Genomic DNA, 55361 nt, shown 5'->3' with positions numbered 1-55361 from the left:
CGCTCCTTCGCTCAACTGCCTCTCCAAAGAATCCTTTCTCAGCCTAAACTCAACCCCAAAATCGCCATATGCGATTCCCCTGCCCCTCAAGGGGGGAGATCGTCAGCGTCGCGCGCTTACCGTCAGCTCCGGCTTCTGGCTGATGGTCTGGAACACGACGCAGTAGCGCTCGGTCAGCTTGAGCAGCGCATCGATGCGCTCCTGCGGCTCGTCGGTGTCGAGGCCAAATGTCAGCCGGATGGCGCGGAAGCCAACCGGCGCATCCTTTGCCACGCCAAGCGTGCCGCGAAAGTCTAGGTCGCCTTCGGCCTCCACCGTGGCGGCCCCAAGCTTGAATTCCAGCGCCGTGGCCACCGCCTTCAGCGTGACGCCGGCGCAAGCCACCAGTGCCTCCAGCAGCATGTCGCCGGAGCAGAGTTCGAGCCCGGTGCCGCCGGTCGCCGGATGCAGCCCGGCAATGGCGATCGCCCTGCCTGTCTCGACCTTGCAGGCGATCGATTGGTCGTCGATCGAGCCTTTGGCGCGGAGAGTAATCAGCGCGCGCGAGGCGTCGTCGCGATAGGCCACCTTCAGCGGCGCCTGCATGGCCTTCAATGCGATCGCGTCCATTTCGTTTCTCTCCCATAGTTGCCTGGCTTCGCCGCCTAACGGCGATGCCGTCTGCCCAAACGCAAGTCTCCACTGGCGTAGCGCTTGGCAGGGTTTCGCCCGTATAGCCTGACGATACGGGGAGCATCCAACGCCTTCACACCGTCTCTCGCAACACATTCGTAAGGCCGCCGGACATATGGCCGACATCGCCATCGTGGAAACCCGCGAACGGGTTCTTGCCGGAATCCTGTTCACCGGGGCTGCCTACCTGCTGTTTTCGATGCAGGACGCCTCAAGCTGACACTATGGTGTGTCAGGAAGGGGCAGCGTAGGCTGGTGAGATGACGGGATCGCTGGACATGCCATGCACAGTGGGAAGCGCCCGCGAGCGTACCCTCGGCATCATCCTGGTCTCGGCATCGGCGGCCGTCTTCGGCCTCACCGGCGTGCTGACCAAATCGATCCATGCCGACCCGCTGACCATTACCTGCTGGCGCGGCTTCGTCGGCTCGATCCTGATCAGCCTCTATGTCCTATGGCGCCGCCAGCGCTCCGGCGGTCGCGACAGCTTGCGGCTCGGCTGGCGAGGCTGGCTGCTGGCGATCGAGGGCGCGCTCGCGAGCATCGCCTTTATCTCGGCGTTCAAGTTCACCTTTGTCGCCAATGTCGCGATCATCTATGCCACGGCCCCGTTCGTCACCGCGCTGCTGGCCCTCCTGTTGGTCCGCGAGCCGTTCCGGCTGCAGACGCTTGCCGCCGCTGCTGTGTCACTATGCGGTGTGGCAATCATGGTCTGGTCCGGCTTCGGCACCGGCCATTTGTTCGGCGACGGGCTGGCGCTGCTGATGACGATCGGCAGCGCGCTCTACATGATCATGGTGCGCGCCTTCCGCGACACGCCGGTGGTGTGGGCGGGTGCGGTGTCGGCATTCCTTCTGTTCGTGCTCGGCTGGTTCGTCGCCGATCCGCTGGCTGTCTCGGCCAGGGACGCTGTGCTTCTAGCCACCTTCGGCGCCTCGTTCGCGCTGGCTTCGATCCTGTGGACGGAGGGCACCCGGCTTATTCCGGCGGCCGAGTCCGGATTGCTGGGTTCAGCTGAAGTGCCATTCGCGATCCTGTTTGCCTTCCTGTTCCTGGCGGAGATCCCGCCGGCAGCCAGCATGGTCGGTGGCGCCATCGTGCTTTGCGCGGTGTTCGCTCACGCCGGCCGCGACTGGCTGATGGCCAGGCAGCGCGCAGCGGATGCATGACCAATCCTCGCCGCGTCCGAGCGCGAGTTGGTGGTCCGATCACGAGAAATCCGGTCCTGAAAATTAATTTGAAAAGTCATGGAACCATCATAGGGCTCAGGCATTATGGCTGCGACGGGCCACCCCAAGTCCCCCCAAACCCCTCGGCCCGTCCTACTCAGAAGCCGACCGCAAGGTCGGCTTTTTCTTTGCTGGCTCAATTGACCAAGGCCAGGTTGCCGCTGAACAACGCGGCCAGATCCTGCGCCGGCCGGTCGGCATCCTCACGCAAGCGGACGGCGAATTCGGCGACCGGCACCGGTGGCAGATCAAGATCGCGCGGCGCCTCGACGATGCCGGAATGAGCGAAGCGCGCCGTCCTCAACGTCAAGGCGATGCCGGCGTGCACCGCCGTGCGCAGGCCGGCAAGGCTGGCACTGCCGGCAGCAATGCGGTAGCGACGGCCGGCCGCATCGAGTGCACTGGTCGCCGCTTCGCGAAACCCGCAATGGGGATCGAGCAGCGCCAAGGGCAGTTCGTCGTGGCGGGTGGCCAGCCCGTTCTGTGAGCAAAGCCAGATCATTGGTTCCTTGAGCACACCGACCTCGTCCCGTGTCGGCACCTGCCGCATGGCAATGGCCAGATCAAGGGTGCCGGCCTGCAAAGCCTGCGCCAGTTCGGCGGAACGGCCGACGCGCAGTTCGATCCTGACGCGCGGATGGCTGACAGCAAAAGCCCTGAGAAGCTGCGGCAAGCCGCTGTCGGCGAAATCCTGCGTGGTGCCGATGGCGACGCGCCCGTCGGCGTGCGCGCCTTTGAGGGCCAGCCACGCCTCGCGGTGCGCGGCAAGGATGCGACGCGCGTGAACGATCAGATCCTCGCCTGCCGGCGTCAGGCCGCGCCCTCGCCCCTGCGGCACCAGCAGCGGTTCGCCGACAACATCCTCCAGCCGCTGCATCTGCGCGGTCACTGCGGACGGCGAGCGACCGACGATCGACGCGGCCCGCGCCAGGGAACCGCCATCGACGAAAGCGAGGAAAGTCTTGAGGAGGTCGGGATCGAACATCTGCACAATTCGATACTATCAAAGTGTTTATCAAAAACAATTCGATTTTTTTGATCAAAGGACGATGGCATGATTTTCTCGACGGCGAAGAGGCGCCGCTTGAAACCGAGGAGAAGAAATATGCCGATCATCAATGTCAGCGTTACCGGCAAGCCCGATGCCGCTTTGTCCGCCGCCATTGCCAAGGAAGTGACCGAACTGACGGCCACGCATCTGCGCAAGGACGCGACGATCACAGCTGTTGCCATTTCCTATCACGACCCCGAGCACTGGTTCGCCGGCGGCAAGTCGCTGGCCGTGCATGGCACGAACACGGCCTGGCTCGACATCAAGGTTGTCGACGGCACCAACACCAAGCTCGAACTGGAGGCGTATCTGCAGGCAATTTTCGCGGCATTCGGCCGGCTGCTGGGTAAGGTGCATGAGGAAAGCTACGCCCTCGTGCATGAAGTGCCTGCAGCCGCCTATGGCTTTGGCGGCAAGACGCAGGAATTCCGCTTCATCAGCGGAAGGATGAAAGCGGCGTAGCTGCGATAGGCAGCCGAGCCGAATCAAACATAGGAGAGAAGGAAAAATGGAGCCGCATTGACGTTGATCCAACTTCGGCTAGGTTCTCACCCGAAGCGGCCACTGAAGAGCCGCGACGTGAGATCGTTGGGAGATGCGGCGATGATCCTGACACTGGCGCTGCTTGCGGGTCTTGTCGCGGCCTGGCTGCTGATCGGCGTGGTGGAGAAGTTCCGCCTCGGCCTGCGTTTGAGCCAGGCGCTGCTCTACGTGCCGTTCAAGCTCGCCTACCGGATCAGCGACGAGCGCATCAAGATTGCGCGCAGGTCGGTGGCCCCGGTCATCTATGTCATCTGGCATCAGTCACGCATCGAGCCGGCGCTGATGCTGTCGCTGCTGCCGGAGGACACGCTGCACATCCTCGACCAGGCTTCGGCCAGATCGCCGTGGCTGGAGCCGTGGCGCGAGCTCGGCCGCACCATCGCCTTCAACGCCGAGCATGTCTTCGTCAGCCGCAGATTGGTGCGGGTGCTGAAGGGCAAGGGCCGGCTCGCCGTTTACCTGCCGGATGCGGTCGAGCCAGACGTCAAGTCGTTTCGGTTGTTTCGCGCCATCACCCGTATCGCCATGCAGGCCGACGCCCGTATCGTGCCGGTCTTCGTTGCCGGCGCACGCAGCCTGCCGGCCTCGCTGACGCCGGCGGACAAGGCGCCGCGCCATTGGTTTCCGCAGCTGTCGATCAGCGCGCTGGAGCCGATGACCATCGCCGAGCTGGTGGCGCGGAACCCAGATCAGGCCTCCAACACCAATGCGCTGTTTGATCGCTTCGCCGAGGCCAGGCTTTTCGGCAGTGATCTCGACCGAGGGCTGTTCCTCGCCATGCGCGATGCGGCCGACCGTGTTGGCGCTTCGCACCCAATAATCGAGGACGTCATTAGCGGTGCCCTGAGCTACCGGAAAGTGTTCATCGGCGCCAGGGTTTTGGGCCGACGGTTCGAGGCAATAACAGCGCCGGGCGAAGCGGTTGGGCTGCTCCTGCCCAACGCCAATGGCGTCGTGCTGTCGTTCGTCGGACTTTTGTCGGCTGCGCGGGTGGCAGCAATGATCAACTATACCGCCGGCCCGGCCAGCGTCACCGCCGCCGTCCGCACGGCGATGATCCGAACCGTGGTCTCCTCACGCGCCTTTGTCGAAAAGGCCAACCTCGCCGACATCGTCGAGGCGGTGGAAAAGGGCGGGGCGAAACTGCTGTGGCTGGAGGATGTCCGCGCAAGCGTGACCGTGCTGGACAAGGCCGCAGCCGGCTTGCTGTGGCGCTGGCCGTTGCAGCGCCAGGACGCAGCCAAGCCGGCGGTGATCCTGTTCACCTCCGGCTCGGAAGGCACGCCCAAGGCCGTGGTGCTGTCGCACCGGAACCTTCTTGCCAATGCGATGCAGGCGGAAGCTCGCATCACCATCTCGCCGGCCGATATCCTGCTCAACGTGCTGCCGGTGTTCCACTCGTTCGGGCTGACCGGCGGCACCATCCTGCCGCTGGTCACCGGAGCAAAGCTGTTCCTCTACCCGTCACCGCTCCACTACAAACTTATTCCGGAGGTGGCGCGCAAGGTCCGGCCGACGGTGATGTTCGGCACCGACACGTTCCTCGCCAACTATGCCCGCACCGCCAAGGACGGCGATTTTTCCAGCCTGCGCTTCGTCGTGGCCGGTGCCGAGGCGGTGAAGCCGGAGACGCGCCGGGTTTACCGCGAGCGCTTCCAGGCTGAGATCATCGAAGGTTTTGGCTTGACCGAGGCCGCACCAGTGGTTGCCGTCAACACCGCCATCCACGGCCGCGACGGAACGGTCGGGCGGCTGCTGCCGGCCATGCGCATGAAACTCGAACCGGTCGAAGGCATCAGCGACGCCGGCCGGCTGTGGCTCGACGGGCCGAACCTGATGATGGGCTACATGACCGGCGACCGGCCTGGCGAGTTGCAGCCGCTCGAAGGCTGGCACGACACCGGCGATATCGTTTCGGTCGATCGCGAAGGCTTCATCACCATTCGCGGCCGCGCCAAGCGCTTCGCCAAGATAGCCGGCGAGATGGTATCGCTTGGTGCGGTCGAGATGCTGGTGCAGTCGCTGTGGCCGGAAGAGCATCACGCCGTGGTGGCAGTGCCGGACAAGCGGCGCGGCGAGCGCCTCGTTCTGGTCACCACCGCCGACAATGCCGACCCCGACGAATTGCGCGAATTCGGCAAAAAAGCCGGCGCGGCCGAACTGATGGTGCCGAACGACATCGTCAAGGTCGAGGAGATCCCTGTACTGGGCTCCGGCAAGACCGACTATGTCTCGACTAAAAAGCTGGCGCTCGAGAGGCTGGGACTGAGCGCAGCCGCCTGAGGTTTGCTGTCGAGAACTCTAAAGCGCGTCGCGTTCGACCGGCCTTGTGCGACGCGCTTTAGATTCTTGCTTTTATGCATGCCGTTATCGCAAAACCGCTGCACACTTTTGCGCGAATGCATTAGAAGACCACCACCGACAACAGCAGAATGGCGCCGACGCCCATCATCAGCAGGCCCGGCCAGTTCTGCGACAGGCCGAGAAAACGGAGCCCGCGCCGCCGCGGCTCCAGGGTCGGACCTGGTGTTGCGAGATTAGGCGTCGGACTATCCGGCGCGGTGGAGACAGCGGCCGGCTCACTAAGCCGCCCGCGCATGATGGCCGCAACCGCCATATAGACGAGGCCGGTGACAGTCAGTAACGCGCCGATGAGGATGACAGCCATTTCTCCTCGTTTTCCGATGGTTCTGCGTCCGATGCGGCAGCTTGCGCTACGTTGACGACGTATCACAAGCAGCCGCTCAAGCGGACCTACCAACACAAACGGTCTAGCCGCCCAGCAAGTTCCGAAAACGGGGTTTTTGAGGTGCGTTCCACAGCGCCGCGCGCTGTGTGAGCCGGTCCTGATTCTAAACGGACGACGCTTTTCGGAATCGTGCACTGCCAGGCGCAACGCGAACTGGCACCAAATCCGTCAGCCAATATCCGAGGACGGCACCTTCTCGCCTTCGCGCTTGGCGCGTCTCGAATAGGCCCGCACGCTGAACGGCAAGAAGACCAGATAGCCGGCAACCGAGGCCGTCAGTGTATACCAGGGATAGGTCATCAAAAGCAGGACGTAGAGGACGACTGCGAGGATGATCGGCAGCACCCTGTCGCCCGGTATCCTGACGCTCTTGCCGGAATAGACGGGCAGTCTGCTGACCAGCAGGAACGCCACCAATATTGTAAAGCCGGTGGCAATGAAGGCTGCCAGGCGGCTGGGTTCAAGCCCAAGCCTGAGGAAGAACAGATAGAGCGGCAGCATCACAAGCACCGCACCCGCCGGCGCCGGCACGCCGACGAAATATTCGGTCTGCCACTGCGGACGGTCGAGCTCTTCGTCGAGCACGTTGAAACGGGCAAGCCTCATCCCACAGGCGATTGTGAACAGCAGCGCGGCGATCCAGCCCGGCGAACCTGCCCTGTCGAGCAGAAAGGCATAGAGCACGAGCGCCGGTGCCACGCCGAAATTGACGATATCGGCCAGCGAATCCATCTGGGCGCCGAATTTGGAAGTCGCCTTCAGCATTCGCGCCAGACGGCCGTCGATACCATCGAGGAAGGCCGCGAGCAGCACCATCACCACCGCTGGCTCGAAGCGGCCCTCGAAGCCGAAGCGAATACCGGACAGTCCGGCGCAGATGGCGAGCACCGTGACCAGATTGGGCAGCACCATGCGCATCGGGATTTCGCGAATGCGCGGGCCACCGCCGCCATGCGCCTCGAATTTCTTGAACGGCGGCGCCACCGGTCAGGAGATCCGCACGAGCGGCGTTGCGGCAACGCCGCCGAATTCCGCCAGCACCGTCTCACCGCCAACCGCGGTCTGGCCGACGGCGACACGCGGCGTCGCGGTCGAGGGCAGGAATACATCGACGCGCGAGCCGAAGCGGATCAGCCCGAAACGCTCGCCGGTGCCGATGGCGCCGCCGGGCTCGGCCCAGCAGACGATGCGCCGCGCCACCAGGCCGGCGATCTGCACCGCGGCGACCGTTCCATTGGGGCTTTCGATGACCAGCCCGTTGCGCTCGTTCTCGGTGCTTGCCTTGTCGAGTTCGGCATTGAGGAATTTTCCTGGCCGATGCTCGATCCTGGAAATGCGGCCACGCACCGGAGAGCGGTTAACGTGGCAGGAAAAGACGTTCATGAATACCGAGATGCGGGTCATTTCGCCGCCGCCGAGGCCAAGCTCGCGCGGCGGCACGGCCGGGCCAACCGCCGAAACGATGCCGTCGGCCGGGCTGACAACCAACCGGTCGTCGATCGGCGTGACACGCTCGGGATCGCGGAAGAAATAGGCGCACCAGGCCGTCAGGATGAGACCGATCCAGAACAGGGTCGAGGAGAAGTAGCCAAGAAAGAGCGTCGCCGCGCCGAATGCAGCGATAAAGGGATAACCCTCGCGATGGATCGGAACGAACGCATTCTTGATCGTGTCAACGAGGCTCATGGGATGAGGGCAACCTTGGTTCCAAGTCCGGCCTCAATAGCGGAAACACCCCGCGGTCGCAACGCGACAATGAGAGCGCTCGTGGGGTGGCGGTCGCCGCCGTTTCAGGATGCCGTTAGCAGCATCCGGACTGCCGAAGCGATCAACCGGAAATGTTCATTGCGATTGTCGGAACGCAGCACTCTCGCCCGTCCTTGGCAAGACAGCGCCTCTCATCGGCCTTTCGGCCATGACGATTTGCGCAAACCCGGAGGTTCTCGGCCCATGCAGAAATCAGCAGCTAGGCAAGTGCAAGTGGTGATGAACGGCTTGGCCTTCGGCGAGTCACCGCGCTGGCACGATGGCCGGCTGTGGTTCTGCAACTGGGGCACAGGCCAGATCATCGCCGTTGACGCCCTAGGCAACAGCGAGATCGCGCTCACCGTGCCGGCCATCCTGCCCTATTCCATTGACTGGCTGCCGGACGGGCGCCTGCTTGTCGTCTCCGGCTGCGAAGGGCTGATCCTCAGGCAGGAGGCAGACGGGAGGCTGGTCACCCATGCCGATTTGAGACACCTGTCGAAGAGCCCGTGGAACGAGATCGTCTTCGATGGACGCGGCAACATCTATGTCAATGGTGGTGGGCCTGCTCCGGGTCCCGGCCAGCATTTCGGCCCCGGCGCCATCGTGCTGGTCGCGCCTGACGGCTCGGTTCAGCAGGTGGCTGAGAACCTCGCCTTCGCCAATGGCATGGCGGTGACGCCTGACAACAAGACGCTGATCGTTGCCGAGTCCCACGCCAACCGGCTGACCGCCTTCGACATCGCTGCCGATGGTGGCCTTTCCAACCGCAGGGTCTGGGCCGATCTCGGCAACGGTTTTCCCGATGGCATCTGCCTCGATGCCGAAGGTGCGGCCTGGTATGCCGACGTTCCGAACCGGCATTGCGTGCGGGTGCGCGAGGGCGGCGCGATGCTCGAAAGTGTCGATGTCGACCGCGGCTGCTTTGCCTGCATGCTCGGCGGCAGCGAGGGAAAAACGCTGTTCATCGTCGCAGCCGAATGGCGCGGCTTCGAACATATGATCAGCGATGCCCGTACCGGCCAAGTGCTCAGCGTCGACGCTACTGCGCCGGGCGCCGGCTGGCCGTAGAGAGCTTACATCCCGGGAATCCGCTGATAGTTGGCAATATCGGCCTTGACGCCAAGTCGCGAAATGGTCTCCTGAGGATTGAAGCCGATGCGCTCATGCGCAGCCTTGATGATCGGCACGACCTTGTCGACGGCGGCCTGCCCTTCCCATTCGACAATAGTCACGAGGTTGAACTCGCCCGGCCCCGAGAATTGCTCGAGCAGGAAATCCTGGACGAACCCTTGCTGCTGGCGCAGCAAATCATGCGTCATCCGGACCTTGGCAAGAATCTCCTCGCGGGCGTTGGCCGGAACGACAAACTTGTCCACCCGGAATACACTGCCGCCACTAACTGCCTGATTTATCCCATTCATATCGATTGTCTCCGTTTTTGAACGACGCATCTTGCTGCGATCCAAAACGGCCTACGATCTCAACTTAAGTTGAGGTCAAGCACGAATTTTCAGCTCACCTCCGAGGTGCGGCGGCGGACGACGACGCCGAACTCGTCGCTTTCGCGGGCAATGCGCAGCCGCTCCTCGGCCTCGCTTGCCTCGCGCTGGCGGTCCCACATCGATGCATAAAGGCCGCGCTTGGCTATCAAGGCGACATGGGTGCCGCGCTCGGCGATCTGGCCATCCTGCAGGACGATGATCTCGTCGGCCGAAATCACTGTGGACAGCCGATGGGCGATGACGAGGGTGGTGCGGCCCTGGCTGACCAGGTCGAGTGCCGCCTGGATCTCCTGCTCGGTGTGGCTGTCCAGTGCCGAGGTCGCCTCGTCGAGCATCAGGATCGGCGGTGCCTTCAAAATGGTGCGGGCAATCGCCACCCGCTGCTTCTCGCCGCCGGACAGTTTTAATCCGCGCTCGCCGACCATTGAGCGATAGCCGTCGGGCAGCCGCTCGATGAACGGTCCGATCTGGGCCAGTTCTGCCGCCTTGCGCACATCCTCCTCGCTGGCGCCGACGCGGCCGTAGCGGATGTTGTAGGCGATGGTGTCGTTGAACAGCACCGTGTCCTGCGGCACCATGCCGATGGCGGCGCGCAAGCTCTCCTGCGTCACGTCGCGAATGTCCTGGCCGTCGATCAGAATCTTGCCGCGCTGGATGTCGTAGAAGCGAAACAAAAGCCGCGAAATGGTCGACTTGCCGGCTCCGGAGGGGCCGACGATGGCCACCGTCTTGCCGGCTGGCACCTCGAAGCTGATGCCCTTCAGGATCTTGCGGTTCGGGTCGTAGGAAAAATGTACGTCGCGGAACTCGACCCTGCCGGCATCGACGACCAGCGGCTTGGCGCCCGGCCGATCAACGATCTCACGCTTGACGTCGAGCAGATCGAACATGTTTTCGATGTCGGTCAGGCCCTGGCGAATTTCGCGGTAGATCATGCCGATGAAATTCAGCGGCACCGAAAGCTGCATGAGCATGGCGTTGACGAAGACGAAATCGCCGACGCTTTGTGTGCCCGCCTTCACCTCGAGCGCCGACATCACCATGACGACGGTCATGCCGATACCGAAGATCACACCCTGGCCGAAGTTCAGCCAGCCAAGCGAGGTCCAGGTCCTGGTCGCCGCCAACTCGTAGCGCGCCGTGGACCGGTCGAACCGCTCGGCCTCCATGGCTTCGTTATTGAAATATTTGACTGTTTCGTAGTTGAGCAGCGAGTCGATCGCCTTCGTGCTGGCTTCATTGTCGCTTTCGTTCATCTCACGGCGGATCGAAATACGCCAATCGCTCGCCCTGACGGTGAACCAGACATAGAGCCAGACCGTGACCGCGATCACCAAGACGTATAGCCAGCCATAGGTGACGGCGAAGATGCCGGCGGTGAGCGCGAATTCGACGATTGTCGGCGCCGTCGCCAGCATGGTGAAGCGGACGATCGTCTCGATGCCCTTGGTGCCGCGCTCGATGACGCGCGACAGTCCGCCGGTGCGCCGTTCGAGGTGGAAGCGCAGCGACAGTTCGTGCATGTGCACGAAGGTGCGGAAGGCGAGCCGGCGCACCGCATGCTGGCCGACCCATGCAAACAGGGCGTCGCGCAACTGGTTGAAGCCGAGCTGCACCAGCCGCACGGCATTGTAGGCGACGACCAGCATGACCGGCGCCAGCAGCAGGGCGGGCAGCGGCGGCGGCGATTTGCTATCGCCGGCCAGTGCGTCGGTCGCCCATTTGAAGAAATAGGGTCCGGCCACCAGGGTCAGCTTGGCGACAACCAGCAGTACGGTTGCCCACACCACGCGCGCCCTCAGGTCGGCGCGGTCGGCCGGCCACATATAGGGCCAGAGATTGCGCAACGTTCTGAAGGTCGAGCCGGAATCTGCGGAAACGGTTTTCTCGGCCATTCTTGTTTACCTTTATGATTTTAGCGGCCGGAGCAGCAGGAATCGACCAGCGCGGCCAGCGATGCCGAAACATCGGCGAGCGCGGCGCGGTCGAGCTCATAGCGCGAGCGCTGGCGGTCAGGCTCGAAGCGGATCAGCCCGGCCTCGACCAGGATCTTCAAATGCTGGGAAACGGTGGACTGCGCCAGGTCGAGATGCTCGACGACCTCGCGACAGCAGCAGGAACGGCTTGCGGAAAGGTGTTTGAGAATTTCGATCCGCGCTGGATGCGAAAGGGCCGCGAGCCGGACAGCGACAGCGCGGCTATCCGGCGTGCAGTTGGCCGGCGTGCAGTTGGCCGGCGCGCGTTCATCTGCCGCGCGGCTTCGGTCCGTTACGAGGGGGGATTCGGTCATCGTCCATCGGCGATAAACGATGACTGGCGCTGCCGCAAGCTATCCTGATGGGCAGAACGGCTACTCGGTCTTGACTGGCGCCGTCGTCATCTGGTCGCCCATTGCCTTGAGATCGGCGGGCTCGCCTTCCTTCGATTTCTCCGGCACCTTGAACACCTGCCCCGGCCAGATGCGGTTCGGATTGCTGATCTGGTCCTGGTTGGCGAGATAGATGGTCGAGTAGCGCATGCCCTGGCCATAGACCCGCCGCGAAATCCGCCACAGCGTGTCATGGCGGCGGATGATGACTGCGCCATCGGCATGTTCGAGCTTTGGCGCCACGGTCTCGGGAGTTTCGCCCGGAGGCGTTGCGACAGCCATTTCGGCCGGGGCCTCGGTTGCAGGAGTGGGGGCAGTTGCGGGCGTTTCGGTGGCCGTTGCCGGTGCGCCTTCGGTCGCCGGAGCATTCGGCTCGGCTGGTTTTATCCCGGCAGGCTTCTGCTCGGCCGGCGCCACGGCCGCAACCGCCTCACCAGGCTCGCGCTCGAACGGCACAGCCGCACGGGCAACCACCGTCACGCCGTCGGCATCGAGCGCATCGACGTGGATGGTGTAGGTGCCGACCGGGATGTCGCGTGTCGCTTCGACCAGGAAGTGGCGGTCGGGCGAGGTCTTCGCGTCACCGAGCAGGATATCGTTGGCATACGCACGCACCTTGCGGCCGGGATCGGCGACGCCGGCAACGAAAATCTTGTTGCCGTCGATTTCGACAGCTTCGACGACGATCTTCGGCTCCGCCGCGGAAGTAGCGGGCGCTGCCGGTGTGGCGGGCGCTGCCGGAGCCGGCGCGGCTTCAACAGCGGCCGGCGCGGCAGGAGCAGACGCTGCTGGAACATCAGCCGCCGGGGCGGCTGGCGCCGGCGCTGCGGCAGCCGGCAATTCGGTGCCGGTTGCGGGTGGCTGAACGGCCGCCTGTTCGCCGACAGGCGGCGAGGCGTCAGATTTCGCCTGAGGGGCCGGAACAGTGAGCAGTTCGGACGGCTTGCCCGGCTCCTCGACCATTGCCAGCACTTGGCCGGTGGAATTCTGGGGGATCGAAACGACGGCGGTCTGCGCCGAGGCGGTCACGACATTGCCAGCCGTCGAGCGCAGTGTGATCGTGTAGTCGCCGGGCTTCAGCGGATCGTCGAGAATAATGGCAAAGGCGCCGTCAGGGCCGGCGACCGTCGAGCCGAGCACAGCCGAACCGTTGAGAATCTCGACCTTGGCGTTGGGCGCCGAATTGCCGGCGACGACGATCGAGCCGTTGCTTTCGACGCGCACGATGTCGAAGGTCGGCACGATTGCACCTGCTGCTGCCGGCGCGGCGGGCGCTGCGGCATCGGTGGACGCGGCGGGCGCAGGCGGCAGCCGGCCCTCGGTCGCCGGAGCGGCCGGTTTCGAAGCCGGCGGCGTCAGCGCCGCGACCTCCGCAGGCCGGGTAGAATTGAGATACGGGTCGAGCGCGCCCGATACATAGGCGGTTCCCGCCGCGGCGACAGAGCCGCCAGCCGCGAACAAAAACGCCTTCAATGGATTAATTGCCATGTTTCCCTGCCCCTTAGCCACCTAATTTCGGTCTAGCCTGTTTTACCAAAGCCGACAAGAAAAAGCCCGCCCCAGGGCTTGACCATGCCAATAGTCCCTATCACCAATCATAACATGAACACGATTCGATCTGTCTGCGTCTATTGCGGCTCGTCCCCGGGCCGAGATGAAACCTATATCAAGGCCGGACACCTGCTTGGCCGCTCGATCGCCAAGTCCGGCCTGCGTCTGATTTATGGCGGCGGCACTAAAGGTATCATGGGTGCCGTCGCTGAAGGGGCATTAAAGGCCGGTGGCAAGGTAACCGGCATAATTCCGCGTTTTCTGATCAACAGGGAGGCGACCGAAACCGCGCTTAACCGGCTCGACGAGCTCGTCATCACCGACAACATGCACCAGCGCAAGCACAGGATGTTCGAGAAATCCGACGCCTTTGTGGCGTTGCCCGGCGGCATCGGCACCGTCGAGGAGATCGTCGAGATCATGACTTGGGCGCAGCTCGGCCATCACCGCAAGCCGATCGTCTTCGGCAACGTCGGAGGGTTCTGGGATCCGATGCTGGCGTTGCTCGACCACATGGCAGCGGAGGGCTTCATCCACACGGCGCAACGGGTCAAGCCGCTGGTGGTCGAGGATCCGGAAGCAATCGTCGCCGCTATCATGGTGGCAGGATCCTCCGTCGATGCACCGACGGAGGGCGTGCAGTCGGTGATTGATAAGATGTAGAGTGAATGGTGAATGGTGAAGTAGAAGACTTTCCAAACCGGCGCCTGTCTATTCACTATTCACTATTCACTCCTTCCCTACTGCCTTCCTCAAGTCTCCGATGACCGCACGCTTGTCCTGACGCCGCCAGGCGAGATGGATCGAGACGGTGCGTTCGAACCACAGCAGATCGCGAAACACGATCTGAGGCGGCGCGGCACTCCGCAGGCTGGCCTGCACCGTCGCCAGCCCAAGCCCGGAGCTGACCAAGCCCAACGACGTCAACGGATCGGTCGTCTCATAGGCTATGTCGGGCAGGAAACCGGACTTCGCACAGGCGGCGAGAAATTGGCTGCGGTTGGTGTCGTCAGGCTGGCGCACCACCGTGATCCAGGTACGGCCGTCCAGTTGCTGCGGCAGTATCTCCGCGATTTCTGCCAATGGATCGCCTTCCGGCATCGGCAGAACCAGCGGCTCGCGCATGATGAGCATGGCGGCGATGTCGGGATCGTCGGCAGAAGGAGGCGTGTAGACAAGGCCCAGATCGAGCGATCGTTCGCGCAGCGCTTCGATCTGAGCGGCGGAACGCTGACCCTTCAGTTGAAGATGAAATTCGGGCCGGTCGCGGCGAAACTGGCGCAGCATCCGAGCGACAAGCCCGGCATGGACCGCACCTGCCACATAACCGATGGCGAGACGGCCGACCGTACCGCTGGCGAGATTGCGGCCGAGCTCCTCCAGCCGTTTTGCATGGGCCAGCAGCGCACGCGCCTCGGCAAGAAAAGCGCGGCCCTCGGCATTGAGATGAACACGCTGCCTCGCCCTCTCGAACAGTGCGACGCCCAGCTGCTCCTCCAGCTGAATGATCTGACGGCTGAGCGGCGACTGCGAGATGTGCAGCAATTCGGCGGCACGCCCGACGTTGCCGGTTTCGGCCACCGTGATGAAATAGCGGAGCTGGCGCAGGTCGAACATTGTTGCTTCGATGCTCAAGTCCCGTGAGGTCTCAAATTTAGCCTAATCAGTCTTGGACTGTCTGGCCAGGGAAGCGAATATTTCCGCCATTCCAACGGCCAACATCAGGAGATTCCGATGCAGTTCTTTGCCCTTCTTGCGCGCAACACCGAAAAGTTCACCGACGCCGATTTCGCGCCGCTGCTGCCTGGCGAGGCCGAGCAGCGCCGCACGCTCTATGCCGAAGGCGCCGTGCGTCAGGTCTGGAATCGAGGCGACATTCCCGGCAGCGGCATGATGTTCGAAGCCGGCAGCGATGCCGATGTGCGCCACCATCTTGCAACTTTACCGCTGGTCAAGGCCGGCATGATGGATATTGCCGCCGTCGTGCCGCTGCAGCCATATCCCGGCTTCGGGCCGAAGCGCTGAGCGCTCGTGAAAGACGCGGCTGCCGGCATTAAGACCGGCCAGCCGCCTTTCTTCGTTACGCGGCTCGAGCTGATGCGGAAACGGTCTTGCGCGCCGAAGAAAACATCGACCAGGAGTACATCGCCAGTGCCGCCCAGATCAGCCCGAAGGCTATGGCCTGAACACTGCCGAAGGGTTCGCCGAAAATCAGCACCGCGATCAAAAAGACGATCGTCGGCGCGATATATTGCATGATGCCGATGGTGGAGAGGCGCAGCAGCCTGGCGCCGAACGCAAACAACAGCAGAGGCACGGCGGTGACCGGACCGCAGCCGATCAGCAACGCGGTGTCGTTCAGCGAGCTGGAGACGAAATGATCCTGTCCTGTGGCGATCAGGACGATGATGTAGCCGAGTGCCGGCACCGACAGCAGCAGCACTTCAAGCAGGAAGCCCTGGCTCGGGCCGATTGGCAGCGTCTTGCGGAAGAAGCCATAGGCGGCAAAGGAAAAGGCCAGCACCAGCGACACCCAGGGCAGCTTGCCGGCGTCGATGGTCAGCACCGCGACCGCGATTGTCGCCAGCACCACCGCCGCGATCTGCAGGCGGTCGAGCCGCTCGCCGAGGAGCAGCGCGCCGACAACGACGCTGACCAGCGGGTTGATGTAATAGCCGAGCGCGGTCTCGATGGTGCGGTCGACCGCGATCGCCCAAACATAGATGCCCCAGTTGACCGAGATCAGCGCCGCCGTCAGCACCGCCATCGAAATGATGCGCGGCGAACGAACTGCCGCTTTGAAATCGGCAGTGCGGCCGGCCCAGACCAGGACAGCGGCCGCGATCGGCACCGACCAGACGATGCGGTGGGCAATGACTTCGGCCAGCGGCAGATGCGCGACAGCCTTCATGTAGAAGGGCAGCAGCCCCCAAAGCAGGTAGGCGCCGAGCGCCAGCAGGAAGCCGCGACGAGCTTTGGTGTCGGCCTCGATGTGAAGTGCTTGGGTAGTCATGGCCCAAGGCTATGCGCCAGCGGCTTGCCCAAAACCATCGCAAATTGCTGATGGATCAATGGAGTCTCGCTGATGGTTCAACGCTACTCCGCCGCCGCCAATCCCGCCATGTCGCGGTTCTTCATCAGCTTGTAGACGATCGAATCCATCAACGCCTGGAAGGAAGCGTCGATGATGTTTTCGGAGACGCCGACCGTCCACCAGCGCGCGCCGGTGCCGTCATGCGATTCGATCAGCACGCGGGTGATCGCCTCGGTGCCGCCGTTGAGGATACGCACCTTGAAGTCGGCCAGCTCGAGATCGGCGATCTCGCTCTGGAATTTGCCGAGATCCTTGCGCAGCGCAATGTCGAGCGCGTTGACCGGGCCATGGCCTTCGGCGACCGACATCTTCTCCTCGCCCTCGACCAGCACTTTCACGATCGCCTCCGAGACCGTCTTCAGCTGGCCGTTGGCATCGAAGCGGCGCTCGACCATGCAGCGGAACGAAGTGACGCGGAAGAATTCCGGCAGGCCATGCAGCATCTTGCGCGCCAGAAGCTCGAAGCTGGCGTCGGCGCCTTCGTAAGCGTAGCCCTCCGCCTCACGTTCCTTGACCACGGCGATCAGCGCGTCGAGGCGATGGTCATCCCGGGGCATGTCGATGCCGCGCCGCTTCAGCTCGGCGAGGAAATTGGCCTTGCCACCCTGGTCCGAAACCATGACGCGGCGGCGGTTGCCGACAGTCTCTGGCGGCACATGCTCGTAGGTCGCCGGCTCCTTGGCCAGCGCCGAGGCATGGATGCCGGCCTTGGTGGCGAAAGCGGAGGCGCCGACATAGGGCGCCTGCGCTTCGGGCGCGCGGTTCAGCAACTCGTCGAAGGCGCGGGACAGGCGCGATATACCGGTCAACGCCTCTGCCGAAATGCCTGTAGCAAAGCGGCCCGAAAAGGCCGGCTTCAACGCCAATGTCGGCACGATCGAGATCAGGTTGGCGTTGCCGCAGCGCTCGCCGATGCCATTCAGCGTGCCCTGGATCTGGCGGACGCCGGCCTCCACGGCGGCAAGCGAATTCGCCACCGCCTGGCCGGTGTCGTCATGGGCGTGGATGCCGAGATGGTCGCCCGGTATGCCAGCGGCGATCACCTTTTCGACGATGACGCGCACCTCGGAGGGCTGCGTGCCGCCATTGGTGTCGCACAGCACCACCCAGCGCGCGCCGGCATCGTAGGCCGTCCTGGCGCAGGCCAGCGCATAATCGGGATTGGCCTTGAAGCCGTCGAAGAAATGCTCGCAGTCGACCATCGCCTCCTTGCCGGCAGTGAGCGCCGCCTCGACCGAGGCCTTGATCGCCTCGAGGTTCTCCTCATTGGTGCAGCCGAGCGCGACGCGGACATGGTAGTCCCAACTCTTGGCGACGAAGCAGATGGCGTCCGACTTCGACTGTACCAGCGCGGCAAGCCCAGGATCGTTCGAGATCGACACTCCTGCCCGTTTGGTCATGCCAAAGGCAACGAACTTGGCATCGGCCGTGCGACGCTCGGCAAAGAAGGCGGTGTCGGTTGGATTGGCGCCGGGGTAGCCACCCTCGACGTAGTCGATGCCGAACTCGTCGAGCAGCTTGGCGATGGCGATCTTGTCCTCGACGGAGAAGTCGATACCCGGCGTCTGCTGACCATCGCGCAGCGTGGTGTCGAACAGATAAAGGCGCTCGCGAGCCATGGTCATTTCCCGGCAAACATGTCCGTTGCGCGGATCAGCCTGTCGAGGATGCCCGGCTCCGAATAGGCGTGGCCGGCGCCTTCGATCAGATGGAAATCCGCTTTCGGCCACGCCTTGTGCAGCGCCCAGGCGTAGCGCGCCGGGCACGGCATGTCGTAGCGGCCGTGAACGATGGTACCCGGGATATCCTTAAGCTTCCATGCATCGCGCAGCAGCTGTCCCTCTTCCAGCCAGCCGGCATGGACGAAATAGTGGTTCTCGATGCGGGCGAAAGCCAGGGCATAATCATCCTGGCCGAAGGGACCGCTGGTTTCCGGTTCCGGCAGCAGCGTGATCGTCTCGCCCTCCCACAGGCTCCAGGCGCGGGCGGCCTCGACCTGCGCCACAGGATCGCTGCCGACCAGCCGTTTGCGGTAGGCGGCCATCATGTCGCCGCGCTCGGCCTCCGGGATCGGCGCCAGAAACCGCTCCCACTTGTCGGGGAACATCTCCGACACGCCGAACTGGTAGTACCATTCGAGTTCGGCGCGGGTCAGCGTGTAGATGCCGCGCACGACCAGTTCGCTGACCCGCTCGGGGTGGGTCTCGGCATAGGCCAGCGCCAGCGTCGAACCCCACGAACCGCCGAACACCAGCCATTTGTCGAAGCCGCACATTTTTCGCAGGCGCTCGATGTCGGCGACCAGGTGCCAGGTGGTGTTGCATTCAAGCGAGGCATTGGGCGTCGATTTTCCGCAGCCGCGCTGGTCGAACAGGATGACATCGTACAGCTTCGGATCGAACAGCCGCCGGTGCTTTGGCGAAATGGTGCCGCCCGGCCCGCCATGCAGGAAGACAGCCGGCTTGGCCCCTCTGGTGCCGGAGCGCTCCCAATAGACCTGATGGCCATCGCCAACGTCGAGCATGCCGGACTCGAAAGCCTCGATCTCGGGATAGAGGGTACGGAATTCGCTGCTCATAATTTCAGGCCCTGCTGCGGCCAGTTGGCCGTCTCGTGATCGGGATGCTGGAAGGAGATGATGGATTCCTGTCGCGCGTAGAAATCCGGGTCGTCATGGATCGGCGCGTCGAAGATCGTCTCGACCCAAGGCAGCCTGGCGGCGTAGTTAACCTGGATCTGCGGCGCCAGATCGGAACGGTCGTCGAAGGCGCCGATGGCGATCTCCAGCGCGCCGGGCTGGCGGTAGGTCAGCGGTGTGCCGCAGCGGGCGCAGAAGCCGCGATCGATGTTGACCGACGACTGAAAGTAACTCGGCTCCTCGCGCACCCATTCGACGCCGTCGCTCGGCACTGTCACCAGCGCGCCGAAAAACGACCCGAACTGTTTCTGGCACATGCGGCAATGACAAATGGACGGGCGGCCGAGCGCCCCGTGGATGCGGAAGCGCACGGCGCCGCACTGGCAGCCGCCAGTACGAACGGTTTCGGTCATGATTTTTCCTCCGGCGGCCATTGTTCGGTGTCGTGGTCGGGATGTTGGTAGGAGACGAGATCGGCGAGATAGGAGGCCGACGAGACGTCGGCCATCGTTTCCTCACCTGGCAATTCGTGGACGTGATCCACGTACGGGAGCTTGGCTTCGACACCCCATTGGATGGTCGGCGCGATCTCCTCGGGGTGGTCGAATGTGGCGATGGCGAGGGCCACCCCGTCGGGCGCTTCGAAGGTCAGCGGCGTGCCGCATTCGGCGCAGAAACCGCGCAAAGCCGCGTTGGACGAGCGGAAGCGTTTGGGCTCACCGCGCGTCCAGTCCAGCCTTGCGCCGCGCACCGAGACCAGCGGCAGGTAGAAATTGCCGCTCGCCTTCTGGCACATGCGGCAATGGCATACGGAAGCATCGCCGAGAGCTCCTTCGACGCGGAAGCGCACCGCGCCGCACTGGCAGCCGCCTGTATAGACCGGTCTGTTGTCGAGGCTCATCGCGCACTACTCCGGGGCATGGCAAACCGCCTCGACATTGTTGCCGTCGGGATCGAAAACAAAGGCGCCATAATAGTTCGGATGGTAGTGCGGGCGCAGGCCCGGCCGGCCATTGTCCTTGCCGCCGGCGGCAATCGCCGCGGCGTGAAAGGCATCGACCTCGGCGCGGCTGCGAGCGGTGAAGGCGACATGCTGATGATCCTTCGGCTTGTCCTTGCCGGCATGCAGCCAAAACACCGGCCGGTCGCGGCCGTAGCCGCCGACCTTGGCGCCGCCGGTATATTCCTGCGGCACCATGTAGAGCAGCGAGGCGCCGAGCGGCGCCATCGCCTTGTCGTAAAAAGCCTTCGACGCGTCGAAATCCGAAACGGTGATGCCGAGATGATCGATCATCTTTTTACCTCCCAGGTCGTGATGCGTTGGCCGGTGACGGGGTCCTTGCCGTCCTTCAACTGGATGCCTTGCGTCAGCAACTCGTCGCGGATGCGGTCGGCCTCGGCCCAGTTCTTGCCGGCGATCAGCGCGAGGCGTTTGGCGATCGCCTTGGCAATGGCGTCTTCATCCACCTTGGCTGTTGCGATGTCGAAGCCGAGGAACAGAAGCGATGCCTTCAGTGAAGCGGCAGCATCGTTGTCTTCGGCGGCTGCGTTGCCGCTACCTGCGTTAAAGTCAACAGCATCACCAGCCAACTGCGTCAGCAACTGGAATGCGGCGTAGGTGGCAAGGTCATCCGACAGCGCTTCGATCACATCCGCCGGCACCGGCTTTGCCGTCGGCGGCGCCAGATCGGCCGCCCGCTTCCATTTGCGCAGCGTATTCTCCGCCTCTTCCAGCTTGCGCACGGAAAAGTCGATCGGCTCGCGATAGTGCGTCATCAGCATCGCCAGCCTGAGCACCTCGCCCGGCCATTTGCGGCCGCCAAAGGTATCCGTCTCCAGCAATTCGGTGATCGAATAGAAATTGCCCAGGCTCTTGGACATCTTCTGGCCCTCGACCTGCAGGAAACCGTTGTGCATCCAAATCTTGGCCATCGTTTCGGTGCCGTGGGCGCAACGCGATTGCGCGATCTCGTTCTCGTGGTGCGGAAAGATCAGGTCGATACCACCGCCATGGATGTCGAACACCTCGCCGAGATAGGCGGCCGACATCGCCGAGCACTCGATGTGCCAGCCGGGCCGACCCCTGCCCCACGGGCTGTCCCAGCCCGGTTCCTCGGGCGAAGACAATTTCCACAGCACGAAATCCTGCGGGTTCTTCTTGTGCGAATCAACGGCGACGCGGGCGCCCGCCTGCTGCTCGTCGAGATTGCGCTTCGACAACTGCCCGTAGTCCGGCATGGAAGCGGTGTCGAACAGGACTTCTCCAGCAGCGACATAGGCATGGCCGCGTTCGATCAAGCGTTGAATCAAGAAGATCATGTCGACCTTGCCGTCGGGCCTGGGCTCGACGAACTCGGTGGCGCGCGGCTCGACCGTCGGTTCCAGGCAACCGAGCGCCGCAACGTCCTTGTGGAACTGGTCGGCGGTCTTTTCGGTGACCCGCCTGATCGCTTCGTTCAGCGACAGCCTGCCAGAGGCAATCTCGCCGCCGAAATCGCGCAGTGCGCGGGTGTTTATCTTGTCGTCGACGTCCGTAATGTTGCGGACGTAAGTGACGTGCGCTTGCCCGTAGAGATGGCGCAGCAAACGGAACAGCACGTCGAAGACGATCACCGGCCTCGCATTGCCGATATGGGCGAAGTCGTAGACCGTCGGGCCGCAGACATACATGCGCACGTTGCGCGGATCGATCGGGAAGAAATCGTCCTTGCTCCGCGTTAGCGTATTGTAGAGGCGCAGGCTCTTCGATGCGTCAGACATACGTGCGTTCCCGGTGCGTTACTTTGGCATGATCTTTTGGGATCGTGCTCTGGATGGAGTCGGTTACGCCGAGGCGCAAATCGGGGTCCAGCCTGCTGGCCGGGGCGTTTGTCCAATCTGGGAGGAGATGAGGCGAAAACGTCCAGGACCAGCGCGAGGCTAGCCGATAATGCAAATGCCACAAATGGCGAAAGACGTTTTCATGGCCGGCTTTATCGCCTTGCCCGGTGTTGCCGTCAAGTCGCTACCTTCGCCAAAAATATCGTTGGCTCACAGGAATTGAGCCACTGAAACATTTTATTAAACAGGTCGGCACTGTGATGAAACATTCGCCGGCTAGATCAGCAAGCGTCACGATTTGGTCGGATTCGGCCAGCAAACGCAGACATGAAGACGTTACCAGGGAAGAGAACAATGCCTAAGCAAGAATCCAACCGCGCCAAGCAACCGGCGCTCGCCAGCCATTACCGGGCGATCGGCCCGGCAGCAATCGTCGCAGCTCTTCTGCACACCGCGAAGAAGAAGAAGCCGGCGCAGAAGATCGTTTCGCCGCGCGCTGCCTGAGAATGCCGTCGGGAAGATTGAGGCGCTCACGGCGAACCAGTAATAGTAGCTTTTGCTAAAATAAACTCATCTGACTGTCGTTCGCGCCGGACTTCCGGCGCTTGACCTTGTCGGGCTCAAGCTCGACGACGCCCTTCTCCTGAATCTCCGGCCCGGTATTGGCGACCTTGTTGACGAGGTCGGAAACCGGGATCGCTTCGAAGAAATCGAGCTGGGCGGGTCTCAGCAGATCGGCCACGTCGCGCGGCTCGAGCGTGCGGCAATCCAGCCAGCGCGCGAAATCTTCGGGATGGATCACCACCGGCATGCGGTCGTGGATATGGGCAGTATCGGCATTGGCGTGGGCGGTCAGAATGGCGCCGGTGTCCATTTCCGAGCCGCCCGGCTCGGCATAGGTCTCAATCAGCCCGGCGAAGGCGACAAGCCCGCCACGCCTTGGCCGCACCCAATAGGGCTGCCCTCTTCTGCCACCGGTTTGGTGCCATTCGTAGAATCCCGAAGCCGGTACCAGAGCGCGGCGATGGCGCATGGCAGCGCGAAACGACGCCTTTTCCGAAGCCCCCTCAGAACGCGCGTTGAACAGCAGCGGGAAGTTACGCGTATCCTTGACCCAAGCCGGGATCAGGCCCCAGCGCACCAGCATCGAGCGGCGGTCGGGCAGGTTCGAGCCCGGCGCCTGCGGCAATCCGGCGAGCGCCATCAGCACCGGCTGCGTCGGCGCGATGTTGTAGCGGGCCGGAAACTCCTCAAGTTCCGCCAGGCTGAGAAAGGCGGCGGTCTGGTCCGGAGTGGCGGTCAAGGCAAAGCGTCCGCACATGAATTCAGCTCTCGAATTGGTGGCATGTGAAAGTGGCCATGGAACCCGCCTTTCGCAACCGCTAAAGCTGTTCGCCGACGGCCGGTCCACAACGGGCTATGCCAATCGAGCGATCCGAAGCCCATGGAAGCACGCAAGATCATTCCGGCAGTCTCGGTCTGCGTCGTGCGCGAGAACACGGTGCTGCTGGTCAAGCGGGCCAGGCCGCCCTCGCAAGGCCTCCATGCCTTTCCCGGCGGCAAGGTCGAAGCCGGCGAGACGCTGGAACAGGCAGCACGGCGCGAATTCCTGGAAGAGACCGGATTGCAGGCGCGCAGCTACCGGCCGCTGCGGGAAATCCACATCGACGGCAGCGGCGACGGGCATCCGGTCGACTACTGGCTGACGGTGTTTGGGGCCGATTATGCTGGCGGCGAGGCGGTGGCCAGCGACGACGCCGAAACCGCGGCTTTCTATACGCTGGCCGAAATGACAGCGATGCCGCTCGCCGATGCGGTGTTTGAAATTGCGGACGATCTACTCGGTCCCAACAAAGACGGCGAGACCTGAGCCAGAGAATCGCCTTGCAGGCGACAAATTGTTTCAGCACAAGGACTCATGAGCCGCACGTCTTCGTTTCTCGCCGCATGCCTCGCCGTCAGTGTGGTTGTCGGTGCGCGCCCGGCGATTGCCGCCGAAGCACCGTTCGAGCCCGGGCTGATGCGGCTGGCGGAAGTGCTCGGCTCGCTGCATTTCCTGCGTAATCTGTGTGGCGAGAAGGGCGATCGGTGGCGAGCCGAGATGGAAAAACTGATCGCATCGGAAAATCCGAACCCGGAGCGGCGCGCCCGCTTCATCGCCAGCTTCAACCGCGGCTACCGGTCGTTCGGCGGTACTTATACGCAATGCACCGCCTCGGCGACGGAAGCCATCAGCCGCTACATGAAGGAAGGCGAGACGCTGTCTCGCGACATCGCTTCGCGCTACGGAAACTGACGACGGCAGCCTGCTTTCCGGAAAAGCCGCATCAAGGGTCGGCGCCGTTGCGGCGGACGCGTTCGACACTTCTCCGCTTGCCTCGGGTGAGGTCTTGGTGCAAACCTGATGTTGCACTTTTGCAACTATGTTAACGAAACGTTAGCGTGCGAATGTGAAATTAACTCAAACTGAAGGTTTCCGTCCCCTTGGCCGGCCTAATCGGCTAAGTTTGAAACGGATCGGACGCAGGTTTGCTGGACGCGACGGAATTTGTAGAAGACGACAAAAAAAATGTCGCGTTTACAAATACTTACTGCGCCTGCGTGTAAAAGGGACAACTCAAGCTTGATCCCTGTCCAACGGATCACCGCTTGAAAGGGTGGAAATCGCAATGGAACATGGCGTCAACGACATCGACGCGCTGGTCAGGGAAGAAAAGCGCCTGACCGCCGTGGAAAGCCACAGCGAAGCCTGGGCAGAAGGATTGTCGGCCGGGATCGAGCCGGAAATCATCGCCGAGGCAGCCCTCGAAACGGCATTCGGCGAAATGCTGCGCACCAATGGCGAGACCTCGGCGCTTGCCCTGCTCGATCGCATGCGTGAAAAGGTGATTGCCGGGGCCTTCGAGCCCGAAAGACTGCGGCACTGACCCCGGTTCTTTGACGACGGCGCGCCGCCCGGACATCATATCCGGGCACATGGATGGGCTGGAACCAGGGAGTAGCAGGCGGTGAATTTTTCGATATCAGGCAAGCAGAGCGGCCTGGTCCTCGGCATTTGGCTTACTGCTTCCTGCGCCACGATTCCCCTTGCACTGTTCCTTGCGAGCAGTCCCGCTCACGCCCTCAGCGAGATCAAGCGCGAAGACCTGCCTTCGCCGGTCACGCCGCCGCCCGACGGTGACATGTCGCCGCCTGGAAGTACCGTGCCGATGCCCGGCCCGCTCGGCACGACGCCACCACCGGCCAGCCAGCCGACGCCATCCGACGAGCCGGAACAAACCGAACCGAAAGGGCCGGCCAATGATGGCGGCGTGGCCAATCCGCATGTCGATCCCGACGCGCCTGTGCCCGAAGTCGTCTACGACCTCGCCAAGTTGCCGGAACCGGTCAGGCGCATGCACGATCTGATAGTCGAGGCGTGCAAAAGCGGCGACATCGAAAAGCTTCGGCCGCTGATCGGCACGGGAGACACGATGACCCAATTGTCGCTGGGCGACATGGAGGGCGACCCGATCGCCTTCCTGAAGGGCCTTTCGGGCGATACGGAAGGCCAGGAGATCCTCGCCATCCTGGAAGAAGTGCTCAGTGCCGGTTTTGTCCATGTCGATGCCGGCACGCCGCAGGATCTCTATGTCTGGCCCTATTTCTTCGCCCTGCCGCTGGACAAGCTCGACGCCAGACAACGGGTCGAGCTGTTCAAGATCGTCACCGCCAGCGACTATGACGACATGAAGCAGTTCGGTGCCTACATTTTCTACCGCGTCGGCATCACGCCGACCGGACAATGGACGTTCTTCGTCGCCGGCGATTAAGTGGCTAAGCATGGTCTCTTGGAGACAGGAGCTTAGCCCGCCAACGCCTCGGAAAACTCCACCGCCCTACCCTGGCCCGGCGTGACGATCTCGCCTTCCCACATCACGCGCCGGCCGCGCACGATGGTGCCGACCGGCCAGCCGGTCACCTGCCTGCCGTCATAAGGCGTCCAGCCGGCCTTGGAGCCTTGCTGGGCGTTGGCGATAGTCTCGCGGCGCTTCAGATCGACGATGGTCAGATCGGCATCGTAGCCGGCGGCAATGCGGCCTTTCCTGGCGATGCCGAATATGCGTTGCGGGCCGTGGCTGGTCAGGTCGACAAAGCGCTGCAACGTCAGCCGGCCGGCGTTGACATGATCCAACATGATCGGCACCAAAGTCTGCACCCCGGTCATGCCGGACGGCGATGCCGGATAAGGCTTTGCCTTCTCGGCCAGCGTGTGCGGCGCATGGTCGGAGCCGAGCACATCAACGATGCCTTGCGCAACGCCGTACCAGACCCCGTCGCGATGGCGCGTGGCGCGCACCGGCGGGTTCATCTGGATCAGGGTGCCCAACTGCGCATAGTCATCGGCGCTCAGCGTCAGATGATGCGGCGTCGCCTCGCAAGTCGCGACATCCTTATGCTGTTCGAGGAAGCCTATCTCCTCGGCGGTCGAGATGTGCAGCACATGGATCCGGGCGCGGACCTGGCGCGCGATTCGCACAAGGCGCTCGGTGCAGCGCAACGCAGCGATCTCGTCGCGCCACACCGGATGTGAGGACGGATCGCCCGCGATGCGCTCGCCAAGCCGCTCGCGCAGCCGGAACTCGTCCTCGGAGTGAAAGGCGGAGCGGCGGCGTGTGTTCCTCAGGATCGAGGCAACGCCTTCGTCGTCCTCGACCAGTAGGTCGCCGGTGGACGAGCCCATGAAAACTTTTATGCCGGCCGCACCAGGCAGCCGCTCGAGATCGCCAGCGTCTTTTGCATTGTCGCGGGTCCCGCCGACCCAGAAGGCAAAGTCGCAATGCATGCGGCCGGTGGCACGCCGCACCTTGTCGGCAAGGGTTGCCTCACTGGTGGTCAGCGGATTGGTGTTCGGCATCTCGAAGACGGCGGTGACGCCGCCGAGCACCGCTGCCCGCGAGCCCGTCTCCAGATCTTCCTTGTGCTCCAGGCCCGGCTCGCGGAAATGCACCTGGCTGTCGACGACGCCCGGCAGGATGTGCAGCCCACGGCAGTCGATCGTCTCACCGGCCGACGCCTCGCGGAGTTCGCCGATGGCAGCGATGCGCCCACCATTGATGCCGACGTCGCGAAAACCCTGGCCGTCGTGATTGACCACGGTGCCGCCTGTCAGGATGAGATCGTAGATGGGGGCCATACGGATCCGGTCTCTTGCGGGGGAAGTGCCAGCGGCTTACGTAATGGCCGATAGTTTTGCAAGATCAGGCTCGTTTTCCTACCATGCCCTTTGCCTCGCTCAGAGATCGCGCACTCGTTTCCGTGTCCGGGCCGGATGCCGAGCACTTTTTACAGAACATCCTGACCACCGACCTCGACGTGCTCGGCAGCAGCGAAGCAAAGCCCGGCGCGCTGCTAACGCCGCAAGGCAAGATCCTTTTCGACTTCCTGATCTCGCGCGCCGGCGAAAATGCTTTCCGACTTGAATGCCGTACCGAGACCGCCGATGATTTCATGCGACGGCTGACGCTCTACAAATTGCGCGCCAAAGTCGAAATTGCCAAGCTGGATCAGCCGGTTGTGGCCGTCGCATGGGGAAGCGATTCAACCACTTCGCAATTTGAATCAGCACCGTTTGCTGATGCGCGGTTTGTCGATACTGCCGTCAAGCGCTTCTACGATCACACCGCAGATGGCGGCGACCTTGCCACATGGCAAGCCTTTCGCATCGCCCATGGCATTGCCGAAAGCGGTGCGGACTACCAGCTCGGCGACGCTTTTCCGCATGACGTGTTGCTCGACGAGATCGGCGGTGTCGGCTTCAAGAAAGGCTGCTACGTCGGCCAGGAGGTCGTCTCGCGCATGCAGCATCGCGGCACTGCCAGGCGTCGGGTGTTGATTGTCTCGGCCGAACGCACCCTGCCCACTTCGCGCGCAGAGTTGACCGTGGAGGGGCGACCGGTCGGCACGCTTGGCTCGACCGCGGCCAGGACAGGCCTTGCCATTGCCCGCATCGACCGGGTCAAGGCAGCGCTCGACGCCGGCCTGCCGGTCCTGGCGGAGGACGTCGCCGTGTCGCTCGCTATCCCGTCCTGGGCGAAATTCAGCTTTCCGCAGGAAGCCATCGGCGCGGAGGATGCCTGATGGCTGCCGATCGCGCCGGGGCGCCGCCGCGCGCCTGGCAGCGCATGCTGTCCGGCCGACGCCTCGATCTGCTCGATCCCTCGCCGCTCGACATCGAGATCTCCGATATTGCCCATGGCCTTGCCCGCGTCGCACGCTGGAACGGCCAGACCAGAGGCGAGCACGCCTTTTCTGTCGCCCAGCATTCGCTGCTGGTCGAAACGCTTGTCGGCGAGCTGATGCCGGATGCCGACGCCGACGCGCGGTTGGCGGCGCTGCTGCACGACGCGCCGGAATATGTCATCGGCGACATGATCTCGCCGTTCAAATCCGTGATGGGCGGCAGCTACAGAGATTGCGAGATCAGGCTGCAGCGCGCCATCCATCTTCGCTTTTCACTGCCGGCCGAACTCGACGCGGGACTGCGCAAGGAGATCAAGCGAGCGGATCAGATCGCCGCTTATTTCGAAGCAACGCTGCTTGCGGGTTTTTCGACGGCAGAGGCGACGGAGTTCTTCGGGCGGCCGCGCGGCTTCAACGCCGAGCGCTTCGACGTCACGCCGCGCTCGGTGACTTGGGCGCAGAATGCCTTTCTCAAACGCTTTGCGACGATCGAAAAGTCGCGACGCCAGACTGCCGTTCCAGCCGGCTGAAAACGGTAAATTAACCGGCAGGGACAACAGTGCCATGGTTAACCATGGTCCATAGGCTTGCCTCATGCCCGTCGCCGGTATCAAGGCTGGTTCGTCCGTCCGCCGACGGAGGGCCAAAGGCGTTGGTCAGCCGCAACCTATTGAAGACGAGCTACGCGAACAGAACGAGCGTTTTTCGGCAGCGGTCGAGAACATGTCGCATGGCCTGTGCATGTTCGATGCCGATGAACGGATGATCATCTGCAACAGGAACTACATCAGCATCTTTCGGCTCGACGCCGAAGTGGTGCGGCCCGGCATCCGGTTTTTCGACATCCTCCAGCACAGCGTGGATATCGGCATCGCCTCGCAAAGCGCTGAGCAACTCTATGCCATCCGCAAGCCCTATATCGACCAGGCAAAACCTTCCACCTATGAGGAAACGCTTGCAGACGGGCGTATCGTCAACATTTCGCACCGGCCGCTGGCGTCAGGCGGTTGGGTATCGATCTACGAGGACATCACCGACCAACGGCGCGCCGAGCAGGAGTTGAAGGAGCAGCACCGCCGTTTCGACGCGGCACTTGCCAACATGTCGCAAGGCCTTTTGATGTACGATGCGGATGGCAAGCTGATCGTGCGCAACGAACGTTTCCTGGAACTTTATCATGTCAGGCCGGCCGACTTCCCGCTTGGCATGAGTCATCATGATGCGTTCAAGCGGCTGCTGGAACTGGGCATTTATACAAAGCTCGACCCCGACAGCGAAATCTCGCAAATCGAAGCCTGCCTGCGGGCGGGGAAAACACACGTAACGCATCGCCATCTCGCTGACGGCAGGACGCTGCTGGTTGCGCGGCGGCCGATGAGCGGCGGCGGCTGGGTCGCGACGTTCGACGACGTCACCGAGCGCAGGCGCGTGGAAGAGCGCATGACCCATCTTGCGCACCACGACACACTGACCAACCTGCCCAATCGCTCGATGCTTCGCGAACGGCTCGACCAAGCCCTGAGTGAGACGAGAGACGGATCGCTGGCGATATTCTCGCTCGACCTCGATCACTTCAAGGCGGTCAACGACACTTGGGGCCATCCTTCCGGCGACTGGCTGCTGAAATGCGTGGCCGAACGGCTGCAACGGTGCCTGCGCAATGAAACGGACGTTGTCGCCCGCTTCGGCGGCGACGAATTCGTCATCATCCAGTTCAATCTCAAAAGCCCGGGCGACGCGGAAAAGCTGGCCAAACGCATCGTCGAGATCATCGGAAAGCCGTTTCGCGACAAAAGACACGACATGCGTGTCGGCATCAGTCTCGGCATCGCGCTGTTTCCGAATGACGGCAAGGACGCCGACACTTTGCTGAAAAATGCCGATATGGCGCTCTATCGGGCAAAGAGCGAAGGGCGCAACCTGTACCGCTTCTTCGAACCAGCCATGGACGCGATGGTGCGGGCACGCCGGGCGCTCGAAATCGATCTCAGGGCCGCGCTGTCGCGCCGGGAATTCGAGCTGGATTTCCAGCCGATCATGAACATCGCCTCCGGCGAAATCGTCGGTGCCGAAGCCTTGATGCGCTGGCGTTCGCCGGTGCGCGGCCTGGTACGGCCGGACGACTTCATTCCGGCCGCCGAGGAGACTGGGCTGATCGTGCCGCTTGGAGAATGGGCGCTGCGAAAAGCCAGCACGACCGCGGCAGGCTGGGCGGCTTGGCGCATCGCAGTCAATGTCTCCGCCGTGCAGATCAAAAGCGGTACCTTTGCCCGCAGCGTTATCTCGGCACTGGCGTTCTCGGGCGTGCCGGCCAACCGGCTTGAACTGGAAATCACCGAAACGGTGCTGATGGACGAGAGCGATCTGGTGCTCAAGACACTCAGGCAGCTACGCGATCTGGGCGTCCGCATCGCGCTGGACGATTTCGGCACCGGCTATTCGTCGCTGGGCTACCTCAGGCGCTTTCCCGTCGACAAGATCAAGATCGATCGCTCTTTCACCCGTGACATCGACAGTCGCGATACCGCGGCGATCGTGCGCACCATCATCGGGCTTGGCGCACAGCTGGGCATCACCGTCACCGCCGAAGGTGTCGAGACCGAAGCGCAGCTTGAATTCCTGCAAAAGGAGGGTTGTGTCGAGGCCCAGGGCTATTTGATCGGGGTGCCGTCAAAGGCGTCGGACATTAATCGGCTGCTGAAGTCGAGCGCGACGATCCGGCAGTCCGGCTAAGTGCGACAGTCTCGCGGAAGCGCGGGCAACCGGCTTAGATCTCCTTGAGATGACGCTCGATCCGCGTGTTAATTCCTTGATAGGAGAAGGCGGCATTCAGGTGTGGCGAACCAGGAGGTTCCCAACGGGTCAGAGATGTTCGCTCAATGCCTCCACCATCTCCTTGTTCGTCGCCACGGGAACGATCTCGAATTCGACCAGATCCGCCCATTCGATGACCCACCGCTGCAGGAGCGTGACGTCATCGGCCTCCACCAGCAGGAAGCAGCGGCTCATATCCGCTGCGATCCAGCTGTGGTGCACCAGAAGCGCGTCCGGCTTCAGGCGGCCCTGGTCGCGGAAACGGCGGTAGATCTCCTTGCGGTCACAGCCGCGAAAATCTTCGGTTACGAAGAACAGCATCTTTTTCCCCTCAGTTCGGATATTATCGCCCCGGCCGGTCCAGCCGCTCCAGGAACCACTGCGTCAGCCGCACCCAGACCTCGTCTTTTTCGCCGGAGTCTTCCCAGCCGTGGTCGAGGTTGGGGTTGTCGTTGACCTCGATGACGAAGACGCCGTCCCTGGTTTCCTTGAGGTCGACGCCGTAGAGGCCGTCGCCAATGCAGCGCGCCGCGCTCACCGCCGTCTCGACGACATGGGCCGGTGCTTCCTTCAGGGTGAAGGTCTTGATGCCGCCCTGGTCGGGCTTGCCGTTGGCCTTATGATTGACGATCTGCCAATGTTTCTTGGCCATCAGATAATGGACGGCGAACAAGGGCTGGCCGCCGAGGACACCGACGCGCCAGTCATATTCCGTCGGAATGAATTTTTGCGCGATCAGGAGGTCGGAATCCTCCAGCCATTCGGTTGCGAGCGTCTTCAACTCTTCAAAGGTGCCGCATTTCTTGACGCCGCGCGAAAACGAGGAGTCCGGGATCTTCAGCACCAGCGGGAAGCCCAGCGTCTGTGCCGCAACTTCCAGGTCCGAGGTGCCGGCAATCATCACTGTCGGCGGCACCGGTACCTTGTTGTAGGTCATCAGCTCGTTGAGATAGACCTTGTTGGTGCAGCGGATCATCGACAGCGGATCGTCGATGACCGGCATGCCTTCCTGCTGGGCGCGGCGGGCAAAGCGGTAGGTGTGGTTGGAGATCGAAGTGGTCTCGCGGATGAACAGCGCGTCGTAGTTGGCGAGCTTGGCCAGATCCCGCTTGGTGATCGGCTCGATTTCGACGCCCATCTTTTCAGCGATCTTGGCCCAGTGGCGCAGCGACGAAATCTCCGACGGCGGCAGTTCCTCATGCGGATCGACCAGCGTTGCGAAAGTGTAGCGCGCCGGCGTGCGGCCCTTGGTGTCGCGCCACTCGCGATTGGTGTAGGTCTCCAGGCACTGGAGAAAGTGCGTTTCCTCGTCCTCGGTCATCCTGGCCAGGGGATGGAACCCGATCTTGCGGATCGAGGCCCATTCGGCGCTGTCCCTGATGTGGAGCTCGAGCGCCGGGGCACGGAACCAGTCGAACAGAAGTTTTGCGAAGCGGTCCCAGATCCTGGATGGTCCGATGCCGAAGAAGATGCAGACCTTCTGCGGGAAAGCGCCGCCCAGGTCCTTGCGGCACTTGTTGAGTGCGAGTTCGAGTTCCGGCAACGCGTGCTCATAGAGCTTGCGTTCTGACAGGTCGATCATCGTTTCGACCGTCGGGATGACCTTATGGCCGCGCGAACCGGCAAGGAGCGACGCGTAATAGCCGCGGCTCTGGTAGCCATAATTGTTCGACAGGTTGATGACCTTCGGCCGCTGACCGCGAAACAGTGCCGGATGGGCAAGGTAGTCGCGATTGGTGATGATCTTGTGCGGCGTCGCCACCTGGTCGAGATCGTTCTGCCGGCCGGTAAGGATGACCCAGGTCATTGGCTGTCGCGCTTTCCGAGAGTGATGGCGGCGCGCAATCCGTCGCGGCCGAATTGCGCCATGTTCATGAAGATGCCGTAAGGCACGGGAATGTTGGCAGCATCGAGGATCGTCTCCTGCCGCTCGTCCTCGACCCAAGGGTCGTGGATCAGGATATGATCGCCGTCGTCACCGATGGCCAATACCCAGTGCGGAACCTTCTTGCCGAACATCAGGAAGCCGCTGATCAGGACCAGCACCAGTTTTCCCTCTGCGATCGCGGTGCGAATGTCGTCAAGCCCGAATGAACGGTAATTCACCGGGATGCCGTAAAGTTCCGCGCGGCGGCGAAAGTCGACCTGCGCCAGCTCCATGACCCGGCGCTTGTCCTCGCTGCGCACCGACTGCAGGAACAGCGCGCCGTAGAAGGAGACATAGATCTCAGCAGCAAGCCCGCTCTCATAACCGGCGACGGCCAGCCCGAACGGTTCGCAGCCGCCCGGCCCCGACATCATGAAAACAGTCGTCGCCTCACGCCACAGCCGGATTTCCATCACCGGATCCGGCACGAATCCGGGGTCGAAGTTAGCCATCGCCATCATCAGGCAGCATGGTCCGCAGGTGAATTCGCAAGTCTGCTGATAAAACGGCACTTCGGTGGCGACCGGAATGTCGCCGCGCAAGGTCTTCTCATAGCGCAGCGCCGTGGCGCCGTCCTCGTAATAGTCCGGTTCACGGCCGATCTTACGGTAGCCGCTCTGCTCGTAGATCTGGATGGCGCGCGGATTGTCTTCGCGGACTTCCAAACGAAGCATCATGCGGCCGTGCTCGAAAGCGGCGGCTTCAGCCTCTTCCAGCAGCAGGCGGCCAACGCCACGGCCGCCGAAAAATGGACCGACGGCGATCGAATAGAGTCGCGCGACGCCGCTGCCCTTGCGAAACAGCACGACCGCATAGCCGGCGACGTGGCCATCGTTCTCGCCAACCAGCAGTTCGGCGGTGTCGCGTTCGATCAGTTGGCGAAAGGAGCGGCGAGAAATGCGGTCGCTCGAGAAAACAGCTTTTTCGATGGCGGCGAGGTCATCGACGTCGGACGCGCGGGCCTTGCGAATCTCGGCAGGCATGCGGGCTCAGAAAACCTCGATTGGGTTGTGGAAACGGCCCTAGTCTAAACATCGGTCACACCAGCCGAAGTGCCAGCATTCAGCAAGCGCTATCGCACCTCGATTAGGGCCGAATTGTGACAGTTTTCAAGGCAGGCAGGTCGCGCAAAGGCTTTGAAACGACCTTCGTGTTTCGGCATCGGCGCGGCTATAGAAAAACGAGCTCCTGCTCAGCTTTTCAAGCCCGCCAGAAGCTGGCCATAGGCGCTCTTGGCCACCGCAGCCAGCTGCTCGCGCGGCAGCGATCCGACGACGGCGCAGCCATAACCCTTGTCCAGCCAGTAGACGGCCTCAGGACCATTTTCCTCGGACCCATAGGTGCCCTTGGCCTTGGCCGCCGATTCGGCGATTACGAAGAGCGAAATGCGCTCGCCCTTGTCGTCCTCGTAAAGCAGCATCGCGGCCTTGCCCTGGCCGGCAGGCAGCAGCCGGCCACCGACCAGTTGGAATCCCTGCGCCGCCAGATCTGGCGCGACGAGCTTCAAACCTACCTGGTTCGACAGCCAGTTCTGCAAATGATCCTTGTCGCTTGCCGGCACTTCCACAGCATGCCGCTTTTCAGCGGCATAGATGACGTGGGCGGCAATCGCCTCTTCGGCAAGCTGGTCCTCGGCCGTATTTTCCAGGCCGAGGCCGCCGATGCCGGCAAGATAGCCGCCAGCACCGCCAATCACCAGCATGGCGGCAGCGGCGGCCGCAAGCCACCAATGCGAGCGCGATGGCGACACTCTGACCACCGGCGCCTCGCCAAGCACCACCTTGCTCAGCCGCACCGGGACGGGTTCGTCCAGCACGCCGTTAAAGGCTGCGCGCAATGCTGCCCGGTCGGCGGCGTAGCGTGCGCTCTTGGCCTTCATCTCGGCATTGGCCTCGAGCCATGCCTCATAGGCCGTCCGCTCATCGCCGGGCAACTCGCCATCGAGAGCCATGTGGATGTCGCGTTCGGAGAAATCGCGCCGGCTCATTTCTCGACGATCCTTATCGATCGGCGGCGCGCGGTATCATCCAGCAGCGCGCGCAGTTCCTCACGCCCGCGCGCGATGCGCGACATCAAGGTGCCGGCGGGAACCCCAAGGATGTTGGCGGCTTCGGCATAGGAAAACCCTTCGATGGCGACCATCACAAGTGCCGCGCACCGGTCAGGGCTTATCGCCTGCAGCGCGTCGACGATCTCGCGCGAAGCGATGCTCTCGATCTGCTCGGCGGGTGCTGCCTGCGCCTCGCTTGCCTCGAGCGGCAGCATCGCCGCCTCGCCGCGCCGGTTCACCTTGCGCATCTGATCGATGAACAAATGATGCATGATCGTAAACAGCCACCTCCTGGGGCTTTCCCCTGTCTGCCAATTGTCGAGCCGCACGAGTGCCCGCTCGAGACAATCCTGGACGAGATCGTCTGCGGAATCGCGGTCGCGCAACAGTGAGCGTGCATAGCGGCGCAGACGCGGTATTTCGCCAAGGATTGCTGCCTTCTTTTCGTCCATGACCGCTGGTTCTGGAGCCCTGTCCGTGGTGATTGAACGCGCCTTCGCGGCGCGGCGCAAGCGGCCAGCGCGAAGCGGTCCGCCGCCCCGGTCACCCAAGCAACTGAATAACGCTGCCAGCGGCAGGTTTATTCCCGGCCGATCCCCACCTGAAGACCCCTCTACAAATTCCCCTTCGAGAGGTGCTGAACTTCAAATTGCAATCCGGCCTTTTCGACTGATACCGCAGCTGCGGTAAAGAACCATTGTACCTCGGCTGGCATAATAGACAACAATGCCATCGAAATCATAACGGGTCGCCCCACAGCATCCGGATGTTCTTTGTAGCCCATCTAAAACGAAAACACAATATAGATTCAGTTTATTCTCTAGAAGCACAAGATGATTTTCTACATCATCCCAATCGAGATCATCTACAATGCTGAGCAAATATTCACCATTTTTGCCTTTTGCGACAATATCCACGACGTCCGTATGCTGAACAGCCATCTGTCAATAGCCTTTTCCCGTGATCATAGACTCACACTAATTTACCTCTCTCGCCGCCCTTGTCAGCAGCCGCTGATAGAACAGGCCGATGCCGATGAGCACCGCGCCGAGGCCGATGAAGGACAGCGCCCGCAACACGCCTTCCAGTTCGGACATGTCGAAGATGAAGACTTTGAGCACGGCGACCGAGATCAGCGCCGCCGACGCTATGCGCAGCACCTGGGACTTCAGCCAGACACCGGCGGTGAGCAACATCACGCCGATGACCAGCCAGAGCGCCGAATAAGTATAGGTCTCGAGCTGGCCGAGACCGCTCCAAAGGCCGATGAACTCGCCCTTGAACAAGCGCCTTACCGACAGCGTAGCATAGGCGAAGCCGAGCACCGCCGCCACAACCGCCAGCATGGCCGCATACCATTTCGGCCGCTTGTCGCGGGTATAGAGCGCCAGTGCGCCTGTCGCGACCGCCGGCAAGAGGTAGGCGAGCAACAGAAGGTTGAACACCGGAATGCTGCCGGTCGATTCGTCCGTCAGCAAGGGGTTCAGCGCCAGAAAATGCTGGAGGACGATGAACGCGACCGAGACCACGCCCGCTGCAATCGAGCCGTAGCGCAGCACCGAACTTGGCGAGCGCATGTCGATGGCGACCAGGATGGCACCGGCACCGATGGCGATCAGCGTGTAGATCGCCTGTTCGGCAAGCGTCGCAGCAGCCGTATCGATGACGCCGCCATGCATGGCATGGCGCACCAGCATCGCGACGGTGAGCAGGGCAAACAGCGCGGCGCCGGCCTCCATTGCGAGGCGCGGTCGGCCGTTGGTGGTTCGGGCAAGCTGCCAGGCGGCAAAACCGAAAGCGAGCGCCGGCACGCCATATCCAAGCAGCAGCCAGTTGAACACCGGCGTCTTCGACAGGAACTCGGCACCGACGATGGTCGGGTCGAAGGCAGCGCGGCCGAGCACTGCAATCACCGCACCAACGGAAATCCAGCCAAGCACCGGATAGCTGCGCCAGCGCGTCGCCAGCGCCGGCACGACGGCGGCTGCTCCGAGCAGGATGGTTGTCCAGCCTGAACCGAAGGCCATGTGCAGCATCAGCAGGCCGGCAATCGCCGCGCCGCCGAGCGCGAAGGAGACGGCAGCGCCGCCGGTCAGCGGCGGCGCTTCGCCGCGCGCTATCCATTCGCCGCCGGCGACGAAGACGCCGACCAAAACGGCTGCGACCGCCGCATAAGCAAGGTCACGGTCGAGATTGCCGAAGGCAGACCAGAGCGCCAGCAGGATGACCAGTGGCGCGACAGCGCTCCAGGCCGCCCATGCGGCGGCGCGCAGCCAGCCAGAGGCCGCAAAACGGCGCGCCGCCCAAAAGCCGGCGCCGATGAAGACCAGGCCGAGAGCGATGCCGACCCTGAACATCAAGGCATCGGACGCCACGACCGGCATGCCGTCGACGCCGAGAGCGCCACCCGAAAAATCTGAAACGATCGTGGTCGGCGGAATGATGCCGAGATAGACCAGTACCGTCGCCAGCCCGGCGGTGTGCAGCAGTGCAAGCGCCCGCGGCCGGTAGAGCGCCACCGCCACCAGGGCTGCGACAAGGGCGGCCCCCGGCAATGCACCGCGGATGGCGACGAAGGCCGGATCGACAAACAGGGCCAGCGCCGAAAGGCCGACGAAGAAGCCCGGCGCGATCGACGGCCAGTCGAAGCCGCTGCCGGCGCCCGCATCGTCGCGGCGGCCAAGCCAGACGAAGGCGAGCACGGCCAGTGTCACCCCGTCGATAAAGAGGATGACGGCAAGGTTCGCCCCCGGCGCGTCGGTCATATAGAAGATGGTCCAGATCCCCGTGGCGACGAAGGCTGCGGCCGTCAAAAGCCTCCAGTCGCGGATGCGGGCAATGACGCAGGTGGCGGCGAGCACGATCGCCAGATAGCCGAACAGCGCCCACGGATTGGGCGCCTGCGAGGCGACCAGCAGCGGCGTCACCATGGCACCGAGCAGGCCGACGCCGGCCAGCGCCTGACCGTGGACCAGGCTTGCCGCGATCGTCGCCACCCCGATGGCGCCGAGCAGCGTGAAAGCGAGCGTCGGGCCGATGAAGCCGTAAATGCTGTACGCGGCGTAGACGGTACCGAACAGGATGAAAGCGCCGGCCGCCGTCAGGATCGCCGGGATATAGGCACCGGCAGCACCTTGCACCGGCACCCTGAAGCCGGTGCGCCGGATGAACTCGCCGCCGGCGACCAGCACCAGCCCGAGTGCCGCCGCCATGACAAGCCGCACGCGTGGCCCGAAAATGCCGGCCTCGATGGTGTAGCGGATCAGAAACAAGCCACCTAGCGCCAGCGCGATGCCGCCGACCCAGACCGCCCAGCGGGTACCGAGCGCCGTTTCGACGTCGGACTGGCGAGCTGCCTTCGCCGCTGCCGCCGGTTGCGCCGACTCCGGCGCGGACGGCGCCGTTCTATCGGCATCGGCCTCTGTAGCTGACACGACCGCTGCGGGCCGTGGCGATACGGCCATGTCGGCTGCGACCGCAAGCGGGATTGCGGCATCCGCCGGTTTGCTGTCGTTTACAGCCGGTTCCTTGGCTTGCGGCGGCAGCGCAGGCGTGCCCGAAAGCACAAGGCTGCGCAAGGCGCCAAGCTCGCGCTCGATCAGGCCGATGCGGCTCTGCTGGCGTGAAATGATGACGAACAGCGCGATGATGGCGACGAGGCCAATCAGGCTTTCAAACATGGCGGTTCCCCCAAACCAGGCCAGTTGTCACTGACATTCAATGTTCAGTGACATTCAAATGCGGCGGCCAAACGGCCGGTCCATTCAACGTGCCGCCAGATTGGCCGGAAAGATCGAGCATGTTTCGGTGCCGAAAGCCAGGAGCTTGCCGTTGGCGTCCTTCAGCGCCGCTTCCGAAACCGTCAGCGTGCGGCCCTTGTGCACCACTTTGCCGTCGCACACCACCTCGCCCGTCCTTGGCGTGATCGGCCGCGTCAAATTCACTTTGAACTCGGCCGTCGCATAGGCCTCGCCCACCTGCGAAATGGTGCCAAGGCCGAGCGGCGAAACGTTTTCGGGATCAGGTTCAACTTCGCTCATCTGGTGGTTTCCCCGGTGGCGGCTTCCCCGGCGCTTGCCTTGCCGGATTCACGGCCGGGTGAATGATGCCTGCGCAAGGCGGCGAGAAACCCGGCGCGGGCGCCGGGAGGCTCGATGCCGCGCGGTTCGTAGACATGGCGGGTCAAAAAGAAGCCGGTCAGCCGGAAGGCGTCCTCGATCGCCGCCGGATCGGCGCGCAGCCCGGAGCCGCGCTGCAGGAAGGCAGGCAGCGCCAGCATCTTGTCGCGCCACGGCGCGCCCGCCGCGCGCGACACGGCGCGGCCGGATTTCGGCGAGACATAGGCAAGGTCCTGCCTGGTGCCGGTCGCCGCACACTGGCTGAGATCGAGGCCGAAACCGAGTTCGTCGAGTACCAGCAGCTCGAAGCGGGCCACCAGCTCGCCGGCGGCATCGGCATCGTCGAGATGAGCGATCATCACCGCAAGCGTCTCGTAAAGGCCGCCATGGGCGTCACGCTCAGGCAGAAGACGCAAATGCGCGGCCATCGTCTGCAGGCCGTAGACGGCAACGGCGCTGTCCATCAGCCGGGCGGCGTTCATCTCGATAGCCTCGACCTGGAAGGTGCCGAGATGCTCGTCGAGCCGCGCCCGCCACAACAGGTCGACGCGATTGCCGGGCTGCAAGACAGGCTGCTGTTTGCGCGAACGGCCGCCGCGCACGAGACCGAGATGGCGGCCATGCGCGCACGTCATCACCTCGAGAATGGCGCTGGTTTCGCCATGCTTGCGGGTGCCGAGAATGATTCCCTCGTCGCGCCATTCCATTACGAGAGCTTGTCACCGGTTGGATGGCGAAATCAAGATGTGCGACGTATCCGCCGCCAAACCAAAACGGCCCGTAGCGTATCGCTACGGGCCGTTTTTTGCGAGATCGTTGTTTGATCAGAACGAGCGCTGGAAGCGGAAGATGCCGCCGATTGTGTCGGCATCGTCGGCATCGAAATTGTCGTAATAATCGACTTCGGCGGTGATCGTGTAACCAGGAACGATGGTGTAGGCGACATTCGCCGCAACGGCGAAGTCTTGGTCGTCGGTATAGGAGACCTGGGCGTTCAAAGACGTCTTCTTGTTGACGGCATAGCTGCCGCCGCCCCAGACGGCAAAGTTGCCAGTCCACGGCTTGTAGAAGTTCTTCGCGAGGTTGTCGTCGCTGCCGTAGCCCGCCATCACGAACAGGGTCAGGTCAGTAATCGGCTTGACGTCGAGGCGAGCTTTGCCGGCCCATTCTTCCGACGTGCTGTTATAGGCGCCGACCGCGGTGATCGCACCCCAGTCGCCCTTGTATTTCACGCCGCCGACGACAAACGGAACGTAGCTGTCGATCGACTGGTCAGCGCCGGAGCCCGTTTCGACCGAGGCGACTGCCGTAAAGCCATTACCGCCGTCGAAGTAGTAACTGATCAGGTTGGTGTCCTTGGTGCCGTAAGGAATGATAGTGTCCTGGACGACGTTGCCGGCGTAGCCGATGAACGAATCATAGACAGTTTCATCCTTACCGACGCGGAAACCTCCAAGCTGGATCCAGGCGAAGTTCAGGGTAACCGCCTTGTTGTCCTGCACGCTGAAATCAACACCGCTCACGGTGCGTTTGGTATTGCCGAAGTTGAAACGGGTCTCGGTATAGGTCTTCAACGTGCCGAGCTCGGTTTCCTGGCCGGTCCACGTCTTCAAATTGAAGCGGGCATTCTTGTTCCAGGTCTGCTGCTCGTCACCGTCCAAAAGGTCGTGTGTCGTCGCGCCATCGAAAACGCGGCCGGCGTCGCCGAAGCTGGCGTCATAGCGGACATAGCCGCCGATGCGCAGGCAGGTCTCGGTGCCGGGAATGTAGAAGTAGCCGGCGCCGTAGACGTCGCAAATCTTGACGTATTCGGCGGGTTCCGGCTCGGCGACCACAACAGCGTCGGCGGCGCGCGCACCGGAGACCGCGACGAATGCCGCGGCTGAGCCGAGAAGAAGGCTCTTGATATTCATTTTCTGACCTCTCCAGTCAAAGTTAAAAATGGCTTTGGATTCATGGGTTGAACGGCTGAACGCCTCACCCACGTCGAAAAAGGCGCGCACCGCACCCCCTCTTCAGGCGGCGAACATACTCATCCGCATTCCAGTCTCAATGACGATTACAAAAATAATCAATGTTTGTATAACAGAATAAATCCATGTTGCACAAATATCACTTCATATTTGCTTCACATTTGCCATCGGCACAAACGAGACACTGTCACAATTGTACAAAAATATACTTATGCCATTAGCCGGCAAACCGATCGGCACCCGACATACATTCCTTCTACGTGTTCTTTTTTTGGAATAGACTTCTAACGTTGGCAGCGAGATCAAGCCGACTTCGCCATCGCTGCGTTCTGTGCGGCAAGAACGACTTCCGCCACCAGATCCCGTTTGAGCATTTCAATGGGAATACGTCCGGCGAGGCCGGGCGCGGGGCCGATCAGCCACGACCAGGCATGCCGTGGATCGGGCATCGCGGATAACACTTCCTTGACACCCGGCGCCGGCCTGCCGTCGATGAACTGGGCCAGGGGAAATACATGTTTGCGGCCACCGGTGCGCAACGCAACGACCGTGCCGCTCCGCTGCCAGCGATGCAGGGTCGAGCGCGATATGCCGAGATTTTGCTGCAGGAACGTCGACCCGGCGACCCGACCGGCCCAGTCCTCGACCCGCATCGCGTCGAGGTCGCCCGTTCCGGCCAGGCGTTGGATGTCTGCCCCTTGACCTTCGTGCGCCGTCGACAGATGCGTCCGGGCACGGCGTTCCGCAGCTTCGGCTGCCAATATCCGCACGAAACGCGACGCCATGCCGGGTAATCTTTCCTGCATGGTGTCGATCGCACTGATGTCGGTCGGCGCAAGCAAAGCGACGGCGGCGGCAACGGCGCCGGCGACCCTGCCCGCTGCAACGACCGCATCGCTGTTCGTCACCTTGCCTTGCCGCGCCAGCACGCGCTCGATCTCAACAGCGACGGCGTTTGCAAACTCGATCTGACGGATGGGGTCGATGCGATTCCAAGTCCCGGTCATGTCCTGATCTGGCTGTTTGCCTGCCGGTTCCGGTTTGCTCGGAAGCGGGTCTTTCGCACAGCCTATAGGCAGGGTGTATGACGGAGAGACGACAAACGGGAACCACGCACGGTCGCAGTATCGGCAGGAGTTCCATTCGATCCACTGGACGATTTTGCATGAAATATCGGAAATTTCTCAGAACCCGCTCAGGATTTCCCGTCGCGCCGGTACCAATAAGGAACGGGTCGGCTCGACATGGCTGGCGCATGGCCTCCCGGATTGATTCGGCGGCTGTTCAAGATGCAAGTCGACCGATCGGGCACCCCGGCGACCGCTCAGAATCCTGAGGCGGCCAACAGGCCGCTCTGCGGATCGCCCAAACAGGCTCAGTGCGGAAATTCGAGCCCCATTTCACGGTAGCGCTCGGGATCGTCGCCCCAGTTCTCGCGCACCTTGACGAACAGGAAGAGGTGCACCTTCTGCTCGAGTATGCCTGCGATTTCCATGCGCGCGGCCTGGCCGATGGCGCGGATCGTCTCGCCCTTATGGCCGAGCACGATCTTCTTCTGGCTGTCACGCTCGACATAGATTGTCTGGTCGATGCGCACCGAGCCGTCCTTCTTCTCTTCCCATTTCTCGGTCTCGATGTGGGAGGAATAAGGCAGTTCCTGATGCAGCCTGAGATAGAGCTTTTCGCGGGTGATCTCGGCCGCGAGCTGGCGCATCGGCAGGTCGGAGATCTGGTCCTCCGGATAGTACCAGGGGCCGGCCGGCAAGGTCTCGGCGAGATAGTCGAGCAGGTCCTTGCAGCCGGACCCGGTCAGCGCCGAAACCATGAAGGTGCGCTTGAACGGCACCCTTTCGTTGGCTGCCGCCGACAATGCCAGCAACGTCTCGTGCTTGACCCGATCGACCTTGTTGAGGATCAACACCATCGGCTGCCGGACATCCTTCAGCCGCTCGAGGATGGCGTCGGCATCGCCCCGGATGCCGCGCTCGGCATCGATCAAGAGAAGCACGATATCGGCGTCCTTGGCACCGCCCCACGCTGTGGTCACCATCGCGGTGTCCAGCCGGCGCTTCGGCTTGAATATGCCCGGCGTGTCGACGAAGACGATCTGCGCGTTGTTGTGGGTGGCAATGCCGCGCACGATAGCGCGCGTGGTCTGCACCTTGTGCGTCACGATCGACACCTTGGCGCCGACCAATTGGTTGACCAGTGTCGATTTCCCCGCATTGGGCGCGCCGATCAGCGCGACGAAGCCGGAGCGGGTAGCGGGAGCTTCTGTTGCCGGAGCTTCGGTGGCGGTCATGCGGCACTCCCTTGATTGAGCCAGACGCCTTCCCGCTGCAGAAGTGCCGCGGCTGCAGCCTGCTCCGCCTCGCGCTTGGAGCGCCCGTTGCCGGTCGCCGGCGGATAGGCGCCGACCTTGACACTAACGGTGAACAGCGGATCGTGGTCCGGTCCCTCGCGGCTGTCGATTATGTAAACCGGCACTGCGCCTGCCGCCTGATGCGCCCATTCCTGGAGTTCGGTTTTCGCATCGCGACGGGCGGCGTCAATGGCTTGCGAGCGCGGCTGCCAGTATTTGTGGATGAAGGCACGGGCCGCTTCCAACCCTCCGTCGAGATAGAGCACGGCGATCAGCGATTCCAATGCATCGGCGCGCAGATTGACGCGCTTGCGCCCGTCGAGGCCGCGTACGTCCGAACCGGCGCGAATAAGTTCCGGCAGGCCGATCTCCTCGGCAATTTCCGCCAGGGCTTCAGCGTTGACCAGAGCGTTCAATCTCAGCGACAGCTCACCCTCGGCTGCGTCGGGAAATGCCGCCAGCAGCATATCGGCAACGACAAGGCCGAGAACGCGATCGCCCAGGAATTCGAAACGTTCGTAGTCGATGCCGGCGTGACTGCCGCGAGCGCTGGCATGGGTCAGCGCCCGCTGCAGGCGCTGATGGTCGCCAAAACTGTGGCCGGTGCGCTCCCTGAGCGCCTCGGCGAGCGCATCGGCGGTCAGCCGTTTCGTCGCCGCCATGGCCCTAATTGACGAAATGGAACAGGCGCGAGGCGCGCATCAGTGACGGCCATTTCCAGATTTCGAGCGGGCTGGCGCTGCCGCCGATCGAGAAGAAAATGAGGTTGGCGCGGCCGACCAAATTCTCGTCCGGCACGAAGCCGACGGTGAAGCGGCTGTCCGACGAGTTGTCGCGATTGTCGCCCATCATGAAATAGTGACCGGGCGGCACCTTGAACTCTTTGGTATTGTCGCCGATCGAAGCCTGCGTCAGGTCGAGCGTGTCGTAGCTGACGCCGTTCGGCAGCGTCTCGCGATAGACATCGACCGGCCCGTTCTCCTCGGTGATGTCGTGGTTGTCGATCTGCCCGACCTTGACGCGCGGCACACCCACATCGTTGATGAAGAGCTGGCCATCCTTGACCTGGATCTTGTCGCCCGGCAGGCCGACGACGCGCTTGATATAATCGACAGAAGGATCCGGCGGAAACTTGAACACCACCACGTCGCCGCGCTTCGGCTCTGAGCCCCAGATGCGGCCCGAAAAGATGTTCGGCCCGAACGGCAGTGAATAGCGGGAGAAGCCGTAGGACCACTTGGTGACGAAGAGATAGTCGCCTTCGAGCAAAGTCGGCCGCATCGACCCGGACGGGATCGAGAACGGCTGGAACAGGAGCGTGCGGATGACCAGCGCAAGCAGCAGGGCCTGGACTATGACGCTGACGGTTTCGCCAAGTCCGCCGGATTTCTTCTGGGTTTTTTCAGCCACGCTCATGTCGTCCTCGATTGTGCGTTGGATGGTATAGAGTCTCGGCGCGCGCTGGGCAACGTCATGCCGGTGGTCAGATGCAATCAATGTGGCGCTTCTTCGACCGGCAACGCTTCAATGATCACAAAGGCTTGAGCGAGCGGAAAATCATCGGTGATGGTGAGGTGGATCACCGCGCGGTGCCCTTCAGGCAGAATTTCGTCCAGCCGCGCTGCCGCCCCATTGGTCAGCGCCATGGTCGGCTTGCCGCTGGCCAGGTTGACGACCCCCATGTCGCGCCAGAACACACCCTGCGCCAGACCGGTACCCAGTGCCTTGGCGCAGGCTTCCTTGGCAGCGAAACGCTTGGCGTAGGAGGCCGCACGCGCCGCGCGGTTTTCGGAGCGCGCCTGTTCGATCTCGGTGTAGATGCGCTGGATGAAGCGCTGGCCATGGCGTTCCAGCGACTTCTCGATGCGTCTGATGTCGATGAGGTCGCTGCCTATACCGATAATCATTCGGCAGGAACTTCCGGCCCGGTTTTTCCAGCCTTTGCCGCTCTTTCGGCCAGCCGCTTGCGGCGCTGCTCGTGGAAAGTGACCATGCCCCAGCGGGTGATGCCGTAAAACAGCAGGCCGAAAACCAGGCCGAGCGGTATTGCGCCGATCGTCATCGGCTTCAGCACCGGTCCCCACAATTGCGCAAAGGAAAGATTATGCAGCATGTCGCCGAGATGCGCGGGCGGGCCATGCGCCGGCAGGTGTTCATGCAGGATCAGCTTGCCGACCTCCCAGGAGGCGGCCCATAGCAGCGGAAAGGTCAGGGGGTTGCCGAAGACCGTGCCGAGTGCTGCCGCGACCAGATTGCCGGCGATCAGCCAGCACAGGATGGCAGCAATGATGAAGTGAAAGCCAAGCGGGAAAAACGACGCAAATACGCCCGCCGCAACACCTGCGGCCACGGCATGCGGCGTGGCCCTAAGCCGCAGGATGCGCTTGGAAAAATACCGCAGCGAGCGCGAGAACGAGCGGCGCGGCCACAAATAAGTGCGCACCCGCTCGAAAAAACCATCAGGCTTGCGCCGTCGAAAAAGCACTCTGTTCCTGTTCCTAGTTCCGTCAATAGCTTCACGCCGGCTTCTCCAGCCGGGCGCGACAGCCCCATGCTGCGCTCTGCGGTCGCCGAAAAGCAACTACGACTTTGATATAGCGATGCGCTGGCCGAAGAACAACGAGGCCGACGGCATCCGCTCGGTGGCCGCTCGCGCCGGCCCTGGGTGTCGCCGTTCTGAACAGGGCATGATCGCGGCGAATTTAAGGAGCGTCACTTAGGATCGATATTCGCTGACCTCGACGAGGTTGCCGTCCGGATCGCGGAAATAGACCGACATCATCGCGCCCCGAGCGCCGACACGCTCGACCGGGCCGACCTCTATCACCACACCATTGGCGGCGAGGTTGGCACATATCTCGGCGAGCGGCCGGGCAGCAATCAAGCAGAAATCTCCGGAGCCCGGCGTCGGCGCCTTGGCCTTCGGCTCGAAGGTGTGCCCGACCTCGTGCACATTGATCTTCTGCGTTCCAAACAGCAGCGCCGTTGGTCGGTCCGGCTCGTCGAGGCGCTTGAAGCCAAGCACGCGCTGATAGAAGGCGCAGGTATCTTCCACCGAACGAACTGTCAGCACGAAATGATCGATGCCGGCAATCACGGCAGCGCCTCTTGACTTGATTTTATGCATGTCGTTGTCCCAAAACCGCCGCACACTTTTGGGCGACATGCATTAGATATTGCGGCTGCCCGGCTTGATCGCCGGTATGGCGGCGAGCTCGGGCGGCAGCCTGTCGGCCGGATAGGCCGGAACTTCATATTCGGCGAGCGCGATCAGCGGCACGCCGACATCGGTCTTGCCGGCCGAGCGGTCGATGATGCACGCAGCGGCAACGACATCGGCGCCAAGTGCGCGCAGACAGTCGATGGTCTCGCGGATCGACAGGCCGGTGGTGACGATGTCCTCGACAATGACGACGCGCGATCCCTTGGCGATCTCGAAACGGCGCAGCCTGAATTCGCCCCCTTCCCGCTCGACCCAGATCGCCGGCGCACCAAGATGGCGCGAGGTCTCATAGGCCGGGATCAGCCCGCCGATCGCCGGGCCGACGACGTAGTCGATCCTGCCGGGCACGCCAGTGCGGATCTTTTCGGCGAGCGCCTTGCACAAGCGCTCGGTCTTGTCGGCATGCATGAAAACACGCGCTTTCTGCAGAAAGACCGGGCTGCGCAGGCCCGACGTCAGGATGAAATGCCCTTCGAGAACGGCGCCGGCCTCGCGGAAAATGCCCAGCACTTCATCGGTGTTCATCGTTCACTCCATGTCCATGGTGAATGGTGAATGGTAGTGAGAGCACCCTCTTCACTATTCACTATTCACTATTCACCCATTCACGCGCCTTGCATCGCTGACGCTCGAATTGTCCTTTAGCTGCGACAGCAGCCGGTTCAAGTGCTTGAGGTCCCACACTTCGAGATCGATCAGCATTTCGGTGAAATCGGGCGCGGTGCGCACCATCGACAGAGTGTGGATGTTGGCGTCGTTGGATGCGACGACCTGTGCAATGTCGGCCAGCGAACCCGGCGCGTTGATGGCGGTGACCGAGACGCGCGCCGGGAACCGCTCCTTGGTGCGCTCGTCAATATCCCAGCGCACGTCGATCCAGCGCTCGGGCTGGTCGTCAAAGGCCTGCAGCGCCGGCGACTGGATCGGATAGATGGTGATACCGGTTCCCGGCTGCACGATGCCGACGATGCGATCGCCTGGCACTGCCCCTTCCGGCGCGAAGCGCACCGGCAGATCGCCGCGCACACCGCGGATCGGCACCGCGTCGTCGCGCGGCTGGTTCTTGTCCTTGCGTGCGGCGCGGCCCGGAATCTGGAACAGCATGCCGGCGGCGTTGCGGATCTTCGACCAGCCCTCCTCGCGCTGCTTGGGCGCGACCAGCGTGACACGCTCGTCCTTGTAGTCGGGAAACACCGCCTTCATGACATCGGTGGAGGCAAGTTCGCCTCGGCCGACCGCGGCCAGTACATCCTCGATGTCCTTGCGCGCCAGCCGGTGCAGCACCGGCTTCAGGCTTTCTTTGGTGAAGGTCTTGCCAGAGCGTTCGAAGGCGCGCTCCAGAATGCGGATACCGAGACCCGAATATTGCTTGCGAATGGCGTTCTTGGTGGCGCGGCGGATGGCCGAGCGTGCCTTGCCGGTAACGACCACCGATTCCCACGCCGCCGGCGGGACCTGCGCCTTCGAGCGGATGATCTCGACCTCGTCGCCGTTCTTCAGCTCCGTCATCAGCGGCATGATGCGGCCATTGACCTTGGCGCCGACGCAAGTGTCGCCGACGTCGGTGTGGACGGCATAGGCAAAGTCGATCGGCGTGGCGCCGCGCGGCAGCGCGATCAGCATGCCCTTCGGCGTGAAGCAGAATACCTGGTCCTGAAACAGTTCCAGCTTGGTGTTTTCGAGGAAGTCCTCGGGATTGTCGCCTTCGGCAAGCTGCTCGATGGTGCGCCGCAGCCAGGCATAGGCATTGGTTTCCTTCGAGATCGCATGGGCGGCACCATTCATCTTGCCCCCGGTATCCTTATAGATCGAATGAGCCGCGACGCCGTATTCGGCGATCTTGTTCATTTGATAGGTGCGGATCTGCAATTCGACGCGCTGGCGCGACGGGCCGACGATGGTGGTGTGGATCGAGCGGTAGTCGTTCTGCTTCGGCGTCGAGATATAATCTTTGAAGCGGCCGGGCACCATCGACCAGGTGGTGTGGATGGCGCCGAGCGCGCGGTAACAGTCCTCGACCGTCTCGACAACGACGCGGAAGCCGAAAATGTCGGACAGCTGCTCGAACGACAGTGCCTTGGCCTCCATCTTGCGGAATACCGACCACGGCTTCTTCTGCCGGCTCTTGACCTCGGCCTTGATCGAATATTTGTCGAACAGCGTGGAGAGCGCCTTCTCGATCTCCGACAGCACGCCCTTGTTGCGCTCGAAGATTTCGGCCAGCCGTGCGGTGACGGCGCGATAGGCTTCCGGATTGATGAAGCGGAAGGCAATCTCCTCCAGCTCCTCGCGCATGCCTTGCATGCCCATGCGGCCGGCCAGCGGCGCGTAGATGTCCATCGTCTCTTCGGCGATGCGCAGGCGCTTGGCTTCCGGCACATGGTCGAGCGTGCGCATATTGTGCAGGCGGTCGGCGAGCTTGACCAGAAGCACGCGCACGTCTTCCGAGATCGCCAGCAACAGCTTGCGCAGGTTCTCCGCCTGCTCGGCCTTCTTCGAGACGAGGTCGAGCTTCTTCAGCTTGGTCAGGCCCTCGACCAGCTTGCCCATTTCCGGGCCGAACAATTCGTCGATCTCGGCCCTGGTCGCCGTGGTGTCCTCGATCGTGTCGTGCAGCAAGGCAACGGCGATCGTCGCCTCGTCCATGTGCATTTCGGTGAGGATGGCGGCGACTTCGAGCGGATGCGAGAAATACGGGTCGCCGGAGGCGCGTTTCTGGTGGCCATGCTTCTGCATGGCGTAAACATAGGCCTTGTTGAGCAGCGCCTCGTTGACGTCAGGCTTGTAGCGCTGCACGCGCTCGACAAGCTCATACTGACGCATCATGGGCGGGATCTCGCAATGCTGAAATGAATCATGCGCCGCACTGGCGTACGGCGCATGTCATAGATAGCCACGAAACTGCCGACGCGAAAGTGTCGGCAGTTGTCGGTAAGATCAATAATCGTCGCTTTTTTCCGGCGGCACCAGGCCTTCGATGCCGGCCAACAGGTCTTCTTCGGTCATGCGATCGAAGGTGACGTTGTCCTCGGCGTCGTCGGCATCGGTGGCTGCAACGGCGCTGCCGGTCTGGTCGGCAATCGCCTCGCCATCGGCTTCCGGCTCATCGACCTCGACATGCTTCTGCAGCGAATGGATGAGATCTTCCTTGAGGTCGTCCGGCGACAGCGTCTCTTCGGCGATTTCGCGGAGCGCAACGACCGGGTTCTTGTCGTTGTCGCGCGGCACGGTGATCTGCGCGCCCTGGCTGATCTGACGGGCGCGGTGGCCGGCCAAGAGCACCAGCTCGAAGCGGTTGTCGACCTTGTCGATGCAATCTTCAACGGTTACGCGGGCCATGAGTTGCCCCTTTCATGCCTGGATTTGATGGAAAACAGGCGCGGTCCATAACCCGAACGCCGCCAAAATACAAGCTTTTATGGCGGTGCGCAGCTCTGACGCGGGCCGCCTGCGACGACACAGCGCCGATCACAATTGCTTGCGGTGCGGCATGGTGCCTTGGATTGCCGTAAAACTGGCGTTATCTCGAACGATGAAGGCGAACAGGTCTATTATCAGACCGGCCGATAGTCGCCACCCATTTAGACGACCGCTTATTTCGAAAAAGGACATTTTCCATGTTCGATCCTCGTGAAAAAATCGCTCTCTTTATCGACGGTGCCAATCTCTACGCCACCTCGCGCGCGCTGGGCTTTGACATCGATTACCGCAAACTTCTGGCGAGCTTCCAGAAACGCGGCTATCTGCTGCGCGCTTATTACTATACCGCGCTGGTCGAGGATCAGGAATACTCCTCGATACGGCCGCTGATCGACTGGCTCGACTATAACGGCTTCAAGGTGGTGACCAAACCGGCCAAGGAATTCACCGACTCGACCGGCCGGCGCAAGATTAAGGGCAATATGGATATCGAGCTCACCGTCGATGCGCTCGAGCTTGCCGATGTCGTCGACCATTATGTCATCTTTTCGGGCGACGGCGATTTCCGCACGCTGGTCGAGGCGCTGCAGCGGCGCGGGCGCAAGGTGTCGATCGTCTCGACCATGGCTTCGCAGCCGCCGATGATCTCCGACGATCTGCGCCGCCAGGCCGACCATTTCATCGACTTGATGACGCTCAAGAATGAAGTCGGCCGCGATCCGTCGGAGCGGCCGGTGCGCCGGCCCGAACCGGCCGAAGTCGACGAGGAAGACTATTGACGGTCGTTGCCTTGACCGCGCCCCTGGTCGTCTCCCCCGAACCCGATCGCGATTGCCCGCTCTGCCCGCGGTTGCACGACTTCATCGCCGAGTGGCGGCGGCGCGAGCCGTCCTGGTTCAACGCGCCGGTGCCGACCTTTTTGCCGCCGGAAGGCGAGGATGCAGTGCGTCTGCTGATCGTCGGGCTGGCGCCGGGCCTGCGCGGGGCAAACCGGACGGGGCGTCCCTTCACCGGCGATTTTGCCGGCGACCTGCTCTACAACACGCTGATCGCGCACGGCTTTGCGCGCGGCGAATTCAAAGCGCGACCAGATGACGGGCTGGAGCTTGTCGGTACGGCGATTACCAATGCGGTGCGCTGCGTGCCGCCGGAGAACAAGCCGGTTGGCGCCGAGATAGCGACTTGCCGGACGTTCCTGGTGCCGACGATCGCACGGTTTTCAAATCTGCGCGCGGTGCTGGCGCTTGGCTCGATCGCGCACCAGTCGACCGTGCGGGCGCTCGGCCAACGCGTTGCCGCCTATCCGTTCCGGCATGGTGGGCAGCAGCAGGCCAATGGCATCGCGCTGTTTTCCAGCTACCATTGCTCGCGCTACAACACCAATACCGGCGTGTTGACGGAAGCGATGTTCGTCAACGTCTTCAGTCAGATAGAAGCTTTTCTGAAGACATAGAGTCGGACGACGCCCGCCAGGGCACGAGCCCTAGATTCGGGCGATCGCGAACAACCAGGCCAGGAGATCCAGCAACCACAGAAACAGTGCAAGCTGCAGCGCGACGCGCAGGCGTTGGATGATCCGCCAATTGCTGGCCATGTCGGATTTGATGCGCAGCGCAAGCGCTCGGTGCATCCCGTCCAGGGTTGCGGGAGGGTGCTGATCGACGAAGTCCTGGAGCAGCTTCTCTGGATCGAAACGGAACGTATAGTTATAATACGGCCACACCATAATCGCGACCAGCAGCCCGATAAGAAAAAGCAATGTCAGCGCCAGCCAGTCCCAAGGCCCCACGCCATCCAGGAGCGCCCTGCCTCCGAGGAGAGAACTCGCGAACGCGGTTGCGAAGATCAGATTGCCGGCGCGCGTATTGAGACTTTCAACCACGCCCTGCTGGTGCTGGAGGCCACGCACCGCCTCCGCATAGACAAATGCCAGGCGGGGGTCGCCGCCGTCCATCGCAGCAGGCGGGGCGTTGCTGTCATTGGTTGATGAAGGGCGCTCCGGCATCAAATGTACTTAGCACGGCGCCGCCTGCGATATGAATAGCCAGATGGGGAACGCCTCGTCGCTCTGTCTTCGTGCCATCGAGCGTGTTTTGGTGGACAGGAATAGCATCAATCCGACGCTGTCGCTTCAGGCGCTGCGGCAAACAATACGGCCAGCGTCGCAGGTCCGCCCTGGAGAACATTCAGGTCGACGTCGCCGCTGATGCCGTCGACGCGGCCCCGGTTGTGATACTGCCAGTAGATCCAGTTGTCATGGCCCGGCCGCAGCGCCAGCGAACGCAGCCAGCGCGGGCGGCTGGCTAGCTGCCCGGCATAGGCTTGCGCCGCCTCGTCGGTCACATAGAGGATCGCCGTCTTGCCGAACGCCGCCTCGACCGGGCCGAGGAAGGCGGAAAGCTCGGCGTTCAGCTGTTCGGGAGTTGGCCGCTGCGGGCAATTGCCGCCGAACTCGATGTCTACCACCGGCGGCAGCAAAGGCTGATCGTGCGGCACCACCGAGATGAAGTTGCGTGCCTGATCCGCACCCGGTCTGCAGAAGGTGAAGAAATGATAGGCACCGACGGCAAGACCGGCGGCGCGGGCCGCGCGCAAATTGGCGGCGAAGGCATCGTCGACATGATCGCCGCCTTCCGTCGCCTTGATCACGGCGAAGGCGACATCGTCGGCGGCAACACGCCGCCAGTCGATCTGCCGCTGATGATGGGAGACGTCGATGCCCCTGACCGGATATTTGCCGCGGTCCGGAGAAAACGTCTGGAAGTAGGTATAGCCGCCGGCCAGAACGAGGCCCGCCACGAGCAGACCGGCCGCGCCCCATAAGACGATCCGGTTTTTCAAACGAGACCTATCCCTTTTGGTCCGCCCTGCCCGCCGCTATGGCTCCGGGCGTTCGTCGCTCGAAAAGCCAAATCGCTGGCTTTTCCTCCGCTTCGCGGACCGCTCCTCACCCTCGCTCCTTCAGCAGCCGGCCCTTCTCGCGCGACCAGTCGCGCTGCTTTTCGGTCTCGCGCTTGTCGTGCAGCTTCTTGCCGCGGCCAACGGCGAGCAACAGCTTGGCACGGCCTTGGTCGTTGAAGTAGATCTTCAGCGGCACCAGCGTCATGCCTTCGCGGTCGACGCTTTGCGCCAGCTTGGCCATCTCACGCTTGTTGAGCAGCAGTTTGCGGCGGCGGCGCGGCTCATGGTTGAAGCGGTTGGCCTGCAGATACTCCGGCAAATAGGAGTTGATCAGCCAGATCTCGCCGCCCTCGACCGAGGCGTAGCTGTCCTGGATATTGGCCTGGCCCTGGCGCAGCGATTTCACTTCCGTACCGGTCAGCACCAGGCCGGCCTCGATCGTGTCGAGCACCTCATAGGAAAACCGCGCCTTGCGGTTTTCCGCAACGGTCTTGTTGTTGGGATCGGCTTTTCTGACTTGATTCATGATGCGGAGAGGTGGCGCCTCATCCTTAGTTTATCAAGCCGGCGTGCTTCATCGCCGCGTCGATCTTCTCGGCGGTCGACGGCTCGACCGTCATTAGCGGCGAGCGCAGCACGTTCTCGACCTTGCCCAGCTTCGACAGCGCATATTTCGCGCCGGAAACGCCGGGCTCCATGAAAATCGCCTTGTGCAGCGGCAACAGACGGTCCTGCAGGTCGAGCGCCTTGGCGCTGTCGCCGGAAAGCGTTGCCTCCTGGAATTCAGCGCAAAGCCTGGGTGCGACATTTGCCGTCACCGAAATACAGCCGACGCCGCCATGCGCGTTGAAGCCGAGCGCCGAGGCGTCTTCGCCGGAGAGCTGGATGAAATCCTTGCCACAGGTGGCGCGCTGCTCCGAAACCCGCTCGACCTTTCCGGTGGCATCCTTGACGCCGACGATGTTCTTGAAGTCATGCACCAACTGGCCCATCGTCTCGGGGCTCATGTCGACCACCGAGCGCGGCGGAATGTTGTAGATGATGATCGGCAGGCTGGTTGCCTTGGCGACGGCGGCGAAATGCGCATAGAGGCCGCGCTGTGTCGGTCTGTTGTAATAGGGCGTGACGACAAGAGCCGCGTCGGCGCCCGCCTTCTCGGCATACTGGACTAGGCCGACCGCCTCTTCGGTGTTGTTGGAGCCGGCGCCGGCGACGACCGGAACCCGGCCCTTGGCGACCTCGATGCAAACCTTGACGACTTGGCGGTGCTCGTCATGCGACAGCGTCGGCGACTCGCCGGTGGTGCCGACCGGGACCACGCCCGTCGTGCCTTCGGCGATCTGCCAGGTGATGAACGCGCGAAAGGCTTTCTCGTCGAAACGGCCGGTCTTTTCGAACGGTGTGACGAGCGCGGTCAGCGAGCCTCTTAGCATGTCGTCCAACTCCTTGGGACTAGCGCATGACCCCGAAAATCGCAGTCGATTTCGGAAAGGGTTATGCGCCAAATTTAAATTGCTACAGCGTCCTTTGCGCGTCTGAGAAGACCCGCGGCGCTGTAGGTGTTTGTCGTGCGCGCCTTCTAGCCGAAAGCGAAGCGGCGCACCATAGTCTCGACATTGTTGCGCGGCAAGCATTGCGCCAGCAATTGCAATTCGAACGACCTCGATAAGGTTTTCTTTACGGGCCCTTCATCACAGACGAATAGGCTGCAGTTCATCTGTGCCAGTGGTAGCTCGAAGAATAGGAAATGACCAAATCCATGCCGACCAGGCGGCCTCATCTTTTCGCGCTTCTCGGCGCGATCGTTGTGCTGATCCCCGGCGCGGCGATCGGCGGCAGCGTCGATGGGCAGGTCACGTCGGCGATCCCGATGACGGAGCCGCAGAACGATGCACTGCAGCAGTCCCCTTCGCCATCCGCCAGCGTCGCGGCGCTGAAGAGCGGTCTCGATGCGCTGGCGGCAAACGACATTCAGCGCGCGCGCCAAGTGCGCGAAACGCTGCCGGCCAAATCGCTCGATCGGCACATCCTTGCCTGGGCGATTGCGCTCTATGGCGGCGACCAGGTGCCGAGCGGCGAAATCGCCGATGCCGCGAAGATGCTGCCGAACTGGCCGGGCACGATCGCCTTGCGCAAGAACAGCGAGCGCGCGCTCTATCGCGAGAACCCCGCGCCACAGGTCGTGGTGCGGGCGTTCGACGGCAGCCAGCCGCTGACCTTCGAGGGCGTGGTGATCCTTGCCCGCTCCTATGTAGCGCTGGGCGATACGAAGGCGGCGCGCTCGGTGCTGTCGCCATTCTGGCGCACCGAAAAGCTCGAAGCCACGGACGAGGCGGCGGTCATCCGCGAGTTCGGCGCGCTGATCCCGGCCGCCGACCATCGCTT

At 62.6% G+C, this 55361-nt stretch carries 60 protein-coding genes (1 of these 60 running past the window's edge); 17 read left to right on the top strand and 43 right to left on the bottom strand.

Annotated elements, in window-relative coordinates:
- Positions 1-102: 102 nt before the first annotated feature.
- On the bottom strand, positions 103-609 hold the full coding sequence (locus tag NKI97_RS04200) for an OsmC family protein (protein ID WP_352448969.1): 507 nt from the start codon (positions 607-609) through the stop codon (positions 103-105).
- 323 nt (positions 610-932) lie between these two features.
- On the opposite strand from NKI97_RS04200, the gene NKI97_RS04195 reads away from it, so the two are divergent.
- Entirely contained in the window at positions 933-1841 is a 909-nt protein-coding gene (locus tag NKI97_RS04195; RefSeq protein ID WP_502904457.1) for a DMT family transporter, read from the top strand.
- A 196-nt stretch (positions 1842-2037) separates the two neighbouring features.
- Here the strand turns inward: NKI97_RS04195 and NKI97_RS04190 are convergent, their stop codons facing one another.
- Positions 2038-2892 carry a LysR substrate-binding domain-containing protein gene (locus tag NKI97_RS04190; protein ID WP_352448970.1) on the bottom strand — a complete coding sequence of 285 codons (855 nt, stop codon included), beginning with the start codon at positions 2890-2892 and terminating at the stop codon, positions 2038-2040.
- A gap of 114 nt (positions 2893-3006) precedes the next feature.
- On the opposite strand from NKI97_RS04190, the gene NKI97_RS04185 reads away from it, so the two are divergent.
- Together NKI97_RS04185 and NKI97_RS04180 are read left to right on the top strand one after the other, a co-directional pair.
- Positions 3007-3414, top strand: a complete 408-nt coding sequence (locus NKI97_RS04185) for a tautomerase family protein (protein ID WP_352448971.1) — start codon at positions 3007-3009, stop codon at positions 3412-3414.
- A gap of 141 nt (positions 3415-3555) precedes the next feature.
- On the top strand, positions 3556-5778 hold the full coding sequence (locus NKI97_RS04180) for an AMP-binding protein (protein ID WP_352448972.1): 2223 nt from the start codon (positions 3556-3558) through the stop codon (positions 5776-5778).
- 121 nt (positions 5779-5899) lie between these two features.
- Here the strand turns inward: NKI97_RS04180 and NKI97_RS04175 are convergent, their stop codons facing one another.
- The 3 genes from NKI97_RS04175 to NKI97_RS04165 all read right to left on the bottom strand — a co-directional run bounded on the left by NKI97_RS04175 (position 5900) and on the right by NKI97_RS04165 (position 7930).
- Positions 5900-6163: a hypothetical protein gene (locus NKI97_RS04175; protein WP_352448973.1), complete on the bottom strand. Its 264-nt coding sequence runs from the start codon at positions 6161-6163 to the stop codon at positions 5900-5902.
- Between the two features lie 249 nt (positions 6164-6412).
- Entirely contained in the window at positions 6413-7228 is an 816-nt protein-coding gene (locus tag NKI97_RS04170; protein WP_023677728.1) for a CDP-alcohol phosphatidyltransferase family protein, read from the bottom strand.
- Positions 7229-7231: 3 nt separating this feature from the next.
- Positions 7232-7930: a phosphatidylserine decarboxylase gene (locus tag NKI97_RS04165; protein WP_023677729.1), complete on the bottom strand. Its 699-nt coding sequence runs from the start codon at positions 7928-7930 to the stop codon at positions 7232-7234.
- Positions 7931-8194: 264 nt separating this feature from the next.
- Between NKI97_RS04165 and NKI97_RS04160 the strand changes: the two genes are divergently transcribed.
- Positions 8195-9061 (top strand): SMP-30/gluconolactonase/LRE family protein, encoded by an 867-nt coding sequence (locus NKI97_RS04160; protein WP_352832808.1) that lies wholly within the window; start codon positions 8195-8197, stop codon positions 9059-9061.
- A gap of 5 nt (positions 9062-9066) precedes the next feature.
- Here the strand turns inward: NKI97_RS04160 and NKI97_RS04155 are convergent, their stop codons facing one another.
- The 4 genes from NKI97_RS04155 to NKI97_RS04140 all read right to left on the bottom strand — a co-directional run bounded on the left by NKI97_RS04155 (position 9067) and on the right by NKI97_RS04140 (position 13351).
- Positions 9067-9414 (bottom strand): antibiotic biosynthesis monooxygenase, encoded by a 348-nt coding sequence (locus tag NKI97_RS04155; RefSeq protein WP_352449213.1) that lies wholly within the window; start codon positions 9412-9414, stop codon positions 9067-9069.
- 89 nt (positions 9415-9503) lie between these two features.
- Positions 9504-11390, bottom strand: a complete 1887-nt coding sequence (locus tag NKI97_RS04150; protein ID WP_352832805.1) for an ABCB family ABC transporter ATP-binding protein/permease — start codon at positions 11388-11390, stop codon at positions 9504-9506.
- A 20-nt stretch (positions 11391-11410) separates the two neighbouring features.
- A complete protein-coding gene (locus NKI97_RS04145) occupies positions 11411-11785 on the bottom strand; it encodes an ArsR/SmtB family transcription factor (RefSeq protein ID WP_023677733.1) in 375 nt (124 codons plus the stop codon).
- A 60-nt stretch (positions 11786-11845) separates the two neighbouring features.
- Positions 11846-13351, bottom strand: a complete 1506-nt coding sequence (locus NKI97_RS04140; protein WP_352448975.1) for a LysM peptidoglycan-binding domain-containing protein — start codon at positions 13349-13351, stop codon at positions 11846-11848.
- A 114-nt stretch (positions 13352-13465) separates the two neighbouring features.
- Between NKI97_RS04140 and NKI97_RS04135 the strand changes: the two genes are divergently transcribed.
- Positions 13466-14077, top strand: a complete 612-nt coding sequence (locus tag NKI97_RS04135) for an LOG family protein (RefSeq protein ID WP_352448976.1) — start codon at positions 13466-13468, stop codon at positions 14075-14077.
- Between the two features lie 66 nt (positions 14078-14143).
- On the opposite strand, the gene NKI97_RS04130 is transcribed toward NKI97_RS04135, so the two are convergent.
- Positions 14144-15049 carry a LysR substrate-binding domain-containing protein gene (locus NKI97_RS04130; protein WP_352832802.1) on the bottom strand — a complete coding sequence of 302 codons (906 nt, stop codon included), beginning with the start codon at positions 15047-15049 and terminating at the stop codon, positions 14144-14146.
- Between the two features lie 99 nt (positions 15050-15148).
- Between NKI97_RS04130 and NKI97_RS04125 the strand changes: the two genes are divergently transcribed.
- On the top strand, positions 15149-15439 hold the full coding sequence (locus tag NKI97_RS04125) for a muconolactone Delta-isomerase family protein (protein ID WP_352448978.1): 291 nt from the start codon (positions 15149-15151) through the stop codon (positions 15437-15439).
- 55 nt (positions 15440-15494) lie between these two features.
- Here the strand turns inward: NKI97_RS04125 and rarD are convergent, their stop codons facing one another.
- The 7 genes from rarD to cysS form a co-directional block, all read right to left on the bottom strand.
- Entirely contained in the window at positions 15495-16427 is a 933-nt protein-coding gene (gene rarD, locus NKI97_RS04120; RefSeq protein WP_352448979.1) for an EamA family transporter RarD, read from the bottom strand.
- An 83-nt stretch (positions 16428-16510) separates the two neighbouring features.
- Positions 16511-18133, bottom strand: a complete 1623-nt coding sequence (gene cimA / locus NKI97_RS04115) for a citramalate synthase (RefSeq protein ID WP_352448980.1) — start codon at positions 18131-18133, stop codon at positions 16511-16513.
- Entirely contained in the window at positions 18130-19086 is a 957-nt protein-coding gene (pip, locus tag NKI97_RS04110; RefSeq protein ID WP_352448981.1) for a prolyl aminopeptidase, read from the bottom strand. The genes cimA and pip overlap by 4 nt, the downstream gene beginning before the upstream one ends.
- Positions 19083-19559 (bottom strand): GFA family protein, encoded by a 477-nt coding sequence (locus NKI97_RS04105; protein WP_352448982.1) that lies wholly within the window; start codon positions 19557-19559, stop codon positions 19083-19085. Before NKI97_RS04105 ends, pip begins: the two co-directional genes overlap by 4 nt.
- Positions 19556-20047, bottom strand: a complete 492-nt coding sequence (locus NKI97_RS04100; RefSeq protein WP_023677742.1) for a GFA family protein — start codon at positions 20045-20047, stop codon at positions 19556-19558. Before NKI97_RS04100 ends, NKI97_RS04105 begins: the two co-directional genes overlap by 4 nt.
- A 6-nt stretch (positions 20048-20053) precedes the next feature.
- Complete coding sequence (locus NKI97_RS04095) at positions 20054-20440, bottom strand: VOC family protein (RefSeq protein ID WP_352448983.1); 387 nt, start codon at positions 20438-20440, stop codon at positions 20054-20056.
- Entirely contained in the window at positions 20437-21906 is a 1470-nt protein-coding gene (gene cysS / locus NKI97_RS04090; protein WP_352448984.1) for a cysteine--tRNA ligase, read from the bottom strand. The genes NKI97_RS04095 and cysS overlap by 4 nt, the downstream gene beginning before the upstream one ends.
- A 414-nt stretch (positions 21907-22320) precedes the next feature.
- Between cysS and NKI97_RS04085 the strand changes: the two genes are divergently transcribed.
- Positions 22321-22470 carry a hypothetical protein gene (locus tag NKI97_RS04085; RefSeq protein ID WP_023677745.1) on the top strand — a complete coding sequence of 50 codons (150 nt, stop codon included), beginning with the start codon at positions 22321-22323 and terminating at the stop codon, positions 22468-22470.
- Positions 22471-22525: 55 nt separating this feature from the next.
- Here the strand turns inward: NKI97_RS04085 and NKI97_RS04080 are convergent, their stop codons facing one another.
- Positions 22526-23287, bottom strand: coding sequence for an SOS response-associated peptidase (locus NKI97_RS04080; RefSeq protein ID WP_352448985.1), 762 nt, complete (start codon positions 23285-23287; stop codon positions 22526-22528).
- A gap of 123 nt (positions 23288-23410) precedes the next feature.
- On the opposite strand from NKI97_RS04080, the gene NKI97_RS04075 reads away from it, so the two are divergent.
- The 4 genes from NKI97_RS04075 to NKI97_RS04060 all read left to right on the top strand — a co-directional run bounded on the left by NKI97_RS04075 (position 23411) and on the right by NKI97_RS04060 (position 25778).
- On the top strand, positions 23411-23836 hold the full coding sequence (locus NKI97_RS04075; protein ID WP_352832797.1) for an NUDIX hydrolase: 426 nt from the start codon (positions 23411-23413) through the stop codon (positions 23834-23836).
- 48 nt (positions 23837-23884) lie between these two features.
- The gene (locus tag NKI97_RS04070) at positions 23885-24262 is read left to right on the top strand and encodes a TIGR02301 family protein (RefSeq protein WP_023677748.1); all 378 of its coding nucleotides are present in this window, start codon (positions 23885-23887) and stop codon (positions 24260-24262) included.
- A gap of 373 nt (positions 24263-24635) precedes the next feature.
- On the top strand, positions 24636-24893 hold the full coding sequence (locus NKI97_RS04065) for a hypothetical protein (RefSeq protein WP_023677749.1): 258 nt from the start codon (positions 24636-24638) through the stop codon (positions 24891-24893).
- Between the two features lie 81 nt (positions 24894-24974).
- Positions 24975-25778 (top strand): hypothetical protein, encoded by an 804-nt coding sequence (locus NKI97_RS04060; protein WP_352448987.1) that lies wholly within the window; start codon positions 24975-24977, stop codon positions 25776-25778.
- Positions 25779-25810: 32 nt separating this feature from the next.
- Here NKI97_RS04060 and NKI97_RS04055 read toward each other — a convergent pair whose 3' ends face one another.
- Positions 25811-27142, bottom strand: a complete 1332-nt coding sequence (locus NKI97_RS04055; RefSeq protein WP_352448988.1) for a dihydroorotase — start codon at positions 27140-27142, stop codon at positions 25811-25813.
- An 83-nt stretch (positions 27143-27225) separates the two neighbouring features.
- Between NKI97_RS04055 and ygfZ the strand changes: the two genes are divergently transcribed.
- The 3 genes from ygfZ (at position 27226) to NKI97_RS04040 (ending at position 30921) form a co-directional block, all read left to right on the top strand.
- Entirely contained in the window at positions 27226-28086 is an 861-nt protein-coding gene (gene ygfZ, locus NKI97_RS04050) for a CAF17-like 4Fe-4S cluster assembly/insertion protein YgfZ (RefSeq protein WP_352448989.1), read from the top strand.
- Complete coding sequence (locus NKI97_RS04045) at positions 28086-28718, top strand: YfbR-like 5'-deoxynucleotidase (protein ID WP_352448990.1); 633 nt, start codon at positions 28086-28088, stop codon at positions 28716-28718. The genes ygfZ and NKI97_RS04045 overlap by 1 nt, the downstream gene beginning before the upstream one ends.
- 64 nt (positions 28719-28782) lie before the next feature.
- Entirely contained in the window at positions 28783-30921 is a 2139-nt protein-coding gene (locus NKI97_RS04040; RefSeq protein ID WP_352448991.1) for a putative bifunctional diguanylate cyclase/phosphodiesterase, read from the top strand.
- A 129-nt stretch (positions 30922-31050) separates the two neighbouring features.
- Here the strand turns inward: NKI97_RS04040 and NKI97_RS04035 are convergent, their stop codons facing one another.
- From NKI97_RS04035 to rpoZ, 20 genes are all read right to left on the bottom strand, one after another.
- Complete coding sequence (locus NKI97_RS04035) at positions 31051-31323, bottom strand: DUF3303 domain-containing protein (RefSeq protein ID WP_352448992.1); 273 nt, start codon at positions 31321-31323, stop codon at positions 31051-31053.
- A gap of 22 nt (positions 31324-31345) precedes the next feature.
- Positions 31346-32809 (bottom strand): RimK family ATP-grasp domain-containing protein, encoded by a 1464-nt coding sequence (locus tag NKI97_RS04030; protein WP_352448993.1) that lies wholly within the window; start codon positions 32807-32809, stop codon positions 31346-31348.
- Positions 32806-33912, bottom strand: a complete 1107-nt coding sequence (locus NKI97_RS04025; RefSeq protein WP_023677756.1) for a peptidase C39 family protein — start codon at positions 33910-33912, stop codon at positions 32806-32808. The genes NKI97_RS04030 and NKI97_RS04025 overlap by 4 nt, the downstream gene beginning before the upstream one ends.
- A gap of 209 nt (positions 33913-34121) precedes the next feature.
- Positions 34122-34916 carry an anti-sigma factor family protein gene (locus NKI97_RS04020; RefSeq protein WP_352448994.1) on the bottom strand — a complete coding sequence of 265 codons (795 nt, stop codon included), beginning with the start codon at positions 34914-34916 and terminating at the stop codon, positions 34122-34124.
- Positions 34913-35431, bottom strand: a complete 519-nt coding sequence (locus NKI97_RS04015; RefSeq protein WP_352832792.1) for a sigma-70 family RNA polymerase sigma factor — start codon at positions 35429-35431, stop codon at positions 34913-34915. The genes NKI97_RS04020 and NKI97_RS04015 overlap by 4 nt, the downstream gene beginning before the upstream one ends.
- 192 nt (positions 35432-35623) lie before the next feature.
- Positions 35624-35920, bottom strand: a complete 297-nt coding sequence (locus NKI97_RS04010; protein ID WP_352832789.1) for a DUF6572 domain-containing protein — start codon at positions 35918-35920, stop codon at positions 35624-35626.
- A 36-nt stretch (positions 35921-35956) separates the two neighbouring features.
- A complete protein-coding gene (locus NKI97_RS04005; RefSeq protein WP_352448997.1) occupies positions 35957-38659 on the bottom strand; it encodes a DUF2339 domain-containing protein in 2703 nt (900 codons plus the stop codon).
- An 84-nt stretch (positions 38660-38743) separates the two neighbouring features.
- Positions 38744-39019: a PaaI family thioesterase gene (locus tag NKI97_RS04000; protein WP_352448998.1), complete on the bottom strand. Its 276-nt coding sequence runs from the start codon at positions 39017-39019 to the stop codon at positions 38744-38746.
- Entirely contained in the window at positions 39016-39804 is a 789-nt protein-coding gene (recO, locus tag NKI97_RS03995; RefSeq protein ID WP_352448999.1) for a DNA repair protein RecO, read from the bottom strand. The genes NKI97_RS04000 and recO overlap by 4 nt, the downstream gene beginning before the upstream one ends.
- Before the next feature lie 117 nt (positions 39805-39921).
- Positions 39922-41010: a porin gene (locus NKI97_RS03990; protein WP_352620436.1), complete on the bottom strand. Its 1089-nt coding sequence runs from the start codon at positions 41008-41010 to the stop codon at positions 39922-39924.
- A 362-nt stretch (positions 41011-41372) separates the two neighbouring features.
- Positions 41373-42077, bottom strand: a complete 705-nt coding sequence (locus tag NKI97_RS03985) for an antitoxin Xre/MbcA/ParS-like domain-containing protein (RefSeq protein WP_352449000.1) — start codon at positions 42075-42077, stop codon at positions 41373-41375.
- A gap of 368 nt (positions 42078-42445) precedes the next feature.
- Positions 42446-43372, bottom strand: coding sequence for a GTPase Era (gene era, locus NKI97_RS03980; protein WP_023677765.1), 927 nt, complete (start codon positions 43370-43372; stop codon positions 42446-42448).
- Positions 43369-44094 carry a ribonuclease III gene (rnc, locus tag NKI97_RS03975; protein WP_352449001.1) on the bottom strand — a complete coding sequence of 242 codons (726 nt, stop codon included), beginning with the start codon at positions 44092-44094 and terminating at the stop codon, positions 43369-43371. The genes era and rnc overlap by 4 nt, the downstream gene beginning before the upstream one ends.
- Positions 44095-44098: 4 nt before the next feature.
- Positions 44099-44848 carry a signal peptidase I gene (gene lepB, locus NKI97_RS03970; RefSeq protein ID WP_352449002.1) on the bottom strand — a complete coding sequence of 250 codons (750 nt, stop codon included), beginning with the start codon at positions 44846-44848 and terminating at the stop codon, positions 44099-44101.
- 77 nt (positions 44849-44925) lie between these two features.
- Entirely contained in the window at positions 44926-45339 is a 414-nt protein-coding gene (gene acpS / locus NKI97_RS03965; protein ID WP_023719885.1) for a holo-ACP synthase, read from the bottom strand.
- The gene (locus tag NKI97_RS03960) at positions 45336-45917 is read right to left on the bottom strand and encodes a DUF2062 domain-containing protein (RefSeq protein ID WP_023677769.1); all 582 of its coding nucleotides are present in this window, start codon (positions 45915-45917) and stop codon (positions 45336-45338) included. The genes acpS and NKI97_RS03960 overlap by 4 nt, the downstream gene beginning before the upstream one ends.
- 231 nt (positions 45918-46148) lie before the next feature.
- A complete protein-coding gene (locus NKI97_RS03955; protein WP_352832785.1) occupies positions 46149-46559 on the bottom strand; it encodes a VOC family protein in 411 nt (136 codons plus the stop codon).
- 42 nt (positions 46560-46601) lie between these two features.
- Entirely contained in the window at positions 46602-47180 is a 579-nt protein-coding gene (gene pyrE / locus NKI97_RS03950) for an orotate phosphoribosyltransferase (protein WP_352771599.1), read from the bottom strand.
- Between the two features lie 72 nt (positions 47181-47252).
- The gene (locus NKI97_RS03945) at positions 47253-49481 is read right to left on the bottom strand and encodes a RelA/SpoT family protein (protein WP_023677772.1); all 2229 of its coding nucleotides are present in this window, start codon (positions 49479-49481) and stop codon (positions 47253-47255) included.
- A 111-nt stretch (positions 49482-49592) separates the two neighbouring features.
- A complete protein-coding gene (gene rpoZ / locus NKI97_RS03940; RefSeq protein WP_023677773.1) occupies positions 49593-49994 on the bottom strand; it encodes a DNA-directed RNA polymerase subunit omega in 402 nt (133 codons plus the stop codon).
- 278 nt (positions 49995-50272) lie between these two features.
- On the opposite strand from rpoZ, the gene NKI97_RS03935 reads away from it, so the two are divergent.
- Together NKI97_RS03935 and NKI97_RS03930 are read left to right on the top strand one after the other, a co-directional pair.
- Positions 50273-50854, top strand: coding sequence for a LabA-like NYN domain-containing protein (locus NKI97_RS03935; RefSeq protein ID WP_023677774.1), 582 nt, complete (start codon positions 50273-50275; stop codon positions 50852-50854).
- Complete coding sequence (locus tag NKI97_RS03930) at positions 50851-51528, top strand: uracil-DNA glycosylase (protein ID WP_352832782.1); 678 nt, start codon at positions 50851-50853, stop codon at positions 51526-51528. Before NKI97_RS03935 ends, NKI97_RS03930 begins: the two co-directional genes overlap by 4 nt.
- A 30-nt stretch (positions 51529-51558) precedes the next feature.
- On the opposite strand, the gene NKI97_RS03925 is transcribed toward NKI97_RS03930, so the two are convergent.
- The 4 genes from NKI97_RS03925 to dapA form a co-directional block, all read right to left on the bottom strand.
- Entirely contained in the window at positions 51559-52080 is a 522-nt protein-coding gene (locus NKI97_RS03925; protein ID WP_352449007.1) for a hypothetical protein, read from the bottom strand.
- A 107-nt stretch (positions 52081-52187) separates the two neighbouring features.
- The gene (locus NKI97_RS03920; protein ID WP_352832779.1) at positions 52188-52916 is read right to left on the bottom strand and encodes a GH25 family lysozyme; all 729 of its coding nucleotides are present in this window, start codon (positions 52914-52916) and stop codon (positions 52188-52190) included.
- Between the two features lie 106 nt (positions 52917-53022).
- Positions 53023-53502: an SsrA-binding protein SmpB gene (smpB, locus tag NKI97_RS03915; protein ID WP_023768487.1), complete on the bottom strand. Its 480-nt coding sequence runs from the start codon at positions 53500-53502 to the stop codon at positions 53023-53025.
- Between the two features lie 25 nt (positions 53503-53527).
- Entirely contained in the window at positions 53528-54409 is an 882-nt protein-coding gene (dapA, locus tag NKI97_RS03910) for a 4-hydroxy-tetrahydrodipicolinate synthase (protein WP_352832777.1), read from the bottom strand.
- A gap of 326 nt (positions 54410-54735) precedes the next feature.
- On the opposite strand from dapA, the gene NKI97_RS03905 reads away from it, so the two are divergent.
- Positions 54736-55361 carry the 5' portion of a lytic transglycosylase domain-containing protein gene (locus tag NKI97_RS03905; protein WP_352832816.1) on the top strand. 1414 nt of this gene lie beyond the right edge of the window, so 626 of the gene's 2040 nt are visible here — the first part of the coding sequence; its start codon is at positions 54736-54738; its stop codon lies beyond the right edge, outside the window.

The sequence above is a fragment of the Mesorhizobium sp. M0296 genome, from assembly GCF_040321675.1.
GTDB lineage: Bacteria > Pseudomonadota > Alphaproteobacteria > Rhizobiales > Rhizobiaceae > Mesorhizobium.
This window is presented reverse-complemented; position numbering and strand designations above follow the sequence as displayed.

Bases quoted from the DNA above. Each gene is read 5' to 3' on its own strand.
- NKI97_RS04200 (WP_352448969.1), bottom strand. From the start codon at position 609: ATGGACGCGATCGCATTGAAGGCCATGCAGGCGCCGCTGAAGGTGGCC.
- NKI97_RS04195 (WP_502904457.1), top strand. From the start codon at position 933: ATGACGGGATCGCTGGACATGCCATGCACAGTGGGAAGCGCCCGCGAG.
- NKI97_RS04185 (WP_352448971.1), top strand. From the start codon at position 3,007: ATGCCGATCATCAATGTCAGCGTTACCGGCAAGCCCGATGCCGCTTTG.
- NKI97_RS04180 (WP_352448972.1), top strand. From the start codon at position 3,556: ATGATCCTGACACTGGCGCTGCTTGCGGGTCTTGTCGCGGCCTGGCTG.
- NKI97_RS04175 (WP_352448973.1), bottom strand. From the start codon at position 6,163: ATGGCTGTCATCCTCATCGGCGCGTTACTGACTGTCACCGGCCTCGTC.
- NKI97_RS04165 (WP_023677729.1), bottom strand. From the start codon at position 7,930: ATGAGCCTCGTTGACACGATCAAGAATGCGTTCGTTCCGATCCATCGC.
- NKI97_RS04160 (WP_352832808.1), top strand. From the start codon at position 8,195: ATGCAGAAATCAGCAGCTAGGCAAGTGCAAGTGGTGATGAACGGCTTG.
- NKI97_RS04155 (WP_352449213.1), bottom strand. From the start codon at position 9,414: ATGAATGGGATAAATCAGGCAGTTAGTGGCGGCAGTGTATTCCGGGTG.
- NKI97_RS04150 (WP_352832805.1), bottom strand. From the start codon at position 11,390: ATGGCCGAGAAAACCGTTTCCGCAGATTCCGGCTCGACCTTCAGAACG.
- NKI97_RS04145 (WP_023677733.1), bottom strand. From the start codon at position 11,785: ATGACCGAATCCCCCCTCGTAACGGACCGAAGCCGCGCGGCAGATGAA.
- NKI97_RS04140 (WP_352448975.1), bottom strand. From the start codon at position 13,351: ATGGCAATTAATCCATTGAAGGCGTTTTTGTTCGCGGCTGGCGGCTCT.
- NKI97_RS04135 (WP_352448976.1), top strand. From the start codon at position 13,466: ATGAACACGATTCGATCTGTCTGCGTCTATTGCGGCTCGTCCCCGGGC.
- NKI97_RS04125 (WP_352448978.1), top strand. From the start codon at position 15,149: ATGCAGTTCTTTGCCCTTCTTGCGCGCAACACCGAAAAGTTCACCGAC.
- rarD (WP_352448979.1), bottom strand. From the start codon at position 16,427: ATGACTACCCAAGCACTTCACATCGAGGCCGACACCAAAGCTCGTCGC.
- cimA (WP_352448980.1), bottom strand. From the start codon at position 18,133: ATGACCATGGCTCGCGAGCGCCTTTATCTGTTCGACACCACGCTGCGC.
- pip (WP_352448981.1), bottom strand. From the start codon at position 19,086: ATGAGCAGCGAATTCCGTACCCTCTATCCCGAGATCGAGGCTTTCGAG.
- NKI97_RS04105 (WP_352448982.1), bottom strand. From the start codon at position 19,559: ATGACCGAAACCGTTCGTACTGGCGGCTGCCAGTGCGGCGCCGTGCGC.
- NKI97_RS04100 (WP_023677742.1), bottom strand. From the start codon at position 20,047: ATGAGCCTCGACAACAGACCGGTCTATACAGGCGGCTGCCAGTGCGGC.
- NKI97_RS04095 (WP_352448983.1), bottom strand. From the start codon at position 20,440: ATGATCGATCATCTCGGCATCACCGTTTCGGATTTCGACGCGTCGAAG.
- cysS (WP_352448984.1), bottom strand. From the start codon at position 21,906: ATGTCTGACGCATCGAAGAGCCTGCGCCTCTACAATACGCTAACGCGG.
- NKI97_RS04085 (WP_023677745.1), top strand. From the start codon at position 22,321: ATGCCTAAGCAAGAATCCAACCGCGCCAAGCAACCGGCGCTCGCCAGC.
- NKI97_RS04080 (WP_352448985.1), bottom strand. From the start codon at position 23,287: ATGTGCGGACGCTTTGCCTTGACCGCCACTCCGGACCAGACCGCCGCC.
- NKI97_RS04075 (WP_352832797.1), top strand. From the start codon at position 23,411: ATGGAAGCACGCAAGATCATTCCGGCAGTCTCGGTCTGCGTCGTGCGC.
- NKI97_RS04070 (WP_023677748.1), top strand. From the start codon at position 23,885: ATGAGCCGCACGTCTTCGTTTCTCGCCGCATGCCTCGCCGTCAGTGTG.
- NKI97_RS04065 (WP_023677749.1), top strand. From the start codon at position 24,636: ATGGAACATGGCGTCAACGACATCGACGCGCTGGTCAGGGAAGAAAAG.
- NKI97_RS04055 (WP_352448988.1), bottom strand. From the start codon at position 27,142: ATGGCCCCCATCTACGATCTCATCCTGACAGGCGGCACCGTGGTCAAT.
- ygfZ (WP_352448989.1), top strand. From the start codon at position 27,226: ATGCCCTTTGCCTCGCTCAGAGATCGCGCACTCGTTTCCGTGTCCGGG.
- NKI97_RS04045 (WP_352448990.1), top strand. From the start codon at position 28,086: ATGGCTGCCGATCGCGCCGGGGCGCCGCCGCGCGCCTGGCAGCGCATG.
- NKI97_RS04040 (WP_352448991.1), top strand. From the start codon at position 28,783: ATGCCCGTCGCCGGTATCAAGGCTGGTTCGTCCGTCCGCCGACGGAGG.
- NKI97_RS04035 (WP_352448992.1), bottom strand. From the start codon at position 31,323: ATGCTGTTCTTCGTAACCGAAGATTTTCGCGGCTGTGACCGCAAGGAG.
- NKI97_RS04030 (WP_352448993.1), bottom strand. From the start codon at position 32,809: ATGACCTGGGTCATCCTTACCGGCCGGCAGAACGATCTCGACCAGGTG.
- NKI97_RS04025 (WP_023677756.1), bottom strand. From the start codon at position 33,912: ATGCCTGCCGAGATTCGCAAGGCCCGCGCGTCCGACGTCGATGACCTC.
- NKI97_RS04020 (WP_352448994.1), bottom strand. From the start codon at position 34,916: ATGAGCCGGCGCGATTTCTCCGAACGCGACATCCACATGGCTCTCGAT.
- NKI97_RS04015 (WP_352832792.1), bottom strand. From the start codon at position 35,431: ATGGACGAAAAGAAGGCAGCAATCCTTGGCGAAATACCGCGTCTGCGC.
- NKI97_RS04010 (WP_352832789.1), bottom strand. From the start codon at position 35,920: ATGGCTGTTCAGCATACGGACGTCGTGGATATTGTCGCAAAAGGCAAA.
- NKI97_RS04005 (WP_352448997.1), bottom strand. From the start codon at position 38,659: ATGTTTGAAAGCCTGATTGGCCTCGTCGCCATCATCGCGCTGTTCGTC.
- NKI97_RS04000 (WP_352448998.1), bottom strand. From the start codon at position 39,019: ATGAGCGAAGTTGAACCTGATCCCGAAAACGTTTCGCCGCTCGGCCTT.
- recO (WP_352448999.1), bottom strand. From the start codon at position 39,804: ATGGAATGGCGCGACGAGGGAATCATTCTCGGCACCCGCAAGCATGGC.
- NKI97_RS03990 (WP_352620436.1), bottom strand. From the start codon at position 41,010: ATGAATATCAAGAGCCTTCTTCTCGGCTCAGCCGCGGCATTCGTCGCG.
- NKI97_RS03985 (WP_352449000.1), bottom strand. From the start codon at position 42,077: ATGACCGGGACTTGGAATCGCATCGACCCCATCCGTCAGATCGAGTTT.
- era (WP_023677765.1), bottom strand. From the start codon at position 43,372: ATGACCGCCACCGAAGCTCCGGCAACAGAAGCTCCCGCTACCCGCTCC.
- rnc (WP_352449001.1), bottom strand. From the start codon at position 44,094: ATGGCGGCGACGAAACGGCTGACCGCCGATGCGCTCGCCGAGGCGCTC.
- lepB (WP_352449002.1), bottom strand. From the start codon at position 44,848: ATGAGCGTGGCTGAAAAAACCCAGAAGAAATCCGGCGGACTTGGCGAA.
- acpS (WP_023719885.1), bottom strand. From the start codon at position 45,339: ATGATTATCGGTATAGGCAGCGACCTCATCGACATCAGACGCATCGAG.
- NKI97_RS03955 (WP_352832785.1), bottom strand. From the start codon at position 46,559: ATGCATAAAATCAAGTCAAGAGGCGCTGCCGTGATTGCCGGCATCGAT.
- pyrE (WP_352771599.1), bottom strand. From the start codon at position 47,180: ATGAACACCGATGAAGTGCTGGGCATTTTCCGCGAGGCCGGCGCCGTT.
- NKI97_RS03945 (WP_023677772.1), bottom strand. From the start codon at position 49,481: ATGATGCGTCAGTATGAGCTTGTCGAGCGCGTGCAGCGCTACAAGCCT.
- rpoZ (WP_023677773.1), bottom strand. From the start codon at position 49,994: ATGGCCCGCGTAACCGTTGAAGATTGCATCGACAAGGTCGACAACCGC.
- NKI97_RS03935 (WP_023677774.1), top strand. From the start codon at position 50,273: ATGTTCGATCCTCGTGAAAAAATCGCTCTCTTTATCGACGGTGCCAAT.
- NKI97_RS03925 (WP_352449007.1), bottom strand. From the start codon at position 52,080: ATGCCGGAGCGCCCTTCATCAACCAATGACAGCAACGCCCCGCCTGCT.
- smpB (WP_023768487.1), bottom strand. From the start codon at position 53,502: ATGAATCAAGTCAGAAAAGCCGATCCCAACAACAAGACCGTTGCGGAA.
- dapA (WP_352832777.1), bottom strand. From the start codon at position 54,409: ATGCTAAGAGGCTCGCTGACCGCGCTCGTCACACCGTTCGAAAAGACC.